The sequence below is a fragment of the Spirosoma aureum genome (genome assembly GCF_011604685.1).
GTDB lineage: Bacteria > Bacteroidota > Bacteroidia > Cytophagales > Spirosomataceae > Spirosoma > Spirosoma aureum.
This window is the reverse complement of record NZ_CP050063.1, coordinates 4,794,850-4,852,520: the sequence shown is the minus strand read 5'-3', so window position 1 is coordinate 4,852,520 and position 57,671 is coordinate 4,794,850. Positions and strand designations below refer to the sequence as shown.

The window sequence follows — 57,671 nt, the reverse complement described above, 5'->3', positions numbered from 1 at the left end:
TGACTGGTGGGTGGTCACAAACAAAGCCACTTCGTCCTCAGCAATGGGCTGTCCATCGAGACGGATACGCTCGGTGAATGATTTTAAATGGGGCGATGTATATAAACCAACCCGGTAGCCCGCCGATTGGTAGATGGCCGCCAGCATGTGCGAGGTACTGCCTTTGCCATTCGTTCCGGCTACGTGAATACTCCTGAACTGGTGTTGCGGATTGCCCAACGCTTCACATAGCCTTAGGGTATTGTCCAGGCCAGGTTTGAGTGCTATGGGGCCAATCCGGTGAAAAACGGGGAGCCGACTGTATAGATAGTCGAGTGCTTCCTGGTACTGCATTAATCTTTTGCCTTAATAATGAATGTTATGGTCCCGGTAGAGGTGGGCGGAGTAGAGCCCCCTTTCGGCTTTAGCCTCAACCGTTGTACAGCTTTCCGATACTGCTCCGCTACAGCGGGGCTCACAGTAGACTGCTGTTGCTGTACCCGTATAATTTCGCCATCGCCATCCACAGTGATTTTGAAAATAATCTTCCCTGTCTCATCGGAGTCATCATTCACCGCCGGACGGCTGGCCATTGACCAACCCGACACATCGAATGCCACACCGGTAGCGGCTCCTCCAGGGGTACCATACAGGCTTTTGGCATCAATCTTACCATTCGGATTCCCTTTATCCCCAACCCCACTCGCGTCATCGCCATTATTATTCCCACCGGTTCCGGAGGCTTTCCCAACCGTACCATTCGAGCCCCCCCCACCCGATGATTTTTTGAACAGGGCATCGTTATTGACGGTCTCTACCTTTTTGGGCGGTGCCGGGGGGGCAGGCTTTTCAACGGGAGCCGCTTTCGAGGTTTCAACCCGTTTGGGCTCGGGTCGTTCGGGTGTTGTAACGGGGCTCTCAGTTTTACTCGCAATGATTGGCTTTTCGGAGGCTGTTTTAGCCGGTTTGGCCTCCTCAACTTTGGGGACTGGCGTTGGGCGGCTCTTTTCCAGCCGGGGAGTCGTGTTCACTTTCGGGTTCGGCCTTTTTTCGGCCGCTTTTACGTTCTCAGGATTGGGCGAGTCAGAGGCCTTGTTATAGGTCTGAATGCGACCGCTCCCTCTGGAGTCAGTGCCAAAGTTGACCTCCACGAATTGAATCGGGGGCGGATTCGGGATCGTTTGTGACAGGTGAACGAGTAATAAGATAGCCACCAGCAGTACATTGATAATAACGGCACCCGCCAGTGACTTTACCCGAATTTCGCCCTCGTTGTCGAATGTTATACGGTTCATGAGGTAGGGATGATTTTCGTAGACTATAACGCAGACATTGACTGCTTCGTTTATCCAGGGTACCGATCAGCCAGTGTCTTCTAAACAAAGTAACGTAAAATCTGCGACAGATGGCCGGATGAGTCCCGATTCAATGGTTATGTTTGCAGCCCGAACGTTCAGATCTTACTCGTATGCCAGTTCTTCAACCCATTGTGAACATTGCCGAACTGCTCAGCCAGAAAGGTATTACGGATGTAGTGGTGTCGCCAGGTTCCCGGTCGGCACCGCTGACGCTGGCCGTTGCCCGGCATCCCCGGCTACGGGTCCGCGTGATGGCCGACGAGCGGTCAGCGGGCTTTGTCGCCCTGGGGATGGCCCAGCAAAGCCGAAACCCGGTGGCGATCATCTGCACATCGGGCAGTGCGGTCTACAACCTGGCACCAGCCGTGGTGGAGGCTTATTTTCAACGGATTCCACTCCTGCTCCTGACGGCTGACCGGCCCCACGAATGGCTGCACCAGCAGGATGGGCAGACGATCGATCAGGTTAATCTGTTCGGATCGCACGTAAAACGTAGTTATGATCTCCCCGCCGATTATAGCCATCCCGATGCCCGATGGTTTATAGAGCGATCCCTCAATGAAGCCGTCAACCTTTGTCGGCTGGCTCCATCGGGGCCCGTTCATATCAATGTGCCGCTTCGTGAACCGTTTTATCCAACGGCCGATGAACGCTACCAGTACGAAAAGGTACGACTCATCGATTCCCTCCCTGCTCAACCAACATTGCCACCCGAAGTCTGGCATGAGTTACTCAACGAATGGGAACGCAATGAACGAATACTGCTGGCTGTAGGACAGCTTCCGTATGATCCGGATTTGCTGACCTGCCTGCAACAAATCAGCGAGGAGATGGGCGTACCCATTGTTGGCGAGATTGTCAGTAACACAGCCCGCAATGGCCTGTTCATTACGCATTCGGATACGTTCCTGTCGGGACTGGACGACGCATTGGGCGAATCGCTTCGACCGGATCTGCTCATCACCCTGGGTAATTCGTTCCTGACCCGGAATCTGAAAACATTTTTCCGCCGGTTTCCAGCGCATCGCCACTGGCACATTCAACCAACCGTCGATCGCATCAACGATTCGTTTCAAAGCCTGACAACCCTTATCCCCGCAGAACCTCTCCCTTTTTTACAGAAATTAGTGGCGGACCTGGATTTTCAGCGTTTTTTGCAGGGCGATGAAGACGATGCCTCGCATGAATTTCTGAACCAGTGGCAAACCGCCGATCGACAGGCTACCCGTCTTGTTTACCAAACCATTGCCGGTTCGGATGCCCAACTCACGGACTGGTCGGCGGTACAGACTGTGCTGGACCAGTTACCCGCCCAATCGATCCTGCATCTGGCCAACAGTATGCCCGTACGCTACGCCAATCTCTGCGGAGTCGATCAGTCCTTGCAGATTCAGGTTTCGGCCAATCGGGGAGTCAGTGGTATCGACGGCTGCCTTAGTACGGCAGTCGGTGCCGCCCTGATGACGGACCGGATCGTTACGCTGCTAGTTGGCGATGTTGCCTTTTTTTATGATCGAAACGCCCTATGGTCGGCTCCCGTGCCGCCTAATCTGCGAATTGTGCTCCTGAATAACGATAGCGGGCATATTTTCCGGATCATCGACGGACCCAGCCGACAACCGGAGCTGGAAACGTATTTTGAAACGCCCCACGGGTACACGGCCCGAAATACCGCAGACGATGCCCGGATTTCATATCAGATCTGCACTACCCTGGACGAATTGCGATCCCTCCTACCCGATTTTTTTGCCAGCAGTCCACAGGCAAAACTGCTGGAGATTTCAACGGATAAGCATACGAATCAGGATCAGTTTTTAGCCTATAAATCAGCTATTGGTGAACTGGGATTAAAACTACAACTATAGTTATAGTTGTTTGGTGATTTTTTGCAAAAAAATATGGTTTTTCAATCAGTCGATAGTGAGTCTGGTTTCATGATGCACTGGAAAAACACGTTGTATTGGCACTACCAGTACGAATTAGCTAATAAATGCAGTAAGTTTATGGGCTAAACCGATTCACTACAAACACGCTAAAACAGTATCGTTGCCCATGAAAACAAACATTGGTATTTCTCCGGAAAATCGGGAAGTAGTTGCCCATCAATTAGCCAAACTCCTGGCCGATGAGTTTGTCCTGTACACCAAAACCCTCAACGCCCACTGGAATCTGGAAGGGATGGACTTTCATTCGGTTCACCTCTACTTTGAAGAACTCTACCAGCAATCGGCTGAGATCGTCGACGATGTGGCCGAACGGATCCGGCAGTTAGGTCATTATGCCCCCGCTACGTTAAAAAATTTCCTGCAACTGACACATCTAACGGAGCAGGACGAGGATGGTAATGACAGCCGCAGCCTCATCAAAAAACTGTTGAACGACCACGAAAGCATCATTGAATTCATCCGGGGCAATATTGATGAATTTCAGGACGCCCACAAGGATGCCGGGACGGGTGATTTTGTGACGGGACTGCTGGAAAAACACGAAAAAATAGCCTGGATGCTTCGGGCGCACCTCAAGTAATACCCATCAACCGATCCCGGCCAATCCGCAGACTGGCCGGGATCGTCAAACAGGTTTGCAGCTTGGTTATTTGGCTTTACACCCCCACCCTTGTTTCAAAATCCGTCGATTGGGTTAACCCTTCCCAGCGTTTAAACTCCTCACGCAGGTTATCCAGTTTTCGAAAAGCCCGCTCATAAGCGTCGGAACCCAGCAACAGATAGAGCGGAGGATCAGGTACCGCTGCCAGTTGAATCAGCGCCATCGCTGCTTTTTCCGGGTCGCCGGCCTGTAAACCGTCCAGCTGACGGTATCGGGCATGGGAAACGCGAACGTCCTGATAGGCGTCAATCGGATTGCTGGCGATCACCAGTGACTCCGCACTCAGGAAACTGGTTCTGAATGCCCCCGGCGCAACGACCGTGACCTTTATACCGAAGGAACGAACATCAGCAGCCAACACTTCCGAAAGCCCCACTACCGCATATTTTGTCGCTCCATAAATAGCCCAGCCGGTAGTTGCCGTTAGGCCCGCAATGGATGAGATATTGATGATGTGGCCCGAGTGCTGCTTTCGTAACTGGGGCAATACAGCCCGGATTACGTTCAACATGCCGAACACATTGATGGCAAAACTTTCCCGTGTTTCCTGATCGGTCAGTTCTTCAATACTCCCTCCAATCCCATAACCGGCATTATTGACCACCACATCAACCCGGCCAAATCGGACTGTGGTTTGCTGAATGGCGTCGGCAACACTCCCTTCATTGTTCAGATCAACGGCCATGGGAAGAAATTGGTTGGTTTCTGCGCCAATAGCCCGAATGAGTGCATCCCGATTCCTGGATGTTGCCGCTACGAATTCGCCAGCGGCCAGTAAATGCCTGACCAGACTCAACCCCAGCCCTTTTGAGGCCCCGGTAATAAACCACACTTTTCTGTTGTCCATAAATTGATTCGTTTGACCGGACAAAAGTAGGCTGGTCTGGTAAGCATGGGATAGCCTTAGTCAAGCAGATGCTTGCGAAATTCAAACAATTCGAAATGCGGATGGGGTGAGCTGTGTATGTTTTTTGAAGAAATTGTTGAAATGCGACGGTTCTTCAAAACCCAGACTGTAACTGATTTCGGCAATGTTCCAGTTCGTATGCTTCAATAACGCCCCGGCCTCACTGACAATCCGTTCGGATATATGCTCGGTGGTTGTTTTGCCGGTGGTTGCCCGGATGGCCCGGTTCAGGTGATTTACGTGGACCGCCAGACGCTGCGCATAATCGGCAGCCGATCGGAGCATGAACCGTTGTGAGGGTGATTCGATCGGAAACTGCCGTTCGAGTAATTCGGTAAAAACGGCGGTGATCCGGGAGTTCGCGTCCGGGTGCTGGTAGAGGGTTTCAGATGGTTCCAGTTTCAGGGCATAATGGATAAGCTCTGTGACGTAATTTCGCAACAGATCGTATTTGAATCGGTAATCCGAACTGATTTCCCCCAGCATCCGCTTAAAAATACCACTGACGTGTTCATCCTGACGCTCGTCCAGTAAATACGTTGGCTTTCCCCCCATAACAAACATCGGCAGTTCGTTCAGGCTGCCCCGAATCTTCTCGGTAAAATAGGCTTCTTTAAAAATACAGAAATAGCCCGTTTTATCGTCGGACAGCGATTCCCAGGAATAAGGGACCTGTGGATTGAAGAACATCAGCGTTGTTCCGGCGATTTCGATGCTTTTATCCGCGTAATGATAGACATTTCGGCCGCGAATCAGGGTAATTTTATAAAAGTCCCGGCGACTATAAACAACTGGCGTGCTGTGGGGCCCGATGCAATCTTCCAGGCGAAATACGTTAAAATGACCAATATCCTGCTGGAGCGTATCAGGTAACCAGTTCATTTTTCGCTGGTAGAAGTCTTCAAGTGTTTCGATCGTTGACATACCCAAAGTTACAGGATTCAAATAAATTATCAACAAACCGGCAGGAATCTGCGGCTTCGGGTTTGTACATTGCCTCTGCTCCTATCGGCAACGCGCCGACCGTTCGCTACGCGCCTGCTCGTCACCCGCCGATTCGCCCCGTTGCCAGGCTTCGCAGGCACCGGCCTGATTGCCGAGGGCCAATTCAGCCATTCCCAGGTAATAATACAATTGATCGACGGAGGCATCCAGTTTTTCGGCCTGCCTGAATTCGCTCAGAGCCTGCGACGACTGTTTCTGGTTCAGGTAAAAGATGCCAAGCGTCCGATGGGCCCAGGCATTCGACGCATCAAGTCGAAGGGATTCCTGCACCAGCGGCAGTGCTTCAGTGGGTCGCTTCAGCATCAGCAACAGATACGCCTTGTTATTGAGGTAATACGGTTGATTCGGTTTGGCCGACAAGGCCCGGTTGACAAACCCCAGTGCATCGGTAAATTTCCCCTCCCGCGCCAGGAGCAGGCTTCGGTTATTGAGCGCAGCGTCCTGTTTCGGATTCAGTTGTAAAGCCTGATCGATATCCTGACGGGCCTGCTCGTAGGCTTTCTGGCTAAAATAGTAGGCACCCCGATTGGTCAGTGCTTCGCTGTTACGGGCATCGAGCTGGAGGGCACGGTCATAGGCCGCCTGGGCCTGTGACGCCTTGTTGAGCCGAACATACGCATCGCCCAGCCGGGTCTGGTAGTTGGTGGAGTCGCGGTATTCTTTCTCAATGCGTTGCAGATCAGCCAGGCTACCCGACGCATCACCCGTTTCGAGCAATACTTCTGCACGATTCAGGTACGCTGCGGCAAAATCGGGGTCGGCCTGAATGGCACGGGTATAGTCGGCCAGGGCTCCTTCGCGATCGTCATTCCGGAATCTGGCCAGTCCCCGGTTATTGAACGCATCCGCAAAATCCGGCTTTTTATTCAGCGCTTCCGAGTAAAACCGAATGGCCTCCCGATATTCCCGCTTTTGCAGTTGTACATTCCCCCGCAAAAAAAACTGAGCTGCTTCGTCGGTATCCTTCGTACACGATGGTATAAAGCATGAACAGCCGATACTGGCTACTAAAAAGAAAAAGAAGCGCAGGGAATCCTTCCTTATTTTTGCAGACAGATCCCGACCATCTGCCCATTCTGTACTTATTTTACAGTCTACCGTATTCATTCGTCATAAGTCGTTAACACATGCGCTTCGTTCAGGATATTCCGCATTCCCAGTTCCGCATTGGCCTCTATGCCTGGAACAGCAAATATATTGTCAAGATTGAAGCAGGCCCCTATGAACAGACTTATAAAATCAGCGAGATGGATCTGACCGAAACCGACGACGTTTCGACGATGCTCGACGACACGTTTTTAGCCACTGTTGCTCAGCGGTTTCAGCAGATGGACGCCGACTGGCAGGCCACCGGGGAGCGGAATGGCGTTTTGTAGGTTGACGTTTGAACAGGCTCAGGCATCAGCACGCCCCCACTGAAAACCAGAAACGAATCCTTAACTCGTCGGTTTATCGGGTACTGGGGCTGATGCATGGAATTCAGCGTAAATGCGGTGCATGTAGTCGTCGAGCAATTCCTGGATACGGGCGGGCTGCCCGGAGCGAACGATCAGGCCTACATGGTATTCACGGTTCATGCGCCACCAGATTTCGGGGTCCGCAAACCGCGACTGATCAGGCCACTGCTGCCGCGCCAGGGAGACGATCAAACCGGCGTACTGCGGCTGATCGGCCGGAACCTCGTAGGTTTTTCCCCGCGCGACAGCATCTTCCAGAATTGCCCATTCCCGCCAGAGGTTAATGCCGGAAGCCGCTTCGACCATCTCGGCAATGTGCGCTCCGCCTACCCGCGAGGCCGTTTCCAGAAAATACAGTTCACCATCATGGTCGCCCAGAATAAACTCTGAATGCGACGCGCTATGCCGCATACCAAACGCATTCATAACCCGGGTATTCAGGGCATACAGCGGTTCTGTTTCGGGCGAATCGGGGGCGATGTTTATGGTTCGGAAAACGCCCCCTCCGTGGGCAACCTCCATGGGGGTTGCCAGGTATTTACTGGCTCGGGTGAAGACAACCTGTCCGTCGTACGACAGCGAATCGACGTGGTAGACCCGACCGGGCTTAAACTGTTCGATCAGGAATTCATGCCTCCGATCACCCAGCCGGTGAAGCACCGACCAGGCTTCGTCCAGGGAATTTACCTTCTGAATACCGGTAGCCGACGCTTCCGAACGGGGTTTGATGAGCCAGGGCGCTTCGGTCGATTGCAGGAAACGGGTAATCGTCTCATCGTGAAACAGGGCACAAAAGGCCGGGACCCGAATACCATCGGCGGCCGCCCGCATGCGCATCGCCAGCTTATCCCGAAAGAACCGGGCGGTTGTCTGCCCCATTCCCGGAATCCTGAACGTTTCCCGAATGAGTGCTCCCTTCTCCACGTCGAAGTCATCCAGCGCCACAACCCGATCGATCGAACGGGTATGCATCACATGCGCCAGTCCCGCTATCAGCTGATCCAGACTGTCGGAGGAGTTACTGGGTGATTGCAGGAAGAAAAACTCGTCGATTGCGTCGCGGGGCCAGTCTTTATCCGCTAATTTCTGATCGGTTATCAGATAAACCGTATTGCCTAACGCTTTGCAGGTGCGCATGAACTCCTCTCCCTTGAAAAAGGTGGCAATGCACAAAAATGACAGCGAACCCATAGAATATGTAGTTTGGATGCCAAAAAGATAAAGAAAAGCAAACTGTTTTCTGTCTATTCAACGCTGTTTTCTATTCACGGAAGGATTTTGTTGTCTCTATGCACGTCCAGGCCGGCCAATTAGTAAATGACGCTCCGACAACCAGCTACTTACGTTCTGTCAATCGTTGCAGATAATCGATCAGCAGCCGGATGCCGAATCCAGTGGCATTTTTCTGTGAACCGAATTCGGTATCCGCAAAGGCCATGCCGGCAATATCGAGATGTGCCCAGGCAGGGTGCTTCTCGGAAAATACTTCCAGAAACTTGGCCGCACTAATGGACCCGGCAATGGGTTTTCCGCTAAAGTTTTTCAGATCGGCCACGTCTGATTTAATGTCTTCTTTGTAGACATCCCAGACGGGCATCCGCCAGATACGTTCTCCCGTCTGATCAGCGGCAGCTGTGAGTTCAGCGGCCAATGCATCATTCGGGGTAAAGAGTCCAGCTGCGTGGTAACCAAGCGCGGCAATGACACTTCCCGTCAATGTAGCCAGGTCGATCAGTACGTCGGGTTTAAAATTACGAACCATATACCCCAGCCCATCCGCCAGGATCACCCGCCCTTCGGCATCGGTATCAATGATTTCAATGGTTTTGCCACTGTACGACGTAATGACGTCCCCCGGTTTGGTCGAACGCCCATCGACGCTGTTTTCCGTCGATGGGACAATCCCAATCACATGAACGGGCAGTTTCAATTTAGCCGCGACCTCAACCGTACCCAGCACAGCCGCTGCGCCCCCCATATCGCTTTTCATGAGGTGCATGCTGGCCGACGTCTTAATTGATATACCACCGGTATCGAACGTAACACCCTTCCCGACCAGACCCACTGTAGGCAGGGGCTGATCCGCCGGTTGATCGGTCACGTCAGGTTTATACTCCGCAATGATCAATACGGGTGGAACCTCACTCCCCTGGCTCACGCTGAGTAAAGCCCCCAGCCCCTGCCGTTCGAGTTCGGCTTTGTCGAGAATCGTCACGGCGTAGCCATGAGTCAGACCCGACTGACGGGTCCAGTTGGCCAGTGTCTGCGGATTTTTATAATTAGCAGGCGCATTCATCAGGTCAAGCATTTCGCGCTGCGTCTGCGCTATGGCTTCCGCCTGTGTAAGCGCCTGTCGTGCCTCCTCCAGTGAATCCTCGGTAAGATGGAGGGTAAGAACTCCATCGGCTGCGTAAAAGGCCGACGGATCGTTCTTCTCGGTTTGATAGAGCCGAAGATCGTAGCCGCCTGCGCGAATACCCAGCACAACTGCTTCGACAACTTCCCCGTCAAAAGCCGTCATTGCCACGCTAACCTGCTGTGGCAATCGGTCTTTCTGGGTAAAAAACAGTTTTCGAAAGGCTTTAAGCCAGTCGATCGATTCGGGCTTTTCTCCAAGGCCAAGCAAATAGGTGCGTTGACCGCCGGGCTGATAGATCGGCAAAAACTCCTGAAAATCAGCGTTAAAATCTGCCTGTAGGATCGACGCGGGCAATCCATGTGCGTCCGCGATCGCACGTAGTGTTTCGGCTAACTCCTCGGTTTTACGGACCGGGATAATGTGCGCATCCGCCGAAACGGCCTGCGACTGTACGACAATCTGCATAGCAAGTCAAGCGATAAATTCAGTTGCTACATTTCATTTCCTCACTCAGGGCATTGTGCCGAAATATAGCCATTCCACGGCGTTCGGAAACTCACGGCCCCAATATGATTCACTATGCTGCCCTTTCGGATCAATAAGCAGTTGTGTTTCGATGCGGTTCCGGCCGGGCGAATTCCGGAATGCGTCGATCAATTGTTTCAGGCTTTGAACCATGAATTTAGATTCCTTGGCGCCACCAAAGGCGTATATTTTTGTCGGTTCCGCAGCCCGGAACCGGGCAGCTTCTGACAAAACGTTTTTAGAAATCCAGAGCGACGGCGAAAAAACCAGCAGCCGTCCGAAGATATGGTGATGCAAAAGCCCACCGTACAGGCTGATCAGTCCCCCGAGTGAACTGCCACCGATTCCGGTGTTGACCGCATCCGGCAACGACCGAAATGTCGAGTCGATGTACGGCTTCAGCGTTCGCACCAGAAAATCCAGGTAGTTCCGACCGTCACCGGTTCCGGCCATTGTCATCTCAGGGGTAAACTCACGAACCCGGTTTACGCCCCCATGATCGATGGCGACCACGATCAGTTCGTGGTGGTGTCTCGATGCCAGCACGGCCAGCCGACGATCAATCTCCCAGCTACCATATTCCGACCCGGCCCCAATCAGATTCTGGCCGTCATTGAGATAAAGCACGGGATACCGTTTGGTTGAGTGATCATAGTCATGAGGGACTAAAACGCGAACCCGGCGCGTCGTTCCCAATTGCGGAATCGCAAAATCCGGGGCCAGCAGGCCAAGTTTCGGCAAAAAGTCCGGATTGAAGGAGCGGCCAAACCACCGCCAGTGGGGCACATAATCGCGTCGGGTACCGATTTTTCGACGGCTTATCCGATTCGGCGGCACATCGCCTGCCGAATCCAGTTCGGCCTGATCCCAGCCTCCCCGCGTGTATTTATACTCCAGCACATCGGGCAAGGGTACTCCCGTCGGAAAATCGAGGGCATACCCACCCGACTCCGTCGGCCACAACCGGAACGCGTCGATATCGGGATACCAATCACAGAAGTTACCGGATAGATAAACCGGCCGGTCATCCTGAACGGGTGTCGTGAGTTCAAAGCGTAACGGTGGAGGCATTGATTCGTGTTGATGCGCGGACAAAGGTAGGACAGGCTAAGGAATTATGGCAAAAAAAGGCCAGGCGAAGTGCCTGGCCTTTTTTTGCTGGTTTAGCAATTCAGCGCTACTTGATAAACAACCATTTGTTATACAGCGCTTTCTGAGCAGGCGTTTGACTGGCCAGTGGCTGGAGTCGGTAGCTGGCCAACGGATTCTGGGTCAACGTGATGCTTAATTCCCGAAGAATGCCCGACCGGTTGACGAGCACCTTGAGCACATCACCCACGCGCCGACCACTGACAAACCGCAACAGATCATCACCGACCCGAAGGCCATCCACGGAAATGATCTCATCGCCTACATTCAGTCCATCGGTATACGCGGCTGATCCTCGCCGAACGCTGGTTACGGTTGCTTTGCCATTAGCCGGGCTCGTTGCTGCACCCAGGAAACCATCCTGGGTTTTACTGGCGACATTCGCTAATTGCAGGCCTACCGGTTCAAAATAGGCGTTGTAGTTGATGGACTCGGCGCTATTTACCGCAATGGTAAAGAAATCATCGAGTTTACGGCCAGCCACCTGCTCGGCGGCCTTGCGAAACTCCTCGTCCGTAAAGCCCCGCTTCTGTTTCTTGTAGTATTCCGTATAGAGATAGCGCATCAGATCGTCCATGCTCCGCTCGCCATTCGTGCCCGCCAGAATCGACAGGTTCAGCAGCGTTCCCAATACGCTTCCTTTGCTGTAATACGAGATGGTCGTATTGGTCGAATTTTCGTTCGGACGATACCCTTTTATCCAGGCATCCCAGCTTGATTCAGCCGCCGACTGCACGCGCACTCCCGGTTGATTCTCGATGGTTCCAATGTCGTTGGCCACAATGGTCAGGTAAGCCTCCGGCGTGTGAAAACCGGCCCGGCGCAGGATGTTATCCTCGTAGAATGACGTACAACCCTCCGACAACCAGAGCATGTGCGTGTAGTTCTCATTCTCGTAATCGAACGGCCCGAGTGCCACCGGACGGATACGCTTCACGTTCCAGAGGTGAAAATATTCGTGGGCAACCAGTGTCAGAAAGTTTTTGTAATTCGTCTCGGTCGAATAAGCAGTCCGATAGGTTTCGAGTGTAGTCGAGTTCAGGTGTTCCAGACCCCCGCCCCCCTGTGGAATATGGTGAACGATGAACGTATACTGTTTGCAGGGGTGCTCCCCGACGACCGTTGCGGCAGCCTCACAAACCCGCTTGTAATCGGCCGCCAACCGCTGTTCATCATAGTACACATCCCCGAACATAGCCACTGTATGCGGTACATTGGAGGCCGTAAACCCAAACGTGCGCTGGTTTCCGATCTCAATGGGCGAATCGACCAGCAGATCGTAATCGGGGGCTTCGTAGGTAAAGCCGGCATATCGGGCCGTCGGACTCGAAACGGGTTCCAGTGCCGTGGTAACGACTTTCCAGTCTTTATAGGGCTGGACAATGACGCGATGCGGCAGGTTTTTCAACGCATCGTGGTACATGAACATGCTGGCCGGGGTTACGTATCCATGATCGATATCGATGAAACTCGTCCGAACGGTCAGTTCATTGGCATAAACCCGATAGCGAATCGTGAGGTTATCATCCGTCGAGTAGACACGCCAGGTATTTTTGCGAATTTTTTCGCTTGGTACGATTTTATCCGTTCCGGTGCTGGTGGCCGTAAAAGCCTCAACATTTTTAGCGTATTCCCGAATCAGATACGAGCCCGGTGTCCAGACGGGCATTTTTATGTCGACATAGCCGTTATTCTTCGCGTTGGTGGCGGTTGCACTATTTTTCAACTGCAACTCCACGTCAAAATAATGCGTCTGCGGTTCCGGCATGGACAGCACATAGGTGATGGATGGCAAAGCAGTGGGTGGGTTTTCGTCATCAGCGAATCGGAGAGCGGCCGTTGATGGAAAAACAACAAAAAATGTCCAGACAGTAAGTAAATACAGGAGCCGGGCGTTTTTTTTCATACGGAAACAGGAATACCTTCGTTTTTTGTCCAGATTTGACGTGATATTTGCCAATTTATCGGCGAAGCTACGACGCATTCCAAGCATTCACAACCGTTCATTTCGTTTATGCCCTATTCAATCACCCAACTGGGTCAATGCCAAACGCTCCGATTTTTACCGGACTGGCTGTCGTTTTCCCTGATTCTTGGGTTGCTTACCCTGCTGCCGGCCCATGCCCAGCGAACCCAGAGCTACTCCGAACCCGACTATCACTACCGAAATGGTCTGGAACTGTTCGAGAAAAGCAATTATGCCGCAGCCCGCTACGAATTCCGGCAATACCTTGAACCCCGTCGCGGTGATGGCACCCGTACGCTGCTCAATACCAGCGATCAGAACGCGGTGGAGGCCGAATACTACATCGCCCTGACCAGTCTGTATATCGACGAACCCGGTGCGGAGGTATTAGTGGACCGGTTTGTCAAAAACCACAGCGAGCACCCCAAAGCCGGCCAGTTGTATGGCGATCTGGGTACGTACTATTATACGCGCCAGGATTACGCCAAAGCCATTTCGTTCCTGGAAAAGGCCGTTGCCCAGGGTGGAGCCAATTCGAAATTTAAATTTCAACTGGCCCTCTCCTATTACAACACTCAGGATTTGCAGCGGGCCTTGCCCCTGCTCAACGAGGTAAAACTAGACCCCGGTTCGACCGATGCACCGGCCGCATCCTACTATGCCGGTGTCATTAATTTCAGGAATAAAAATTTCAACGAAGCCGTTGCCGACTTCCGGCGCGTCGAATCGAACCCGATCTACAAGGATCAGGTTCCGAACTGGATTGCCCATGCGCTCTATCGCCAGCGCCGGTTCGACGACCTGCTCGCCTATACCGAACCCCTGCTCCGGCGAAATAATGGTGCCGGGCTGAGTGAAGTAGCCCTGTTTACCGCTGAGGTGTATTACCAGCAAAACCAGTTTGCCAAAGCGATTCCGTACTATAAACAGTACATCAGTGCCGCCGGCGCCAAAACACCGGGCGCCGTGAAGTTCCGCTATGGCCAGTCGCTCTTTCGTACGGGCGCCTACAATGACGCGATCACGCAGCTGAAATCGCTGGCGGGGGGTAAAGATACAACGGCACAATATGCGGCTTATACGCTCGGAGTTAGTTATTTGCAGACGCAGAACCCAACCTATGCGCTAAACGCGTTCGATCAGGCGGGTCGGCTCTCGTTTAACCGTGAGATTCAGGAGGAAGCCCGGTTCAATCACGCGAAACTGCAACTGGATCAGAACAATGGGTCCGATGCGGTGAAAGAACTCACGGCTTTTCTGAAGCAGTATCCCGATAGTAAATTCGAGAATGAAGCCAATGAACTGGTCGGTGAAGCCTACTTTGCCTCCAATAATTACCCCGCGGCCATTGCCTACATTGAGGGGTTAAAACGGAAGACGCCTAAGATCAACGCGACCTACCAGCGACTGACCTATAGCCAGGGCGTTAGTGATTTTAACGCGGAACGGTACCCGCAGGCCGTCGCCAATCTGGATAAATCGTTGAAATTCCCGATCGATCCTGAGCTTCAGCAGGCCGCTCAGTTCTGGAAAGCGGAAGCCTACTCCGCCGGAAAACAATACGATACGGCGATTCCGCTCTACGCCAGCATCTCGAAAAATGCGGGCGACTATGGTAGTAAAAGTTTATACGGTCTAGGCTATGCGTATTACAACAAAAAGGATTATGCCCGCGCCCAGACCTATTTCCGCGATTTTGTGAGCCGGGGCAGTAGTGCCGGAGACGCAGCGCAGGTACAGGACGCTACGATTCGATTGGCTGATTCGTATTTCGCCACCAAACAGTACGAAAACGCCATGCGTTACTACGATCAGGCCATTGCCCAGAACGCACCGGACAAAGATTATGCATCTTACCAGAAAGCGGTCATTCTGAGTTATGTTGGTCGGGATGCGGAAGCAAAGGCGCAGTTCGACCAGGTGCAGCGGCAATATCCGAACTCGCGCTTTGTCGACGAATCGTTGTTTCAAACGGCGAATGTCGATTTCGAGAAAGGAGCCTATCAGGTGGCCATCCGCGGCTTTTCGAAGCTGATCGAGAGCAAACCGAACAGCAAACTCGTTCCGGCAGCCCTGCTCAAGCGGGCGATTGCCTATGGAAACATTCAGCAGTACGATCCCGCCGTTGCCGATTACAAACGAATTCTGAACGATTTCGGCGAATCCGATCAGGCGCAAAGTGCCCTGCTCGGTATCCAGAATACACTGAACGACGCCGGTCGTCCCGAAGAGTTTTCGCAGGTGCTGGGGCAGTATAAAAAGTCGAATCCGGCCAGCACGGATGTGGAGCGGGTGCAGTTTGAGAATGCGAAAGACATTTATTCGAACCAGAAATATCAGCAGGCGATTCAATCCCTGCTGACCTTCATGCAGGAGTATCCGGCCAGTCCGAATACCAACGAAGCCCGCTACTACCTGGCCGAATCATACCGCCAGACCGACGATGTAGCCAATGCGTTACGGTATTATAACCTGGTTATTGCGGATAATAAATCGGAGTTTCTGGTCCGGTCGGCCACACGAGCCGCTGAGCTGGAAAGCAAGCAGAAAAATTACCCGCGTGCCATCCGGAATTACCAGGTCATCTTAACCAGAGCAAGCAGTAAAGCGGAGCAGGTTGCTGCCCAACTCGGCCTGATGGATACCTATTTTGCGATGCCGAAACCCGATTCGGCAGCTGCCATTGCCCGCGAGGTTTTGGCAGCCGGGAACGTGGTAGCGGGTGCGCAGAACCGGGCACAGTTAATGCTGGGCAAGGTAGCCTTCGGGAAAGGCGATTACAAAACGGCTCAGGCTGATTTCGACAAGACCATTGCCCTGGCGAAAGACGTAAATGGAGCGGAAGCCCAGTATTATCTCGGCGATATACTCTATCGGCAGAAGAAATACAAAGAATCGGTTGCTACGCTCTTAAAATTCAACGAGCAATTCAGTGAATTTGAGTATTGGAAAGGGAAAGCCTTCATGCTGGTATCCGACAATAATGTCGCCCAGGACGAAACAGCCCAGGCCAAAGCCGTTTTGAACTCAATCATCGAAAACTCATCCGACGAAACCATTATCGCCGAAGCCAAACAAAAGCTGGCGAGCCTGGAGAACAAAAATTAATGAAGAGTGACGAATGACGCATCAGGAATGAAGACCAGTAAGTACCCCGAAACTGCTTAGGTTTCACTTTTAATGTGTCCTTCTTCACTACTTTTTCACGCTTCACTATGACATATCGTCCCCTACTCACCCTCTCCTTTCTTTCGCTGTCGGCTACGTTGTTTGCGCAGCAGCCGAAGCCAACCCGGCCGGTTAAAGAAGGTGAGGTAGATAATCAGGAAATTACGGTCGAAAAAAGCCGGAAGATCGAGCTTCCGCCTGCCAATCGATTGTTCAACAAAATTCCATCCGTTAAAGCATCGGCCGAACAACGGAAGCTGACCTATGAATTTGAAGACCGGAAACTGACCGTCGGCGATCCGCGCATTACGCCGGGTGTTTTGGCTCCGGCCATGACTCAGCCTGATGATACACCCGCCTTCAGTAATTATGTAAAGGTTGGCGCCGGTAACTACAGTTCGTTCCTGGGCGAAGGCTTCGTGGGGATCAACAACCTGTCGAATCTGTCGCTGGAAGGATCGGTCAGGCATCTCTCGTCGGGCCTTGGCCCCGTCGACGGCAAGAATTCGTCCCAAAGCGATACCAAGGTTAAGATAACGGGCAAATACCTGACCGACGCCTTTAAACTACAGGCCGATGTAGGGTTCGACCGGAATGCCTATAATTTTTACGGTTACAGCCGCGAGTATGCAGCCTCATCGGCGTTCAATCCGGACCTGATCAAACAGCGCTTGAATACCGTTAACGTCCGGCTCGGCATCGAAAATGCCAATTCGGAAAACGCCATCGATTATTCATTGCGTACTGGTATAACCTCTCTTCGCGATCGGTTCAATGCCTCCGAAACGGATTGGGGGACAAACTTCAACGGCTCATTGGGCATCACCGACAATGTCTTTGCGCTCGTGGCCGCCGACGCCTACGTAACCCAGCGCTCCGATGGCTCGATCGTCGACAACCGGAATCTGTTCCGGGTAAAGCCAACTTTCAAATACACGTCTTCCCTGTTTACCATAACGGCGGGACTCAATGCGGTCAATCAAACGGATCAGCGGCAGGGCATCAATAATACCAGGGCTTTCCCGGTGGTCGATATTGATGTGGTTCCGGTGGCCAACATCCATTTCTTTGCGGGCGTTGATGGTGATATTAACCGAAACACATTGCGCTCATTATTAAGCGAAAACAAGTGGTTAGCTCCACAAGTACTTTTAGTTAACACCGTTAAGTCTCTGGATATCTACGGTGGTTCAAAAGGAGCACTCGGTGGCGGTTTTTCGTATGAGGGGAAAGTCTCCTACGCCAGTTACCGGGATTTTTCAACATTTAACAATACCTTCCCGGATTCGACCAAGTTTTTTGTCCTTTATGATGGCGGCATTTCGCGGGTGTTGACCATTTCCGGCCAGCTTGCTTATGCACAGAAGGATAAATTCCGCTCGACGCTAAAAGGAGACTTCTTCCGCTACGGTTTAGATCGGCTAGAGGAGGCCTGGGGCCGCCCCCGATTTGCGGGTACATGGACCAACTCATACGTTCTGAATAAAAAATTATTCATCACGGCGGATTTGTATTTTTATGAGGGCATCAAAAACAAAAACTTTACGTCAAACACCGTCTATACCCTAAAACCGATCTACGATGCCAACATTAAAATTGACTATTTCCTAGGGAAACAGGTATCTGCCTTTGTCTCGTTAAATAATATCTTTAACCAGAATTACGAACGCTATTTGTATTATCAGTCGCAAGGCCTTAACTTTCTCGGAGGAATTAGTTATTCATTCTAACCTCCATCGACGAACAGACTATGGCTTCCGTCAATGACTATCTCAAAAAGTTGCTGTATCAGTACGACTGTGTGGTTGTACCAGAGTTGGGGGCCTTTCTGACCCACTACCAACCGGCATCCTTTACGGAAACCAGTGGTTTATACCTGCCTCCCCGCAAACGCGTTGCTTTCAACGAGGCTTTGCGGTTAGACGATGGTATTCTTGCCAATTATATCATGCTGCATGAGCCCCTGACCCGCGAAGGTGCTCAACGGCACATCAGTTCCTTTGTTGGTGAACTTCGGAAACAGGTCGATCAAACGGGTCGTTTCGAACTGGAAGGTGTCGGAACGTTCACGCAAAATGACGAAGGCCGGCTTCAGTTTGACCCCAGTCTGCGGCACAATTTTTTCGGTGAAGCCTACGGCATGAGTGCTATTTCAGCCCAATTAGTGACGAGCCAGTCGCTACTTGAACCTGCCATTGATGCCATACCCATTACGGCAATTGGCCCGGTTCTGGTTCGGGATGAGGATACAGTTATAGAGCCGCTTCGCCCTGCCCGTTCTTATTGGCGCATAGCGGCAGCGGCTTTGCTGATCGGTTCATTGGGCCTGTTTAGTTATTCGTCCGTGATTAAGCCCGGTCAATCGCTGCAAAGTAGTCTGGATCCGGCAAACCTGTTTCGCCTTCCGGCTTCGTTCGTCGATCGTTCAGCTGACCGAAAAGAAACAGCCAAACCAGTTGTTATTCATCAGGCGAAAACAGAGCCAACCGCCCCGGCCGTTGCAGAAGCTAAACCCGTTGCAACCCCAGACCAACCTGTTTCTACGCCTGCGCCGGTAGTTGCCAAGCAACCCAGCGTGGCACCGGTTAGCCAGCCAGAGACGGTTGTTAGCCCAATAGTTGCCACAAAGCCGGTGCGTACAGGCCCTTACTTCACGGTTATAGCGGGCAGCTTTTCCAGTAAACGAAACGCGCTCCGTCTGAGACGTCAATTAAAGAAAGCGGGTTATACCGATGCATACGTGATCATCCCGAACCAGAAAGGGCAGTTGTATAAGGTTGCTGCGGCTGGCTCGGCACTGCGCGAGGAGGCAGTTGCCAATATGACAGCCGTTGGTCAGGTGGCCGGTACGGAAACCTGGATTTATAAGAACTAGATCTACACAAGTCTATAAAAAAGACCGCCCTTAATCGAGCGGTCTTTTTTTTCGTTATGGTCAGCATCTCCTCCCAAGACTTTAGCTACGTTTTATAGTCATCAATTAATCCTGTTGATCTATCTGCGTAGTTTACTTTGTTTTCATCTTAAGTCTTCTGGCTCTTTCCAAACAACCAATTTGAATTTCCTGAACATGACAAAGGCTCCCACATTCGCAGGAGCCTTACATCACACACAAACAGGAAGCTTAGCCAAGGTACGTCTTCAGCGCCTTCGACCGGGAGGTGTGGCGGAGACGACGTATGGCTTTTTCTTTTATCTGACGAACCCGTTCACGGGTCAGATTAAACTTCTCACCAATTTCTTCGAGTGTCATGGCATGTTCACCATTCAGACCGAAGTAGAGGGTAATCACATCGGCTTCACGCTGCGTCAGCGTCGACAAGGCCCGTTGTACTTCCTTCCGCAGCGAATCGTTGATCAGACCCGAGTCAGGTTTGTCTTCACCATCGTTTTCGAGTACGTCGAGCAGGCTGTTTTCTTCACCCTGCACAAACGGAGCATCCATTGACACGTGGCGGCCAGAAATCTTCAACGTATCAACCACTTCGGCAGCGGAGATTTCAAGCACGGCGGCCAGTTCTTCCGGTGATGGCTCACGCTCAAACTTTTGCTCCAGGTCAGAAAACGTTTTCGAAATCTTGTTCAGCGAACCAACCCGGTTCAGCGGTAGACGCACAATACGGGATTGCTCGGCCAACGCTTGCAGGATCGATTGACGAATCCACCAAACGGCGTAGGAAATGAATTTAAACCCGCGTGTTTCATCAAAACGCTGGGCGGCTTTGATCAGACCCAGGTTCCCTTCGTTGATCAAATCACCCAACGAAAGACCCTGATTCTGATATTGTTTTGCTACAGACACGACGAAACGTAAGTTAGCCTTGGTCAGCCGTTCCAGTGACAGTTGATCACCTTCCCGGATTTTCTGGGCCAGCGTTACTTCCTCATCGGGCGTAAGCAGGTCTACTTTACCAATCTCCTGCAAGTACTTGTCTAACGACTGGCTCTCGCGGTTGGTAATCTGTTTTGAAATTTTTAGCTGTCTCATGATACGTTGCCCCGATTCGGGTGGCTATATAACGCTAACTTTTGACGTTGCATTACACGAAAAAGTAACAATCTCTTACGCATTTTTGTTCTCCGGTTTCGGCAGAAGAACTTTACGCGATAAACGATACTTTCCTGTCTTTTTATCCACGTCAATCAATTTTACCGTCACCTCTTCACCTACTTGCAGGACACCGTCCATGGTTTCGAGACGTTCCCACTTGATCTCGGAAATGTGCAAAAGTCCATCCTTTCCAGGCATAAACTCGACAAACGCACCGAATGGCTGAATGGTTTTCACCTTACCCACGTAGACTTCGCCAACCTCAGGTACGGCCACAATCCCTTTCACGCGTGAAACGGCCCGGTCCATACTTTCCTTGTTGGTAGCAAAAATGCTGACCCAACCCGCGTTGTCGTGCTCGTCGATATTAACAACCGCGCCCGAATCTTTCTGAATATCCTGAACGACTTTACCGCCGGGTCCGATAACGGCGCCGATCTGGTTGGTGTCAATCTTGATAACGATAGCCCGGGGAGCGTGTGATTTCAGATCTGACCGGACGTCGGCAATACCCTTCGCCATTTCGCCAAGAATGTGAAGCCGTCCCAGACGAGCCTGCTCCAGTGCTTGGGCGAGTACTTCGTATGACAAACCGTCTACTTTCAGGTCCATCTGACAGGCAACGATCCCTTTGGTGGTACCGGTTACTTTGAAATCCATATCGCCCAGGTGATCCTCGTCGCCGAGGATGTCGGACAATACCGCATATTTATCGCCGTCCGAAATCAGCCCCATGGCAATACCGGCTACCGGTGCCTTGATTTTGATCCCCGCATCCATCAGCGCCATTGTACCGGCACAGACGGTAGCCATCGACGACGAACCATTTGATTCGAGAATATCCGATACAACCCGTATGGTGTAGGGGTTTTCGGACTCGGGTGGCAATACTTTTTTCAACGAACGGTGAGCCAGATTACCATGACCGATTTCCCGACGACCAGCACCCCGGTTGGGTTTTACTTCACCCGTCGAGAAACCGGGAAAGTTATAGTGCAACAGGAACTTGCTGTATCCCTGAAACATCGCCTGATCAACAATTTGTTCATCAACTTTCGTACCAAGGGTTACGGTCGTCAGCGACTGGGTTTCACCACGGGTGAACAGGGCTGATCCGTGAGGACCTGGCAGATAACCCGCTTCAGCTGAAATGGGGCGGATCTCATCGAGTTTACGGCCATCCAACCGAACGCGCTCGTCAAGAACCAGTCGGCGGGATGCCTCCCACTCCAGATCGTGGAAATACGTTTTGATCAGGCTTACATTCACCTCCGAACCTTCGGGGAATGTAGCCAGGTATTCCTGAAGCACGGCTTTAAAGCCCTCAGAACGCCCTTTTTTGCTGGGATTCTGCCGACTTGCCACTTCGAATACTTTATCGTAGCAATATGCACGAACGGCCGCCCGAAGTTCTTCGTCGTGCGTTTCGTGATTGTATTCGCGCTTTTGGGTTTTACCAACCTTGGCTTCTAATTCTTTTTGCGCCTGACACTGCACCTTGATGGCATCATGAGCAACTTTAAGTGCTTCCACAACTTCGGCTTCTGAGCATTCGCTCATTTCGCCTTCCACCATGCAAATGTCTTTTTCGGTCGCAGCGACAATCAGATCGAGCGTAGCCCGGTCAAGCTCCGCCGTTTTGGGGTTGATTTTATACTGACCATCGATTTTCGCAACCCGTACTTCAGAAATGGGTCCGTTGAACGGAATATCGGATACGGCCAGAGCCGACGACGCAGCCAGGGCGGCTAATGCATCGGGCTGAACATCCGGATCAGCAGAAATCAATGTGATTATTACCTGGGTATCGGCGTGGTAATTTTCCGGAAAAATCGGCCGCAGCGCGCGGTCAACCAGACGGCTAATCAGAATTTCGTGATCGCCCAAACGACCCTCCCGCCGTTGAAAGCTGCCAGGAATTCGACCAGCCGATGCAAATTTTTCCTGGTAATCAACCGACAGGGGTAAGAAATCAACGCCTTCTTTCGCTTCTTTACTCGATACGACCGTGGCTAACAGCATGGTGTCGCCCAGTCGCACAACCACCGCTCCGTCGGCCTGTCTGGCCAGTTTGCCGGTTTCGATGGTAATTTCCCGCCCGTCGGGCAGCGCAACGGATTGCGTGGTGATTTGAAACATACAACAGATTTTGGATACGCCCTCTTACAGCTTTACCGCTATGTCAGACCGAGATAATCCCGTTCTGTACTTAAACCTCTTTATTAAACTCTTTCCTTAACCGCTTTCACAACAGCAATCACTAATTCACTAAAGAAACCACAAAAATGAGGGAATCTACTGTTTAGCAGATTCCCTTTTTAGTGCGTGGTCCGATTATTTTCTCAGACCCAGCGCGGCCAGAATAGCCCGGTATCGTGTGATGTCTTTTTGTTGCAGGTAGTTCAGCAGACGCCGACGCTTACCGACTAATTTTAAAAGACCTAATTGGGTGCCGTAATCGTGCTTGTGAACTTTCAGGTGCTCGGTCAAATGACTGATCCGGTACGTGAACAGCGCGATCTGGGATTCGGCCGACCCGGTGTCACCAGCACTTTTGGCGTGACCCGAGGTGGAGAAGATCTCCTGTTTTTTTTCGGTCGTTAGATACATCTTCAGACAGCTAAATAAAATTACAAAATTTGAATTTGGGTGCAAAGATAGTAAAAAAACAGACAGCTTCCAGTAGGCTGCCCCTGAAAAGTTTAGAGTCGTGAAATTACCCGTTGTTTGACGACTTCAGGCGTGCTTCCTGAACCTGTAGCCGGTAGGTCGCCCATTTCTGCTTTACCCGCTCCCAGGCGATACGATACACGTCGCCATCGAACAGACGTGAGTCATGACGGGCGCGCTGCATCAGGAACAGCCCCACTGGAAACAGCACCAGGTTAGCCATCCAGGCACCAAGTGGCACCCAGATCAGGCCATCTTTAGCGTATTTATCGCCCGTGAGTGTCAGTACATAAAGAAATATGAAGAAGACGATCGATACCAGAACTGGCAAGCCAAAGCCGCCTTTTTTTATTATAGCGCCCATCGATGCACCGATCAGGAACATAACAAAAACGGAAATGGCCTGGGTAAATTTATGGTTGCTCTCCAGTTGATATTTCCAGACATTTTTTTCTTTCTCCGTCAGGTAGTTCACATTCGAAGTGGCATACGATAGGATATTCTGCGCCTGGCTATAAGCCGCCTGAGCAAGGTCGGGCTGAGCAAGATTCTGTTTTTTCAGTAATGAATCGATCCATTTACCGTCTTTCACCACAACGGCGGGCTTTGTGGTGACGTTGGTTTTAAATTGATAGTTGTAATACTGTCGCGATGTATTGGCAACACTCAGGCTCGTATTTCTATAATCTTTTCGAAGCGAATCGGTCAGGTCCGAGAGTTGCTTCAAATCTTTCATGTACTCGTGGTACTCGAACTGATTTTCGTCCGTGCGTTTAATGCCGAACGATTCTAAACTGATGACGAGCCGATAGTCTTTAAATCCATTCCGAACAAATTCGGCTCCTTTCACGGGTGTGCCATTACTGGCGTAACTAACCGTTCCATTTCCCGAATACTCCTGATAATCATTTCCATTGAACAGTTGAAAAACGAGGTATGTCCGATCCTTATCGGTATACATCCGCCCCGAATCTGCCAGAATGATCTCCCGATTACCAGTTTCAAGGCCATTTGTCGGATGCTTGTAAATAACCAGTCCTTTTAGTAAATCACCGGTGGTGCTTTCTTTACCGGTTTTGACCTTATGATCAACTTTAATACTGTAGCCCGGCAGGTCATTATAAAAAATTCCTTCTTTTAGACTTAGCGTAGCTTTGGCCGTTTTAATGTCATACAGTAGGCTATATCCCTTGAGATTAGCCCAGGGCGATACACTATTGTTGAACCAGAATGAAAATGAACTAATGCCAACAGCAACCACGAGCAGCGGACGCATGGCACGGGTGAGTGAAATGCCCGCACTTTTCATGGCTGTCAGTTCAAAAAATTCGCCAAGATTACCAAACGTCATCAGCGAAGAGAGCAGAACGGCCAGCGGAAGTGCGGTTGGAATCGTTAGCAGGGAAAAGTAAAAAAGAAGACGACCGAATGTTGCTAAATCAAGGTCTTTCGAAACGAAATCGTCTATGTAGAACATCAGGAGTCGCATCAGGAAGATAAAAATGACGACACCCAGTGTAAGAAAAAACGGTCCCCAGAACGAATTGAGTACTAATTTATCTATTTTCTTCATTCTAATGTCTAATGATTGTACCCGAAAACAGGCAGGTAATGTTTTACTGGCTTCTCTAGTATACGCTCAGTTCCTGCTGTACGGTTCCTTTCTCATTATTCATTAACAACTATTAACTACCAACAATTTCTCTGAGCTTATCCATTAAACCATCCCAAAGATCCTGGAGTTCGTCTTCGTCGGTCGTTGAGGAATAATCGGTTATCCGTAGAAATGTAGACTGGGTAAGTTCGGACTGATCGACCCGAAAATCGACATAATTGTTATCCGATCCGTTTTCGGCTGTATCTAAAAACTCAAAACGAACACCTTTATTCTGTCGCATCGAAACCTGTCGCGCGATGTGACTCTCATTGTCCCATTGAAAATCGAATCGTTGTTCCGGCATCGTATTTACTTTATTGGCAAACCATTGTGATAAGCCCGAAGCCGTGCTAATGTAAGGAAACAGCATTTTTGGGGATGCCCGGAGTTCGTATTCGGCAACAAATTTTAATTTCTCCATGTCTACTTATTTAGGAAAAGGACCAGGGATTACAGACCGGTACGTCAGCTCTTTAGAACAGTAGCGACTATTCACTGCAACCCGGTCTGAGCAAAGGTAAACGATTTTTTTTGCGAAAGTCAACGCACTTTTTTGCGTCAGCCCATTTTTTGCTTACTTTTGTGAAATCAAATCCGGCGGGGTAGCTCAGATGGTTAGAGCGTAGGATTCATAACCCTAAGGTCGGCAGTTCGATCCTGCTCCCCGCTACACAGGTCATCATGAAAAAGCCCCTAATTATTCACGAATAGGGGCTTTTTCAGTTTATATGCTTGAATCCAGCCTAGGCTTGCTCCTGCCCTGCCTCATGACTTGGCTGATTTCCGAAGCTTACCATTCAGTTATTCCTGGGGAATTTGTATTCCTTTTTCTTTATCGCTGAGTTGACCAGCAAAGCCATCTACCCATTTTCCTGAATTTCAACACCTTGAACAGACAGTAATTAATCCGTTAAAATGTCCGCTGAATACCTATTCCAACCTGTTGGCGTAACCCAACCAACGGACGGGGTTGATCGTATTGGAAATAAGTCAGTTTGTAGAAACCAACAGCCTGGTATCGTTCATGGAATTGATACTGATACGTTACCTGAGCATCCAGTAATGGCCCCTTCCCTAACCAGCTGATAGCGACTTGATCCCGTCCAAAATAGGGATAGTCCGGACGATAAACCGCACTAACGATCGATGCAAATGCCTGTCCCTGAATGCGCTGTCTGGCGCTCAGTTGATAGGTTGCCTTCGCCGATACGCCCAATGAGGCAACTGCTGTGGACACAATCGTCGAAACCTCCATATCTGGCGAATAATTCGTCGTGTTGTTAGTCAGTCGAAGCCCAAGGCCCCCGAAATATTGAACACGATTGTCCAGACGGCTAACTGGTAACAACCGCCACTGGTAATCGAAGGTCAAATCCACAAACTGAGTTGACGCTTTTCGGGAAACAATGGACTGGGGCGTTGCCCGCGTATAAGCAGCTTCGAGTTGCCATTGCGTTTTCAATCGGTTATGCCCATAGTAGGCTTGCAGGCCCAATCCGGTTCCCCGGTAGGTATAATCCGAATGGAACTGATCCTTGATTTGTAAGGGAGAAAATCCGGCTGTAAGTCCCCAGAATTGTGTTCGCTGCTGAGCCACAACCGGGTTAGCCAACAGCATCAATAAATAAACTAGTAGTGCATTCAATACATCCTTACTCATAAAAAAGCGGGAAGAATACCGAACCGGATCATTCGAAATACCTGCGCCGAGATTCCTGAATTCAAATTCCCTGCCGTAGAAACAACCACTACATTCAGGCTTGGAATAACGACAATAAAATGCCCCCCGTTGCCCGACGCATAATAAGCGGGATAGGTTTTATCATCCATGACAAATTGCCTCCGCCACCACAAGTAACCGTACTCCTGATCACGCAATACGACCTGTTTTCGGGTCGATTCGTCCACCCAATTGGCGGAAAGTACCTGCTGGTCCTGCCATTTCCCTTTATCCAGAAATAGCTGTCCAAGTTTCGCCATGTCGCGCGGCCGAATAAACATCCGCCCACTGGTGTTAACCTGACCGGTCGGCATGCGATCCCAGCGAATCGGCCCAATACCCAGCGGATTCCATAAATACGCCTGCGCAAATTCATCAACGGTTTTTCCCGTCGCCTGTTGAAGAATGCCCCCCAATACCGCAACGCCCCCGGTGCAATAGTTGCTCATGGTTCCGGGATTCGCTTTCATCGGCAGGCCAAGCGTATAGCGAATCCAATCCGGCGACTGGTACATCGTTGCTTCGTTGCCCGCTGATTGCGGGTCGTCATCGGCACACTCCAGGCCAGAACTCATCGTTAGCAAATCACGGATGGATATCTGCTTTTTGGCGGAAGTCAGGTTCGGCAAATCGGTGTATTGGGGAAAATAATCGACTACTTTATCATCGATGCTCTTGATCAGGTGTTTGTCGACTGCAATACCAACCAATGCCGAGGTGATGCTTTTCGTTGCCGAGTAAATGTTCTCGGGAATGGATTGGGTGTAGCCATTGAAGTAATTTTCATAGACCAGTTTCCCGTTTCTGACAATCAGCAGGCTATGGATATTCCGGTATTGTTCGGTCAGAATTTGATCGGTTAACTGTTCAATCGACCTGGGGTCCAACTGCTGACTCTGGAGCGACGCAACGGACCAACCATCGGCGATCGGTTCGGGAAGCTGATAGGTATAGCTTGCCGGAGGATCATTGCTTAACCGATTACAGGCCGTTAAACTGATTATCAACGTAATAAGTAAAAGTAGACGAAAGCACCCCATGATTCCCTTTTAAGTTGCTCACAAAGTTGAGCCGTTCGTGGAAGTAATAAAAAGGTTGCCCTATCCCTTAACGTTATTTAACAGGAAGTTGACCTCCGCTACTGATGAGCACCAGTTGCCAGTATGGCCCAGCCTGATCTACACAACTTAAAATAAGTTCAGATTGAGATAAGGTTTGCAATACTTATCATGCTGAATGTAGGCTTACCTGCCCGCTAATCGAGTTCCTATTCCTCACTGGAAAGCAAGCCGGTTACCCCAAACAGAACAGTTCCTAATAGTTTGGGGCCGAACTTCTTTCCGGTAAACCGGCCAAACTCGCTCATCCATTTGGTTTTTTCCACAACCTTTGCTCCGGTTTCCCGTAGAGCTTCCGTCGCTTCTTTACCAGCGGCTCTTCGGGTAAAATACATGACAGGGGCGCTCAGCCCTAATACGGAAATTCCGATCAATGTTCCTGCCACTGCGCCAACGGCTCCGGAGAATTCCTTCCCCGATTCTTCGAATTGCTTCCATTTTTCTTCGAAATCATAGTCTTTTGCATCCATGGCTTTTTTCGGGATAAGTTGAATGAAAATTGTCACTTAAAGATAGGCATAAGCCGTGTAGAACCGACATTTAGGGCTATTTTTAGGCCACGGCAGGAAATTCAGCCTGAGAACAAATGGTCAGAGCGGCAGAATTGATCGGGTTGCTGGCAGGCATTCAAACCAGTTCATGATGGATAAATTTTCAACGGCGATTTCGATAAATGGTGAACCTGCTGACCTGTGGGCAGCTTTAACAAAGCCTGAATTAATGGCTACCTGGTTGGGTGAGCCTGAAACGAAAATAGAGGTCGATACGACCTGGGATATCAACACTCCAATTTTCATTCGTGGTTTTCATCACGTGCCATTTGAAAATAAAGGAATGGTCCTACAATATGATAATGAACGTAAGCTAAGGTACAGTCATTTAAGTTCTGTGTCCCGACTCCCCGACAAGCCAGAAAATTATTCAATCCTTGAGTTTACATTAACTCCCATCGATAACCAGACACTATTGGCGCTTTCCATCGAAAACTTCCCGACTGAGTCAATTCAAAAACATCTGGAATTTTACTGGCGAACGACTGTCTTACTCATCAAAAAAAGCGTTGAAGAACTGGCAGATGAGTCTAACCAGTCGCTCGCTGGATCGTAGCGTCGTCCTGGACCTCCTATTGATTGTCCCTATCAATAGGCGAGAAACTTAGCTTGTAAAGCCAGTATCGTTTGTCAAACATGGGTGGTAATTCTTTCGCCTGCCTGAAACCCAGCTCCTCATACATTGACCGGGCGGCATTCATGAATTCACTGGTGTGCAGTGCTATCCCAATCTCACCCGTTGACTTCGCGTGATGAATACAAAGTTCCGTGAGTTTTCGGCCAATACGCAAGCCCCGGTAATCTGGATCAACGCCCAATAATCGGATATAACTCCAGTCTGCGGGAAAAATAGAGGTCGGGTTGCCGTTTGGCATCAAAAATATCACGCCAACCAACCGGCAGTTTGCTTCACAGACAAATGTGGTCGCTTTACCCAGCAAGTCCGCGTACAAGTTTTCATTTGACAAATTAGCCTCCATCCTGGCCCAGTTGATGGGCGTCAAAACAGCTTTATAATCGTGATACGATTTCAGCGTTAGCCGAGCGATGTTGGGAATATCACTAGCAGTTGCTGTACGATATGTCAATTGATGATCAACCATTTGGGTGTTTAACTTTCCACTATGAAGATTGCTCTTTTCCGGAATTACTGCCCCATTTTTAACCGGCTCCCGAAATTAAATTGTAATTTCTGGCCTGCATCATAGGTAATGCTCAGGACACTACCCAAATAATTGCTCGGCACCGTTACCAGATGCTTAATCTGAACTGGGTCCGTGCTGAGGGGAAGTCGACCACAGGACCAGACGCTGGCATCATTCCATGAACCTGTTTTAACGGTGTACATACTGGTGCATACGGGAAGTGTTTTGAAGGTATTAGAGGAAGTAAACGCTGAACTTTCGGTGGATGAACAACGCGTTTGGATCTGCCATTCGTATTGCGTATCAATGGCCAGTCCGGATAGATCGAAATAACCCTGCCCCTGATCGCTGCTTAGATTTGAGAGGGTGATCCAGTCGGTTGCACCGACCACCCGATAACGGCCTTCATACCGTGTGCCTGCGTCGGCATTGGCAAAGCTCCAGTTCAATCGAGCCGTCGTCATGGTCAGATTAGTGACGTTTAAATTGTACGGTGTACTACAGGTGAATGTTGTAAATGTATTGATGCCCGATGGAGCGGCATTGATACCGTTGGTACACTGGCTTCTGACCTGCCACTCATAGCTGGTGTTTCCGGTCAGCCCGGAAATGACCGTATGGGTGCTGGTTAGATTACTCACAGTTGTCCAGGCAGACGTGCCTGCCAGCCGATAAAATACCTCATAGCTTACATCAACACCTGCCTGGCCCCAGGATAAAAAAGCCGATGTAACCAGGGGTGTCTGTGTCAGATAATCGGGTGATTTACATTGGGTAACGAAGTTGGGGCCAGCTGAAAACGTTGAACTTTCCGTTTGTGAGCACAAGGTTCTGATCTGCCATTCATACGTTGTCTGATTGGATAATCCGCTAATGGAATAATTTCCTCCTGTGGTGGCACTACTTACATTGCTGATGGTCACCCAGTTTGCCTCACCGACCGCCCGATAGCGAAGGTCGAACTGCGTACCGGGATCAGTTGGGTTATACCAGTTTAACCGTGCGGACGACGACGAAATCAAATCAGTTGAGAGGTTATTGGGGTTAGGTGCGTAACAGCCAGTCGTAAACATCATTGTTGCGGTATAATCAGACTGGGCAGCGGCCGAGCAGGCTATTCGTACCCGCCATTCATACGTTGTGTTCGGCATAAGACCCGTCAGTTGCCGGGAGGAATACCCATATCTTGCCGTTTCGGTGACCAGATTCCAGGTTGGATTACCAACAGACCGGTATTGCAATTCAATGGTACTACCCGGCTCCAAGGCATTGGCATTTACCCAGCCAAGCGTAACCCCGGTTGCCGTCGGTGTACTGGAGAGCCCGATGGGAACCGCCGGACAGTAGGTGGTAAATGTCGATAACAGACTATACGCCGACTCGTCAGTGACCGAACAAACGCTTTTAGCCTGCCATTCGTAGGTTGTATTATTGGCTAAACCGGTCAGCGAACAGGTCGTAGTGGTTAGACTGCTAACTGCCGTCCAGTTGGTAGTGCCAACGGGTCGAAAGCGAACGGTATACGTTCGACCTGATTCGTTATACGGCATAAACCACGATAAATTCGCAGCTTCTGCTCGTGGCGAAGAACTCGGATATTGAGGAGTAACACAGGCGTAGGTCGTAAAGGTCAGTGGGTCCGTAAATTCTGAGGTAGCCGTTGCGGAACAAACGCCCTGCACCCGCCATTCATACTGCGTATCCGGCGTCAGACCCGTCAGCGTGTAAGACGATGTGTTGGTTAAAGTACTGCTGGTATTCCAGGTAGCCGAACCGACAGCCCTCCACTGAAGGATAGAGGCAGGTGAAAAGGCATTCCAGGAAATAGCCGCCGAAACACGGGCCGGAATGACGCTAAACGAATACGTAACTGGCATTGGGCAAAGAGTGGTGAAGGTAACTGGCCCCGAGTAGGTGTCCTGATCCGACGCTTTCACCCGCCACTCAAACGAAGAATATCCACTTAATGAAGAAATAGTAACTGAGGTTTGTGGTAGACGCACTAGTTCGTTCCAGCCAGTACTACCGATCGCCCGCCATTGCACATCGTAGGTTACATTGTTGCCAAGGCTGTTCCAGTTCAATTGTGCGGTATTGTCCGTAATGTTCGTCGTTGTCAGCCCGGTAACCGGATCTGTGGTCCGGGGAGTTGCTATATCAGCGGTTGGACTCAAACTGCCGGTTGTGCTGTTGGACGGACGAATGCGATAATAATAGTGCATGCGGAGCCGGGTATCATAATCCACAAATGTGGTCTCATCAGGCCCTACCCCGCCAATGGGGGCAAAACCCTCGGTGGCAGACGTTGACGAACGCTCAACAAAATAACCCATTTCATTCGTAGCGTTGTCCTGCCAGGTTATCGTAATGGCAATCCCATTGAGCGAGACAGCGACATTCGTGGGGGATGCGACATTCGTTGGGGGGTGAGAGAGGGAATAGCTCGTATGCGTCTGCCGAAGGGCCAAACCAGCCTGCATCCTGTCGTACTGGCCCGGTGTAAAATCGTGTGTACACGGAAAGTAATACGACATAATGTTGGTGATCGAGGGGGCGTAAAGATCCCCATTGGCATCGCGGGCCGTACTGCCCGGATTATATTGCGGGCAGCCATTTAGGTCTGTAACATAGGCTCCGGCAATGTGATAAGGATCGGCGGGCGTATCGCAGATTTCATCCCCCGCCGTCGTGCAGTTGGCTCCGGCTCCTCGTGTAACCAACTCGTCAGTCGGATACTCTCCATTGGAATACCCAAAAGTATGAAGCACACTAAACGTATGCCCTAATTCGTGAGGAATCAGGCGATTGCCTAAATCACTATCTCCTCCATTTGTTCCGATAAATGAACGGGTCGTACCGATGTCGTCTAAAGGAAAACGAGCAAATCCACCCACACCGGGGTTCGTAAAATGGGTAACATAATATTGGTTCAGCGCATCGGTCGCATCACGACCATCGACCGTATTTCCTTCAGGGAACGGAAAAACGTTGTATAAATCGTCATCATCGATGTAATCAGGCGTTGTGCCAGCGAAGTAAAACTGGATGCCAAATCCATTGAGCAGGTAATAGCTATTGGTAACGGCCATTACCTGATTGAGTCGGGTAAGATTGAAATCGGCGCTACCGTCGCTCCGGCGAACGATGTGGGGACGGATAGGGACGTAGGTAATGGCGGTTGGGGCAGCACCCGATGCCCGTTTGCGTTGCAGCGCCAGTCTTGCCAGTTGCCCAAGTGAGAGGGACTGAGCAGGGGTTAAACTTGGCGTACCACAGAACGGCAGAACGGGCTGGGTGACCGATTGGGCAACGACTAATTGGGTAAGGGTAAGCCAAAATAGGCAGCCAATCAGTATGATAAGTTGTTGGTAAAATTTTACGTTCATGGATTAAGGAGTAGCAGATTGGCAGGAGGACTTGGCTAATTTATCTATGCAATTCTCATCAGTTAGGGATATGGGATACGGTCAGTCTGGTTCTGTGGAGGTAGGGGTAAACCCAGAAAAACCGCTTACATTTTCAGTGTAAATGTAGGCGCGTCGCTTGTTAAAATGGAGCCAAATCCTATCAATATAGGGACATTTGACGAGGGGATGTACTAGCCGACAAAACAGAACGTTTCGTACCTTACGGTTTTAACCTGTCAATCTCTTCAGGCTATAGTGGTGACTTATCACCAACGTAAACGGCGAATAGCCCGGTTGGCGACACGATCTAATTTAACTAGCTTGTATTGGGTATTATTCAGTATGAAAGCGGACTCACCCTCAGTTTTATGACAATTCCAGCCTGGCGAACCCATTTTTCTCTTGGGCAGGCATGACTGCCTGACGAACCGATACAGTAGCTGGCAATACACCTAACCAGTTTGCGGCCCACTCAACCGATAGTTCAGAAATGGACGTTGGGGGTATGGATTCGAGCAATGGTTCACCCCGACCGCGTAGCAGGTATTCGGCTGATATTCGTGGCTCTACGCACAGAATCTGCTCGATAAGACACAAGTCGGCTGACGGCTTTTCTCCGTTCAGTAAGTGGGTCAATGAGGCCAACGGCAGGTTATAGTCTTTTGAAAATTGGTGTAGAGAACTGGCTAGGGCCGTAAAAATTACATTGATTCGGTCCGGGAAGGTAAGCATACGTTTACTTTTTAGCGATTTGGCACGACAAACCTATTGCTGTTTATGCTAACAATCAATGTGCCAAATAACTAATTTTTACCATCTGGTCTACTCATCGATCGCTATTTCAGGAAATATTCTGACAAAAAAGCTGTTTTCGAGCCTGTTTACTCCTAGTTGCTGACCATTTTACACTTCCTATAGATCAAGCGCTAACTGACTTCCCCTATTCAGGGAAACGGTTCGAAGACTTGACAGCGACACGCCCAGCAGGCGAATACCTTTGGGCGTTGGGATCAGCGACGCTAATAAATCAAAGCTGATTTGTTTTAATTGGTTCGGGTCACGAATCAGACTCAGTATCGTTCGACTGCGGGTAATTTGCTGAAAATCTGCATATTTGACTTTTAGCGTAACCGTCCGCCCTTGCACACCCGTCTTTTCACAATAAGCCCATACGCTTTCTAAAAGTGGCGCTAATGATTTGTACAATTCAACCTCGTCAGTCAGGTCCTGCTCAAATGTTGTTTCTGACCCGATCGATTTACGCACCCGGTCGGGCATAACCGGGCGGTGATCAATAGCCTGGGCAATGGAATAATAATGGAGACCCGCTTTCCCGAAATGCTGAACCAAAAAGGCTTCACGCTGCTGGCGTAGATCCAGGCCTGTAAAAATGCCAAGTTCATTCATTCGGGCCGCCGTAACACGACCGACCCCATGAAACTGACCGACTTCCAGTTGTTCGACAAAGGATTTCCCCTGATTCGGTTTAATGACGAATAGACCATCAGGCTTGCGATAATCGGATGCCAGCTTAGCCAGGAACTTATTATAGGAAACGCCCGCCGAAGCTGTAAGGCCGGTAACCGCCTTGATCCGGGCTTTAATGGCCTGAGCGATCAATGTAGCCGACGGATTATCGACCAGATTATGTGTTACGTCCAGATAGGCTTCATCCAGCGAGAGGGGTTCGATAAGGGGCGTGTATTCCGCAAATATAGCCCGTATCTGTTCCGAAACAGCCTTGTAAACGTCAAAACGGGGTTTCACAAAAATAAGATCAGGACATTTTCGAATGGCAATCGAGGAAGCCATAGCCGATCGAACGCCAAACTGGCGGGCCTCATAGCTGGCTGCGGCCACAACACCCCGCTGTCGGGAACCGCCAACGGCAACGGGTTTGCCTTGCAGGTCTGCATTATCCCGTTGCTCAACGGATGCATAAAACGCATCCATATCGATGTGAATAATTTTGCGATTGTCGGGCTGATCCACGTCCTTAGGTACTGAAGTCAGGTTAGTTGTCAGTTAACGGCTTTACCTGTCCCGAAAATACAAAAAATGGAGGCAATTGTACGAAAATAACGGTGATTGGTTCATGGTTTCGCGGGAGTGCGTATTTTTGAGATCACCCAAAATCCTACTCATTCTGTCATGTTAGATCTGGTCATTGATGCACGCCCGGCATCGTTAGGTAATGGGTTCAATGTGCGACGGATTCTCCCCTATCGGTTGCGACGAATGCTCGGACCGTTCATTTTTATGGATCATGGTGGGCCAGTGAGTCTCGACCCGGCCAGCGTGACCAGCATGGACGTGTTGCCCCATCCGCACATTGGCCTCTCTACAGTGAGTTATTTATTTGATGGACAGGTTACTCACCGCGACAGTCTGGGCGTACAGCAGATTATACGGCCGGGTGAAGTTAACTGGATGACAGCCGGGAGCGGTATTGCCCACTCGGAACGGTTCGAGGACCCGTCCATGCTGGCAGGTGGTACGCTGGAAATGATCCAGACCTGGGTGGCTCTCCCCGAAGCTGATGAAGAAAACGCGCCAAGCTTTACCAATTACCAGCCACAGGAATTACCCATTTATACCGATGGCGGCATCTGGATGCGATTAATTGCCGGTGATGCGTTTGGCTTGCACAATGACGTAAAAACCCACTCTCCGTTGTTTTATACGCATGTCGTTCTGAAAGCAGGAACCCGATTTGGCTTGCCAATGGGTTATCCTGAACGGGGCGCTTATGTGGCCAAAGGAAGCGTGGAAGTGGGTGGCCGGTTCTATACAGCCGGACAGCTTCTGGTATTTACGCCTGGAATTGATCCGGTCCTTATTGCTCGCGAAACCTGTACACTTATGTTCTTAGGAGGTGAACCACTGGGTGAGCGATTTATCTGGTGGAACTTTGTGTCTTCCCGGCGGGAGCGTATCGATCAGGCCAAAGCCGACTGGCAGGCTGGCCGTATTGCGTTACCACCGAATGACAACGCCGAGTTTGTGCCGCTGCCTGATGACCGATCCAGACCCGCCGGAACTCCTCCGCCCCAGCCCCTTTCCTGATCAGGCGGAGAGCGAATTAACGAAACAACTCCAGCAAAAAAACGGTACCTGAACATAGCATCGATGCGACCTACCCATCGATACTATGTTCAGAAAATTACCCACTTATAGCAGTTTCATACGAATTGGCAGTGCATTATTGAATGACCACCGGAAAATCGGTATCCAGGTCAGACGATCCCGGAGCGGGCGTTCCATTTTTCACATTAGGCTGGTGGCGAAGCACGACTTTCAGCTTTCCCGTTCCGGCATTCCCCGTTTTCAAATCCGTTGTTAATCCGATGGGATAAGGCCCTGGCGCCGGATTCGTGTCTTTGTCGGTGATTGTAACGGTGAGGGCCGAGGCTGCGCCGTTTGTTGCCGTATAGGTATATACGAAGAGGTGTTCGTTTGCTTTTTCCTTTATTTCTTCTGTAGCGTCAAGCGTGGGCGTTTTCGTTTTGTCATAGAGCGATACAACGCCCGAATAGGTTGTGTTGGCTTTCAGGTTTAGCGTTGCTTTACTGAAATCGGCGGAGGTGTTCAGGTTTTCGATCGTTGCCGTTACCACATCGGTCGGCGTGGCTTTGTTTGTCAATGTCAGCGTGGCCGTCGTGATGGCTTCATTATCGTCCGTTGGGGCAACATTTTCTTCATCTTTTTTACAGGCTCCGGCAACCAGCATAACCGGAACCACCATCCAGAGGGCTTTTTTCAATAGATACATAACGTACATCAGGTTATATGTGAAACTAATTTGACGCAAAGAGAATGTCATTGACGGCTGGCAAGCGTCAGGGGGAGCTTTAGTTTGAGCATGATGTTTCGCCCTGGCTCATCGGCGAAGTAGCGAAACCGGTCGAGGTAGTCCCGATACGCCCGGTTCAACAGATTTGAACCCGTCAGAATGACGGACATTGGGTGATTGCCCACTCGCCAGGAGAAACCGGCTTCGGCTCCAAACAATGTATAAGCGGGCGGAGGGGGCGCAAAATCCCCCGTAAAAATGATCTGCCCATTTTCCTGCCGTTGCGTAACGGTCGGAACCCGGTTTTGCCGGGCTACATACTGACTGGTAACACTCACATACACATTCGAAAGTGGCCCATGATTGGTGGTTGAGAAATCATAACGCAACCCGTTATCGGTATGATTTGCCGGAATATAGACCAGGTAATCGTTGTTCGTGTGATCGTACGCAAACAGCAGCGACGTTCGCGACGTGATGGTCAGCTGATCGGTCAGCTTATAACGTATGGTTGCATCCAGACCCCGAAATGTTGCCCGAACCTGGCTGTATGAATAAGCCGGGAACGCGCCCCGCTGCCGAATAATAGGCACTGAATCGGGCTTCAGGTAGATGTAATTGTTAATCCAGTTGTTATAGAAACCCAGATCCGCATAAAATCGCTTGCCGGTATATTCGACAGACAGATTCATGTTGTAAGCCTGCTCTGGATTCAGGTTTGGATTGCCACGCTCGTATGCTACGGCACTTTGGTGCAATCCGTCGGAATAGAGATCGCTCACCGTCGGGGCACGCCAGGCGGTACTCATCGTGCCAGATAGCGTTAGCTGCGGACTTGCCTGGTACGTGGCCCCCAGCGACACGGTAAAATTGCTCCAGTCGCGCGTTTTGGCAGTAGTGAGGTTGGTCGTCTCATCCAGAAAATACGCCCGGAGCCATCGGTAATCATACCGGATTCCTCCCTCCAGGGTCCAGCGGTCGTTGGCGTATCGCTCAATGGCATGAAGACCGGCGCCATAATTTCGGTAGTTCGGAATCAGGAATAAATACCGACGGACGTTTCCCTGCGTGATCCCATTAAATCCGAACGTTCCGGAAAACTGTCCACCCGTTGCGGTTTTAATTGCCCGATGCTCCCAGATCAGATCGGCGGTCTGCGTTACTAATTTCAGGTAGAGTTCAGGGTCGGTTATGCGACTAAACGACTGCAAATCATACTCCCGACGAACATTCTGCTGCTGAGCAACCGTAATCGAAAGGGTTCCCAATCGTTCCGACCGGACAAATGCTTTTACCTTCAGCAAATCGTGCTGCACCTGCTGATAAGGCCGACCCAGATCGTACGAAAATCCGGGTTGGATTATGGGTTCGGGACGGGCAATAGCGGCATAAAAATCAGCCAGACTACCGACCTGTGCACCGGTAAATAGTCCCACTTTCGTAGAAAACTGACTGTAAAAGATCTCGGCACCTACATGCTGACGCGAATAATTAATCGTACCGGAGAAATTATTCTCGTGATAACTACTGTTTTCGAGGTAGTATTCTGGTGTCTTTGCGTACCCTACGCGCTTGAGAGTACCTTGTAGCCGCCAGCTCAGCCCGGTTAGCTTTTTACCGAATGCCTGCTCAACAAGACCCGAAACAAGTCCCTGTCCTCCATTTGTACCGCCAACCAGGTTTAGCTCACCGGCAATTCCGGGTAGTGTTGGCATCACTTTCGGCTCGACAAGAATTACCCCCCCAATGGCATCGGAGCCGTAACGAATGCTTGCTGCCCCCTTGATTACAGTAAGCCGGGAAGCCAGAAACGGATCAATTTGCGGGGCGTGTTCGCTACCCCACTGCTGATCTTCCTGCCGTACGCCATTGTTTAATGTCAGAATTCGGTTGCTGTATAAACCGTGAATAACCGGTTTGGAGATGGACGGCCCCGTTTGAATCGAATACAATCCGGGTAGTGTTTTCAGGCTTTCCCCGAGCGACTGACCGCGCGTTGCATCGAGCGAATTCCCTGCCAGCTCCGTTTGTACCTGAAGCAACTGCTGGGCTTCAGATCGGTGTTCCGTGACAACGACCTCCTTCAACGTTTCATTGTCAGGTGTTAACGTAACCGGGGCCAGTGCGACTGGAGAATTCGTTCTAACAGTAATAGACGCTACATTCGTTTTATAGCCAACAAACTGATAGTCAATAACGTAATTACCCGGACAAAGGCCCGTAATCCGAAAATTTCCCGCCGAATCGGAAACGGTCCCAGTTGCCAATCCACGAATGGATATGGTTGCTCCGGCGAGTGGTGCGTGATTGTCCAGTCCCATAATTCGACCAGTCAATACGATACTACAGGCTCCAGATTGCGCCTGGCCCATGAAAGCGGTCCCCATAGACAGCCAGACAACACAACAAAGTTTTAGCAAATCATGCATCAGTCCCCTACTCCGACGATGATTAATTCTATCAGGATAAATCATCTTTATGCAACAACGTTGCAATATTAAGAAAAAGGGATGACACCACCCAAATTTGCGTGATTTTGTGCAGGATTTCTTTTTTCGATACGCTTTCAGCCCTTCTGACCAGCCAATCCCGGATTGAAGAGGGGCTAATGCAAAATATCGAACACCAGTTCGCGCAGGATGTCGCCCTCGCTCATCGTGGGTGTATCGATGCCTTTGCTCTGGGCATCGGCCCGACGGATCGCATGAATAATATCGGCGACTTTGGGCAATGTGAAGGCACGTGCCGCGGTCAGATAATCTTTAACAAAAAACGGATTGACGCCCAGCAGCTGGGCCAGTCCTTTGTCGGTCTGATCTTTGGATGCCTGCACCAGCAGCACTTTGCTAAAATAACCAAACAATTGCGCCAGGATCACAACCAAAGGGTTGTCTTTCGAATTTCGGGCGAAATAGTCGATAATCTGATTGGCTTTTACGATGTCGCGCTGACTGAGTGCTTTCTGAAGCTCAAACACGTTGTATTCCTTGCTGATTCCAACCAGCCGTTCGACGGTAGCGGCCGAAATTTCCTCGCCTACGTGCAGATTGATCAGAATCTTGTCAATCTCGCCCGCCAGTCGTTTGAGGTCGTTCCCGATGTGATCGGCCAGTAGCTGACAGGCTTTGGGGCTTACCTTGACTCCCTGTTCCCGGCAATATTCCCCGACCCAATCCGGGATTTTATTGTCGTAGAGCTTCTTGACACCCAATAGCTTGCCTTTCGCGCCAAACGCCTTTACCCAGGCTTTACGCTCGTCGAGGGCCGGTTTCCCGTCTTCCCTGACATAGCAAAGCATTAATATGGTACTGGATAGTGGATTCAGCGCATAGTCTTCAAAGAGTGTCTGCGCTGATTTATCACCGATGCCGGCCATTTGCTGGGCTTCCTTAACCAGCACCAGTTGCCGCTCGGCCATGAACGGATAGCGACGGGCGTAATTGAGCACAGCCCCCGCATCTGTGTCTTTTCCGAACAGTACAAATTGATTAAAACCACGTTCGGCAACCGGTATGGCCACCTTTTCGAGTTCTTCAGCAATGCGGTCGAGGTAATAGGGCTCGTCGCCATGAATGAGGTAAACAGGAGCAATCCGCTTATTGCGGATATCTTTTAACAGGGCGTCAACGGCTGCAATCAAAACGGGATTCGGTTTACGGTAAGCGGTTCGCAAAATTAACAGTTCGGGGGCATTTATGCTGTAGTAATGCGATTAGCCGTTTTTTCAGTATCGAATCTGCGAAGGTTCTTTATACATATTAGCTCATATACAGTCGTTTATCACGATTCAAAACCAGCTCATTTCGGCAGACTCACCTGTTTTCCGCTCGTTTTTCACTTGAGTACATAACCGATCAAGCTGGTTCAACACACCAGATTTCCGATGATCGACCGTTTAACTACCCCTTCATTTCTCCTCAGATTGGACGTGGTCGGGAATTCAGGGCGGAGTGAATACATGATCAGCCCTTGTAAGGATGCTACGGCAAACCAGCTCAGTCATCCATTTTGGCTACAACATATCCCAATTTGGCTACAGTCAACACCTGGCAAAAAAAGACCTTTGTGTTCTTCATTAATACAAAGGTTATGATTCACTCGAAAGGATATGCAGCGCAAAGTGCTGAAACGAATTTAGCCCCATGGAATTTTGACCGGAGGGACCTTGGACCGCATGACGTACTGATCGATATTGCTTATTGTGGAGTTTGCCACACCGACGTTCATTTGACGCGCAATGAATGGTTTCCCGGTATCTTTCCAATGGTACCCGGTCATGAGATTGTCGGTATCATTTCGCAGGTTGGCAGTCACGTACAAACGTTTAAAAAGGGCGACCGTGCCGCAGTGGGTGTGATGGTTGACTCCTGCCGGACCTGTGAAGAGTGCAGAAACGGGCAGGAGCAATTCTGTAGCGTGAGTCCGGTGCTGACGTACAACAATCTAGACCACAGCGGCCAGCCTGTCTACGGTGGCTATGCCAATAACATTGTTGTGCCCGAACATTTCGCCCTGCATGTAGCCGAAAACCTCGACTTTGCCGCTGTAGCCCCGTTGCTCTGTGCAGGCATCACGACCTATTCGCCCCTGCGCAAATGGAAGGTGGGCGAAGGCCATAAGCTTGCCGTTGTCGGTCTGGGTGGACTTGGCCATATGGCGGTGAAATTCGGTGTAGCTTTTGGCGCAGAAGTAACCGTATTAAGTACGTCTCCAAACAAAGCTGAAGCTGCGAAGAAACTGGGTGCGCACCAATTCGTTGTCACAAAGGATGAAGAGCAGATGAAGTCGGCTTTACGTTCATTCCACTTCATTATCGATACCGTTGCCGCCAATCACGACATTAATCCGTATCTTGGTTTACTCAAAACGAATGGTGTGTATATCAATGTGGGTATGCCAGCCGAGCCCTGGCAACTTCCTTCGTTCGCGCTGGCCACCGGCAATAAAGTAGTGGCTGGTTCAGGAGCCGGTGGTCTGCCAGAAACTCAGGAAATGCTGGATTTCTGCGCCCAGCATTCCATTGTTTCAGACATCGAGCTGATCAATATCAAAGACATTCATACCGCTTTTGAACGGATGTTAAAAGGAGATGTGTTGTATCGTTTTGTGATTGATATGGCGACGTTATAAAAGTTGAAGCCTTCGCCGGAATAGCTCAGGGCGTTCCGGCACCTGTTCACTCGTATGAAAAAAGCAACGAACCAACCCTATATATTCAACTCGATTTCGGAGTTACACCAGGCGCTGGGCTTGCCCAAACCGCTGCATCCCCTGGTAAGTCTGAGCAATTATGCTGACATCAAAACGGACACGACCGAAATAGCCAAGGGGATGATGACGAATCTGTACAAGATTTCGTACAAAAAGAATTTTACGGGTAAGGCCAGATATGGTCAGCATTATTATGATTTTAATGAAGGGGGTCTCTGTTTTGTTTCGCCCAATCAGCTGATTTCAGAAGCGGAACCACAGGGTAGTTACGAAGGGTTTACGCTGATGATTCATCCGGATTTTATCCGGAATTATCCGCTGGGGAAAACCATCAAAAGCTACGGGTTCTTTTCGTATTCATCCAACGAAGCCCTGCATCTTTCCGAACGGGAAAAAGAAATTATCATGGGCGTTTTCAAGAGCATTGGGGAAGAACTGGCTTCGTCCATCGACCAGTTTAGTCAGGATGTGATTGTCTCCCAGATTGAGCTGCTGCTCAACTACAGCAATCGGTTTTATAACCGCCAGTTTATTACCAGAAAAGCCATCAACCACGACCTTTTGACCAAGCTGGAAGCCTTACTAGCCGATTATTTTGACAGCCAGAAACCATTAACAACCGGCTTGCCTACGGTTCAGTACCTATCCGACCAACTGAATGTATCGCCCCGCTATTTAAGCGATATGCTCCGCATGCATACCGGGCAAAATACGCAGCAACATATTCATACCAAGTTGATTGAAAAAGCCAAGGAATTATTGAGTACTACTAATCTTTCGGTAGCCGAAATTGCCTACCAACTCGGTTTTGAGTACCCCCAATCGTTCAATAAAATCTTTAAACGTAAGGCCGACGTATCACCGATTGAATTCCGGCAATCGTTTAATTGAAACACGATATGATAAGTTGTCCTGAAAAGGCAAAATTTACGATTGAAATCATTCCAGACTAACTATCCAATGTCCTATTGCCGCGCTATAGATTCCATGTCCGACGATCGCCAGGCCCTGCACAAAGCCTATCACGACCATCTGTATGGCTTTCCCATTCACGATGACAATGAGCTGTTTTGCCGGCTGGTGCTTGAAATCAACCAGGCTGGCCTTAGCTGGGAAACCATCTTAAAAAAGGAAGCGACGTTCCGAATCGCCTACGACAATTTTGAACTGAAAACAGTGGCGGCCTATACCGATGCCGACCGGGAACGATTAATGGCAGATCCGGGCATTATTCGCAATCGACTGAAAATTAACGCAGCCATAGAAAATGCAAAAACCATACTAACGCTCCAGGAAGAGCATGGCTCGTTTGAAAAGTGGCTGGAATTACATCACCCTAAAACAAAAGAGGAATGGGTGAAGCTGTTCAAAAAGACCTTCCGCTTTACGGGTGGTGAAATCGTCAACGAGTTTTTAATGAGCATCGGTTTCCTGCCTGGTGCCCACTCATCCGATTGTAGGGTGTATACAAACGTGCTGGAGGCTAAACCGAAGTGGATGAATGCCTGATCTCAATCAATAAGTCATTATCCGCTCTACAACGGGCGCAGTTATGCTATTAATCTCCTCTGTCAACCCTTGCGACAAACCCAGTAATATGCGATTAGGGCTGCTCAGCATGGTTACGGGGAATTGTTTTCTTTCTGGTTCAGATTAGTTACTCCAAAAAGAATATTATTTCCTAATCTTAATTTATTCCTTATTTTCTATCAAATCATTTTCAATTACAAGAACAAAACCATAGTTTTAGCCAAACCTGACGTATATCTATCGAATGAATAATCGGGCAATTCTGCTCACTGACGGCTTATTAGCCACTCCCAATGCTAAAACAGCTCACGGTCTGATCAGGGGGTCGGATCGCTACCAGATCGTGGGTGTGGTCGATATGCCCACGGCTGGACAGGACGCAGGTAACATTCTCGACGGGATATTCCGGAATATTCCCGTTTTTGCATCAGTCGATGAGGCACTTTCGACAGTTGGGCCGGTTTCCTATGCGATCGTTGCCGTGGCAACAAGTGGCGGAGTTTTACCCCAAACCATGCTCACCGGTATTCGCCACAGTCTGGAAAAGGGGTTGTCGGTGGTGAACGGATTGCATGAATTTCTGAGTGAGAAACCCGACCTGGTTGCGCTGGGCCGGCAGTATGGTGGTCAGCTCATCGACGTACGGCGGCCTAAACCCCGGCAGGACCTTCATTTTTGGACGGGTGAAATTAACCAGATTACAGCCCCCATCGTCGCGGTTATCGGCACCGATTGCGCTCTTGGCAAGCGTACAACCACCCGCCTGATCCGGGAAGCCTGTAACCAGCAGGGTATCAACGCCCAAATGATCTATACCGGCCAGACCGGTTGGCTTCAGGGTGGTCAATACGGCTTCATTGTCGATTCGACCCTCAACGATTTTGTATCGGGTGAACTCGAACATGCGCTCGTTTCCTGCTGGCTCGAAACGAGCGCCGATGTATTGCTGATTGAGGGTCAGGCCGCGCTCCGAAATCCCAGTGGGCCCTGTGGCTCGGAGTTTCTGGTTTCGGGTAATGCCCGGTATGCTGTGCTGGTTCATGCGCCCAAACGAACCCATTATGATCATATTCCGGACTGGGGACGCATACCTACCGTTGATACGGAGATTAACCTGATCAATGCCTACGGCTCGACGGTCATTGCCCTCGCCCTCAATACCGAAGGATGCAGTCGAGACGAAGCCTTTGCTTACCAGAAGCAATATACAGAACAGCTTGGTATTCCGGTACTTCTCCCACTGGAAGAGGGCGTAGCACCTATTGTACCTGTTATTCAGACCCTAACCACTGCGGCTCATGCGCATTAAAGCCATCCGCTCCTATTGCCGGGATCTGGCGCTTACGAAACCATATACGATCGCTTATCAGACTATCTCAACAGTCGAGAATGTCTTTCTGGAAATTGAACTGGCAAACGGGATCGTTGGCGTTGGGGCTGCCAACCCATCGCCCGAAGTAGTAGGCGAATCAACAGATCAGGCCTTGCAGAATTTGCAAAGTGAATGGATATTCCGGCTCATTGGGCATGACATCCGGCTATACAACATCCTGCTCGATGATGCCAGTCAGCAGTTTCCGAATGCCCCCGGAACCCTGGCTGCGCTGGATATTGCCCTGCATGACGCCTTTTGTCAATTTCTGGGCATTCCGGTTGTCGCCTTTTACGGGCAGAAAATCCAGTCGTTACCGACATCGGTAACCATCGGCATTATGGATGTTGCCAATACACTGATTGAAGCAGACACCTATTATGAGCAGGGTTTTCGGGTGCTCAAGATAAAAACCGGTTTGAACGTATCCGAGGATATTGAGCGAATCCTGAAACTTCGGGAGCGTTTTCCGCATAGTCTGACCATCCGTGTCGATGCGAATCAGGGGTATTCCTTAACCGAACTGGACGTTTTCCTGAAAGCGACCTCTGCAGCTCAGATCGAACTGATCGAACAGCCACTACGGGTTGGCACTGAACTTGAATTACTTGGTTTACCCAATAACATACGGCGGTTACTGGCGGCTGACGAATCGCTAAAAAATCCTGAAGCGGCTTTGAAATTGGCTCAACACCCCCAACCTTTTGGTATCTTTAATATCAAGCTGATGAAATGTGGGGGTATTCGGTCAGCACTTGCGATTGCCACTATTGCCCGATCGGCTACCATTTCCCTATTTTGGGGTTGCAATGACGAGAGCCGGATCAGCATTACCGCAGCCCTACACGCAGCTTTTGCGTGTGCAAATACCCGTTACATTGATCTCGATGGCAGTCTGGATCTTGCCGAAGATGTTGTTTCGGGTGGTTTTGTTCTCGAAAATGGCGTCATGCGTCCAATTGGTGAAGCGGGTCTGGGATTACGTCGACTGACATAACCTGTTTATCCTACACGAAGCAATGCTCCCCTATTTCCCGTTTGGCCAGCAGTTTAATGACAAAATGGGTACGTATCCGTTGCCCGAAAGCGACTGGCTTATTGAGGTCGATCAACAGTATCAAAACGAAATCACACTTAAACGTCAATTGCTGAGCACGTTACCCCACTACTATTATCAGGCGTTGCCCGGCCACGAACCAGCTCAATGGGAGGTTTTGGAGCTGGTTCTGCAAAATCTGGTCCGGTTTTCGCCTGATTCGTTTACGCTTCATCGAAATGGTAATCAATGGCTTTGGCAAAACCGCATCCTGAACGAGGAAACAACCTTTACCTTCGGTGATATGCGAACATTACCCAAAGACCCGCTCGATTGGGTAGGCCGACAGGTACAGGAAGACCTGACCATTCTGGCGGGTAATGAGGCCACACTAGTAGCCGGACAACTGTGTTTCGGCAATGGATGGTGTCTGGATGAGAAAATTGGGTTGCCCTTCTGGCAGATTCACAGACCCATTGTCCCGATTGTAGAACCCATGATGCTGGCCGCCCAAAAGCTTATGGAACGATTGCCAGTAGGCCGCCCGGTTTGGCGCGCGAACTGGAGTGTGAAAGTTACCGATCAATTGGACATGACAAGCCGCCATACGTCAATGCTCGATAAACTTCTTGCCGAACAAAGTGCCCACATGACGATCGACTCCATCGCAGAACAACTCTATGTCCGCGTTGAACGGCAGACACTTACCCGGTTACCCCGCTCAGGAGCAATTCTGTTCGGCATTCATACTTATCAGAATTTACTCGCTCGTGAAGTAGAAGAACGGCCCGACGCAGCCAAAAGAATGGCTCAGGTATTTAGCACGACTCCAGCCGCAATGATTGACTATAAAGGAATGACTTCGTTTTTGCCCATCTTAATCCGTTACTTGAATAATATACACCCAAGTTATTACAAATCAACTAGTTGAAATAACATAATCAGACCAAATTTACTTAACTTCATGACAAAACTCGCCCGCAGCATCACGCTTAACCAAGCCATTTTACTGGTTGTCAGTGGAATTGTTGGCTCTGGAGTTTTCAAAAAAGTAGCACCGATGGCGGCTGAGTTAGGATCACCGATACTGGTCCTGGCTTGTTGGGTGATGGCGGGTGTTGTTAGTTTGGCAGGTGCCTTAACCTATGCTGAGATGGCGGGTATGTTCCCGCAATCGGGGGGCGAATACGTTTATTTCAGACATATTTACGGTCGCCTGTTTGCGTTTCTGTATGGCTGGGGAGCTTTCACGGTAATGCGCACAGCCACGATTGCCGCTCTCGCGCACATATTCGGTCAATCATTGCTCTCGCTTACAGGTACGCACGGCGCTTCTTCGGAGTTAATCGTAAAGCTCATTGCCTGCTCGCTCATCGTTTTTTTGAGTTTCGTCAATTACCGGGGTGTATCGTTCGCCGAAGGGCTTAGCCGGGCGCTGATTTACCTGACATTCGTAGCGGTCATCATCATTGCTGTTCTGGGGTTTCAATCCCAGACAGGTAGCCTGGCCCACCTTACTCAGCCTGTTCAGGAACCAGTTCTGAATGTACGTGGTAGTTTACTTGGCTCTCTTGTTGTCGCTTCACTCGGTGCATTTTGGGGGTATGAAGGATGGAACCAGATTGGCTATATTGGCGAAGAGATCAAATCCCCGCAACGAAATCTACCGATCGCTCTGGGCGTAGGCACCAGTATCGTGGTTGGCATTTATGTACTCCTGAATGCGGTTTATTTATACGTCCTACCTATTGATAAACTGGTTCAATTTGCCAGCACACCTGATAGAATTGCGGCTGTCGAAGTCGTGCGGCAGGCGGCAGGCTGGGCCGGGGCCACGTTCATTTCATTATTGATCCTGGTAACGACCTCAAACTCAACCAATGCCTCTATACTGATGCCAGCCAGGGTCTTTTATGCAATGGCGCGTGATGGGCTGTTTTTTAAAGCGGCTGCCCGTATTCATCCCCGTTATAAAACACCTTCGGTAGCCATTCTACTTCAGGGTTTCTGGTCGATTGTACTGGTCTGGTCGGGTAGTTTTGACCAATTGACCGATATGCTGGTTTTTGCCTCGTTTATATTTTACGGGGCCACTGCTCTTGGCGTGATTCTGCTTCGCCAAAAACAACCCGACATCATTCGCCCATATCGGGTAATCGGTTATCCGATCGTACCTTTATTTTTCTTAAGTTGCTGTACGTTACTTGTCTTGATGACGCTTATCAATCAGCCCCGCGAAGCGCTAACGGGTCTGGGGTTAATCGCTACTGGTCTTCCCTTTTATTGGTTCTGGTGCAGAAATAGGCCGGTAGTGGTCGAGAATCCGTAAATTTCAGTTCACGTTGGTAGCGGAAATTAGTCATACATTCCGATGTGTCTGAATAGTTTAAGCGAGCCATCTTTTTCCCTCCGCCAGATCCGTAAATCTTTTCCAACCCCAACGCCCGACCAGTCACCATTTCTCACCGTAGCTATGTGACTGGCGTATTCAATAACATACGTTCCCAGATGATCGATGCGATCATTACGTATGTCCAGTTTTTCGAAAATTGGCAAGCCTTTGCAGTGCTCAACCAGAAAAGCATCCAGTTCTTTCTTACCCTTGTATATAGGATGCCCTGTGTAGCAAAACATGCCATCTTCGGCATAAAACTGAGACCATATCCGGTGGTCATGCTGACTAACGGTGGCTTCCATCAGGCGGTTCAGGGCAGCAAGCTCAAAACTTATGTTGTTTGTGATTGGCATGTGTGCCTGTACCGCAACGTCAACTACGGGTATCTCCTTAAATGTCAACTGATCGTCAATCTCCAACGGATGGTTGTAATTCCAGGCATCTGTCATCAACAATATTGTACCATTCGCAGCCTTCTCCCAGATATTGACATACTTACCCTTTAAATCAAAGGCTTTACCGGTACGTTTCTCGTTCATTTTCAGGGTGAAAAGTCCAATTTCTGCCACCATCGATCCAAGGTCATTGACTTCTAGCTCGTTCATTCTAAATTCCTGAACAGCAAATCGTGTCGCAAAAGAGTTGTGGTATAATAGGGCATTACGTTTACCCATGATTGTCTTCTGATACTCGGGCATCAACCGAATCGTTTCGGCGTAATAGGCCTGAATCAGAGATGGATTCTTTTCCAGCATACTCCTCGAAAAATCGGATCTAAATTGCTTTAAAAAAGCGATCGTCTTTTCATCTGCCTTTAAATCCGATTGGGCGAATAAACCCGCACTCTTTAGAATGGTTACTGTTACGAACAAAATGATCCATCTAAACTGTATCATGTCGATTAGCTTCTTGAGAATGTAGGGTGAGTGAGCAATTATTGGTTGACATCAAATACGAGATATCGGGCAAGAAAGGGGAGCACTCGTGCATAGAACCGGCCATTTTCGGTCCAGTTCCTGTTCCAAGGGTTACCCCGATACTCCTCGGCTTCGTGTTCGATTCCCAAATCCTCAAGTTTCCGGCTGAACACTCGATTGGACTGCACATGGTCCTGGTTCGGATCGAAGCGACCCCAGTCGATGGCGATGCCGCGCATGGTTTGTAGATTCTCAACCGACTCGTCGAGTGTTTCTTCGAGATGGAAGCCTCTTTTTGACTTTCTGGTATTTTCGACGTTGAGTTTCGTCTCACCGTTTTCGAGCTCCGTAAAGAAATCACAATAAAACGGAGGTCGATTCATGTTGGGCAGGTAAGCCTGGCTGACGGTTACGAAGATTTGTGCCCGCCCATCGCCTTTCAGATCGGCAAACGATTTCGCCCGATGAATTTTTTTCCAGTCGATGTCAACCGAGGACCAGGGCAAAAAGCCGATTCCGGTAGCTACCGGGTGCAGCGCATAGACCACGCTGAAAAGGTCAGGGCGCACCATCGCCAGCTTTAACACGCCCCGTCCGCCCATAAAGTCGCCAGCCAGCGCACGGCTATCGCGGTGACGAAGGGTACGAAATCGGCCATCTATAAAAGGGACCAGCTCGTCGGTCGTAAAATCGAGCCAGCGGCCACTGACAGGTGAATTTTCATAAATACTGCCGGTCGTTGGTGTGCTGTAATCGGCAACCACGAAAATGAACTCATTTACAACACCATTCGCAAAGCCGCGCTCCAGCAGATTAATGATCGTACCATCTCCAACTAGCTTTTCCGCATTCGTGAAAATACTGTGGCAGTAATAGACGACTGGATAAGACTTGCTGGAATTAGCATAACCTGGTGGCAGATAAACCTTGATATCACGGTTTGTATCAAGGCCAATTCGGTTATCCCGGAGGATGGTTGATGCCAGTTTTTCCGTGCTCAGAGTACCGTGTTTTATTTCCACATTACTGACACGCACCTCCTTAACCAGGTTCTTTGCTACGTTGGGTTGTGCGACTGCATCGTTAGCTATTACATGTAGAAGTGCTACAAGGGCAAGAATGAATTTTGTTCTAGTTATATAGGTATTCATGGTTATGAGAAGTGGGTACAGTATAGTTATCCGGCAAGAAACAGATCGAGTAGTGACAGGATTTACCGTTTCTGATCCTGAAAGGAAAGGCGCTCAGCGACGGTTGGTAACAGACTTATTACTCAAAAAGAAGGCATGATGAATACCAAAAAAAGAATGAATGACGATCGTCGCACTATACTTGACCAACTGCCTGAAATCCAGTAAAACGGACTAGGAATCGGCAGATGCCCCCAATTCTGCTGGTCGTGTAGTTGGGAACGCGTTTCGTCAATTGGTACCTTCCGTTTATCGATCAAAAGCACGAACTCAGCTGGATTTTTGTACTTTCGGAACAGCAACCCCCTTTTAGTCAGCACAGTTAGGTAAAGGTCTCCCGAAAGCCTTACGAAATGAATGTTTTATCAATTCATCAGCCAGAGAAAAACTGGTTTTTTAGATACAAATTATATCACTTGCCGTTCTGGTTTCTGTACCACTACCTATGGTGGGTCGTTACGCTGGGCAACCCGGTAAAAGTCTTCCAGACGATAGTTATCGTACCTTACGCGCTTAAATACAGCTTCTATGTCATTTTTCAGGCATTGGCGGTCTATTTCAACTTATATTTTCTACTTCCGAGGTATCTCGAAAAAAACCGGGTAACCAGCTACATCATCTATTTAACCCTGACGGTTTTGTGCGCTACCCTATGCATTGTCGGGGGCTATTATTTCAGCGCCTACATCAGCGGTAAAACCATTGCAGAACTGTTTGGCAAATCGGCCTGCTTCAATACCTTTTTGGGAAATGCGTTGCCCTCAACAGTTGCCAGTGTGACGCTGGGTATGAGTATTAAACTGACCAAAAACTGGATTCAGACCAGACAGCGGCAACAATTGCTTGAAAAAGAGAAACTGGAAACCGAATTGAAATTTCTGAAAAACCAGTTCAACCCGCATTTCCTGTTTAATACCATCAATTCCATCTTCTTTCTGATTCATAAAAACCCCAATATGGCCTCCGACTCCTTGGCCAAATTTTCTGAATTACTACGGTATCAATTGTACGAATGCAATGATCAGCTGATTCCCCTGGACAAGGAAATCAGCTATCTGGAAAATTTCATTGAACTGGAAAAACTGCGACAGAATACGAACATGCAACTGACGTTCGACATCGAACCTCGCTTTACGGCTCATTTAAAAATTGCTCCTTTTATCCTGATGACCTTCGTTGAAAATGCGTTTAAGCATGTTTCGCGACACAATGACGGGCTTAACTGGATCGTCATTAAATTAGAACTGAATAATCAGCAACTCGATTTTTTTGTGGCTAATAGTACTTCCATCGAGATGGTCAATGATGTGGTTAAGTACGGGGGTATTGGCCTGCAAAACGTGCAACGCCGTTTGGATCTCCTGTATCCGGATCAATATGAGCTGGCTATTCATCAGGACCCGAACCTGTTTGAGGTGAAGCTGCGGCTGACCCTGACGGAATCCATGCAAGCATCACCCTTACCCATTTCCGGCATACCCGTATGAAACTCAATTGTGTCATTATCGATGATGAACCATTAGCCAGGGAGGGACTGGCCAGTTACGTACGGGAAGTGGATTTTTTGCACTTGACCGATACCTGCGAAAATCCGCTTGAGCTCATCACGTTATTGGATCGGCAACCCACGGATTTGATTTTCCTGGATATTCAGATGCCGAAAATGAACGGCATCGATTTTTTAAAAATCGTAGAGCATCCACCCATGGTAATTATTACAACGGCTTACCCCAGTTTTGCGCTGGAAGGTTTTCAGTTAAATGTGCTGGATTATCTGTTAAAACCAATCACGTTCGATCGTTTTTTCAAGTCGGCCAATAAAGCGAAAGAATATCACCGGCTCCTTACCAGATCTGCATCGGCAAATCCACAAAAAGGGGAAGAAAGTAATGATTATTTCTTTATCAAATGCGGGAATAAATACGAAAAAATATACTTCGACGATATTCTGTATGCGGAAGGATTGCAAAACTATGTGACCATCTTTACCAGTAAAAGTAAATACGTAACGCTCCTGAATCTAAAAAACCTGGAGGAGAATTTACCGGATCAATCGTTTATCCGGGTGCATAAATCCTTCATCGTTTCTACGAAAAAAATTGATTCGATCGAGGGGAATGAAATCTTTATCAAAACAAACCGTATTCCAATCAGCCGGAACTATCGCGATCAGGTCATGGCTAAAGTGCTGACGGATAAATTGTGGAAGAAATAACAAAGAACCGTTTAGGTTAGTGGTAAAAAACTGTTGAGCGTTGCTTCTATGTGTATAGAATTATAACGACACCCTTACCAACAGCGACATTGACTCTGTGTTTATGCCCGTCTCTACCATTCGTTCGCTTTGCCTTTCTACAACGTTGATCATGCTGACAATCAGCCTGATGGCTCAGTCAGCCTCGACGCAGGACCAACGGCTAAACTGGTGGCGAGATGCCCGATTTGGCCTGTTTATTCACTGGGGTCCGATCTCGCTTATCGGCAAAGAAATTAGCTGGTCTCGAACTGATTACGGTAAAAACCGGTATGACTCGCTTTACCGGCGATTCAACCCTACCCGCTTCAATGCCAAAGAGTGGGTAGCCCAGGCAAAGGCCGGAGGTATGAAGTACGTTGTGCTCACCGCCAAACACCACGATGGTTTCTGCCTCTGGAACACGAAATCCACAGCGTACAACATCATGTCGGCTCCATTCGGGCGGGATGTCTGCAAAGAGCTGGCCGATGCTGCGCACGAAGCAGGTCTTAAGATTGGCTGGTATTTTTCTCTGGCCGACTGGAAAGACCCCGACTGCCGCAATCCGGCCAGCAACAACGAGTTTGTTGGCCGGATGATGACCCAGCTTACCGAATTACTGACTAATTATGGTACGATTGATCTGTTGTGGTTCGACTATGAAGGCTCACCCTCTCCTGCCAATCCGAAACAGGTTTATGAGCTGGTTCATCGGCTACAACCGGGTATTATTCTGAACAACCGACTGGAAGTCTTTAGTCCCGATGAATCACACAGTCAACCCGGCACCTATGGTGATTATGCAACACCAGAAGGGTTTGTAGCAGGCTTTGGGCAAACTCCCTGGGAAACCTGTACGAATATGGGACACCAATGGGCTTGGAAATTTGGCGATACGCCCCGGAGCCTGAGCGAGTCGGTACACACATTGTTGCGTTGTGTAGGCAGCAACGGCAATTTACTGCTAAACGTTGGCCCCGACAGTCTGGGACAGTTTCCTTCCCTTTTCACAAACCGTCTTTATGAACTTGGTTCCTGGATTAAGCCCCGTTCGGAAGCTATTTATGGCACAGCCGGTGGCCCTTATACACCAACCGATTCTTATGTCTGTACGCAAAAGGCTAATAAAATTTTTCTGCATATTCTGACGGTAACCGATGGAACATTCGTGCTCCCAGCCTTACCTGTACCAATCAAACAGGCTACCTTATTAAATGGCGGTTCGGTAACCTTCCGTCAGCATAAAGAAAATCTGGAACTAGTGATTCCAGTAACCTTGCGCGATTCAATCGCCACAATCATTGCGATCACCCTCGATCGACCGGCGACTACTTTATCACTCATTCGGCCGTTCTCAAAAACGGGTTCGCTGGCCTATACTAAATCAGCCAAAGCGTCCAGCGAACTTAGTACTTTCCTACATAATGCTACTGCAACTGTCGACGATGACCCAAAAACTTACTGGAAATTAGGGCGTCGTAGTGATGTTCACTTTGACAACTATTATGGCACCGACCTTTCTTTTCAATCGGCAAAACTACAGGCGCTATTTAACTCAACTGGCTGGCTCGAAATTGATCTTGGCCAGCCTCAGCGAGTTGGCCAGGTGGTGGTTAATGCGTTCATCCCTGCTAAAACATCAGCTTTAACCCCACAGATCGGACGATTTGCCATTCAATACGAAAAAGATCAGCAATGGTTTACGCTAGCGAGTGGCCAGCAACCCGGTAGCGAGTGGCGAAAGTCCATTACTCCTGTTACGGCAAAACGATTCAGACTGGTTATTCAGGAGTCCGTAGGGAGTATCGGCATCCGCGAATTCCAGCTGTTTCCGCCAGGACCAATTAATTGACAATCAGAGTGTAGTCGATACATTGCCCGCTTTGCCAATTCTCCTTTTTATGCTTTTGACAGCTGTATTCGTGTTTGCTCAACGTGGGCAACCAATTCCGGCCAGAAATGCGTAAAGTGTTCGGCAATCTGGTCATAATAAAGGACCAAATCGGCAATTGCCGTATCCAGACCCGACGGAAAGGCTGTCCGACGCGAAATGCCTTTCAGCGATTGGTCGATACCTTCGGTAGTCTGGTAGCCCGTTACCCAATCATAGCGAACCAGTGCATTGAGCATACGCGCTGCTGGCGTCGGGAAACGGGGTGAAAGCCGCTGAAGGGCAGTATAAAAATACCGGGTAAAATCAGGTAAGGACTCGCCGGTCAACTGATCGAAATTACGAGCTAAAAAATGATCAAAAAACACATCGACAGCCACTCCTGCGTACTTATGGCAGCGCGGATGCAATAGCTCACGGACAGCCGCAACATCGGGATGCGCGTCCGTAAATGTGTCGATTTCGCGGTGTAAGCGAACGCCCGCCACTTCGTCGGGTGTAAGTTTATGCCGCGGATGGGTAGGATCTCCCTTAATGAAATCACCGATAAAATTTCCGATCAATAACCCGTCGTTTCTAGCTGACAGATAACCATGCGCCAGAATATTCATCGTAAAGTCGAATCGCGTTCCGGCGTTCCGGCGGTTTTCTGAGCGTTAGCCGGACCTGACAGGGGCGGTTCGGCCAGTAGCGTTACGCCTTCGCCGGGTTCATACTGTTCAACTGTAACTCCAAACCGGCGCAGGAAATCGACGCCTTCATCCGATGGAATTCCCTTGTATTCAGCATATGAATGGAGGTAGATCACCCGGGCGATTTTCATGCTATAGATTATTCTGGCGCAGGCAATACAGGGCGACAGCGTTACATAAATTGTTGCCCCCTCGATCTCAGAGCCATTTTTGGCAGCATAAAGTATTGCGTTTTCTTCGGCATGCAAGGCCAGCGAACAGGACCCTTTGGAATCGCGGGGACAACCAGCGCCCTGAAATTCTTCATCACAATTGTGCGTTCCTGCCGGTGGGCCATTGTAGCCAATGGAAATGATCCGGGTATCGCGGGTCAGCACCGCGCCAACCTGCGCTTTGATACAATGTGACCGTCGGGCGAGGTTAACGGCCAACTCCATGAAGATATCGTCGAAACGGGGCTTGGCATGGGGTTCGGGCGTATGGGTAGTCAGCAACATTATCGTTAACCGCTTCGGCGGATCAGTGTAGTCTTTATGAGTACGTAAATTTCACTGATTTTATTTTGATAATCGTAATCCTGTTACCCAATCAATAAATTCAAGTCTATAAGGTAATCCATGCACTTACTGGAGTTTCCACCAAATTCGGTACTGAATTCGACTTAAATAGGTTATTTTTATTTAAGTTTGTTCGCATTAGCATACTTTATTTCAACTTTTATGAAAAAGCTTTCCTTTCTTATTTTCTATATATTTTTATCACTGTTTTCATTCGCTCAACCTATTGTCTATGTAACCCCATCTGGATCTGGTACTGGCTCTGGTAATTCCTGGGCTAATTCGCTATCTGGAGCGCAATTAGTTAATCGTGTAGCCATCGCAACGGCCGGAACACAGTTCTGGGTAGCGGCTGGAACGTACAAACCGACTACGACGACCAATCGGGCAGCCTCGTTTAGTATTGCAACAGGGGTATCTGTTTATGGCGGTTTTGCCGGATCTGAGACTAGCCTGGGGCAACGAAATTATACAGCCAATAAAACCATTTTGTCGGGCGATATTGGCATACCCCACGACACAACCGATCATTCAGCTTTACCAGTTTCTCAGGCGGATAACTCATACCATGTTGTTTTTTTTCAGGATGTTGATGCAACTACCCAACTGAACGGATTGACAGTTCGGGAAGGAGTTGCCAATCTGGCAAACGGCCCGACATCCTATCTGCTAGGTCAGGAGGTTCAGGCAAATGATATTGGCAAAACTGGCGGAGGCATTCATAATATCAGCCTGACTAAATGCAGCACACCGTCCATAACTAATTGTACAATCGAGCAAAACAGGGGGAGTTTTGGAAGCGGTCTGTATAGTAGCGGAGGGACATGCGGACAAGGATCTACTTTTCTGATCAGCAATTGCTTATTTAGAGCCAATGAATCCATTGGCCTGGGCAGTGGCGGGGCTATTTATCTTCATAACTTTACCAACACGTCGATCAAGGGATGTTTGTTCCTTGATAACCGCTCATTTTGGGGCGGTGGCGTATTTGTGATTAACTGTAATCCACAAATCACCAATTGCATATTCACCGGGAATCATGCCGGTTTTAACATTGGCGGTAGTGGAGGGGGCCTTTTTGTCGATGCATACAATCAGGACTGTAGTCCGATCCTGTATAACTGCCTGTTTACCAGTAATCAGGCAACAGGAGGTGGGGCTGTATTTACGGGGTCTTTTTTCAATGGCACCAGTACTCCTCGATTCTTTAACTGTAGTTTCACCCAAAACAAGTCGTCATCGAATTCGGGGGGGCTTTTTCCATTCAGGACAGTGCCTATGGCGACGGCTACAATAAACTGAATGACAATAACCTTCCTCATCCCGTTATTAAAAACTGTATCATCTGGGATAATATTTCGTATAAATATGAGTCCATATCGTTTGATTATCAGGCCTTTCCAACGGTTGGAAATTCTATCGTTGGAGGTAACTTTCTCTCGCAGGATTTTGTCAGTGCCCCTCCCGGGTACAATGCAGGCAATAACCTGAATACTGACCCGATTTTTGTCAATCCCGCTACTGGCAATTTCAGGCTGGGTTTAAACAGTCCCGCCATCAACGCGGGTAATCCTGATACAGCGGGTTTACCTGCTACCGACCTTGTTGGGCAATCCCGCGTTCAGGATGGCCGGGTGGATATGGGTGCCTACGAGTCTGCCGCTTGCCGACCTTCAATTTGTGTCCCCTTCATCGTTCAGCGCCGTAGATTATAACCACCCAAAAGCCCGATGGCGATTGCCATCGGGCTTCCTTGTTGTCGAATCTAAATACAAGTATCTGCCGCTGGATCAGGCTGCTATCTTTTTCGACTTCAACCATTCGGGTTTTGTTGTCACCACATTGGCTTTCAATTCATTAAGCATGGCGTAAAGGCCGTAGTACGTTCGGTTTACGTATAGACCATCCTGCGAGCCCCGTGCTACTTTCGACTTTTTCAACTCCTCTACTTTAGACAAATCTTCGGCAAAGGCATATACTTTATTAAAGTAGGTATCATCGCCAAAATCAAACTCGTCGACGGCGAATGGCTCGCCCAGCATGCGGATCATC

General features: G+C 49.5%; 49 protein-coding genes and 1 tRNA gene (2 of these 50 only partly in view). 21 read left to right on the top strand and 29 right to left on the bottom strand.

Going from position 1 to position 57,671, the window contains the following annotated elements; all coding sequences use genetic code 11:
• Together G8759_RS19150 and G8759_RS19145 are read right to left on the bottom strand one after the other, a co-directional pair.
• Nucleotides 1-333, bottom strand: partial view of a bifunctional folylpolyglutamate synthase/dihydrofolate synthase gene (locus tag G8759_RS19150; protein WP_167210896.1) — the start only. Its footprint begins 954 nt before the window's first position; the window shows 333 of its 1,287 coding nt (coding positions 1-333); the start codon lies at nucleotides 331-333; its stop codon lies off the left edge, out of view.
• A complete protein-coding gene (locus G8759_RS19145; protein WP_167210893.1) occupies nucleotides 333-1,274 on the bottom strand; it encodes an energy transducer TonB in 942 nt (313 codons plus the stop codon). Before G8759_RS19145 ends, G8759_RS19150 begins: the two co-directional genes overlap by 1 nt.
• A 173-nt stretch (nucleotides 1,275-1,447) precedes the next feature.
• Between G8759_RS19145 and menD the strand changes: the two genes are divergently transcribed.
• Together menD and G8759_RS19135 are read left to right on the top strand one after the other, a co-directional pair.
• On the top strand, nucleotides 1,448-3,202 hold the full coding sequence (gene menD / locus G8759_RS19140) for a 2-succinyl-5-enolpyruvyl-6-hydroxy-3-cyclohexene-1-carboxylic-acid synthase (protein ID WP_167210890.1): 1,755 nt from the start codon (nucleotides 1,448-1,450) through the stop codon (nucleotides 3,200-3,202).
• Between the two features lie 187 nt (nucleotides 3,203-3,389).
• Nucleotides 3,390-3,863, top strand: a complete 474-nt coding sequence (locus G8759_RS19135; protein WP_162384307.1) for a Dps family protein — start codon at nucleotides 3,390-3,392, stop codon at nucleotides 3,861-3,863.
• A 76-nt stretch (nucleotides 3,864-3,939) separates the two neighbouring features.
• Here the strand turns inward: G8759_RS19135 and G8759_RS19130 are convergent, their stop codons facing one another.
• The 3 genes from G8759_RS19130 to G8759_RS19120 all read right to left on the bottom strand — a co-directional run bounded on the left by G8759_RS19130 (nucleotide 3,940) and on the right by G8759_RS19120 (nucleotide 6,963).
• On the bottom strand, nucleotides 3,940-4,791 hold the full coding sequence (locus tag G8759_RS19130) for an SDR family NAD(P)-dependent oxidoreductase (RefSeq protein ID WP_167210888.1): 852 nt from the start codon (nucleotides 4,789-4,791) through the stop codon (nucleotides 3,940-3,942).
• An 81-nt stretch (nucleotides 4,792-4,872) separates the two neighbouring features.
• Complete coding sequence (locus tag G8759_RS19125; protein WP_167210885.1) at nucleotides 4,873-5,775, bottom strand: helix-turn-helix domain-containing protein; 903 nt, start codon at nucleotides 5,773-5,775, stop codon at nucleotides 4,873-4,875.
• An 81-nt stretch (nucleotides 5,776-5,856) separates the two neighbouring features.
• A complete protein-coding gene (locus G8759_RS19120; protein ID WP_167210882.1) occupies nucleotides 5,857-6,963 on the bottom strand; it encodes a tetratricopeptide repeat protein in 1,107 nt (368 codons plus the stop codon).
• 20 nt (nucleotides 6,964-6,983) lie between these two features.
• Between G8759_RS19120 and G8759_RS19115 the strand changes: the two genes are divergently transcribed.
• Nucleotides 6,984-7,232: a hypothetical protein gene (locus G8759_RS19115; protein ID WP_167210879.1), complete on the top strand. Its 249-nt coding sequence runs from the start codon at nucleotides 6,984-6,986 to the stop codon at nucleotides 7,230-7,232.
• A 60-nt stretch (nucleotides 7,233-7,292) separates the two neighbouring features.
• Here the strand turns inward: G8759_RS19115 and G8759_RS19110 are convergent, their stop codons facing one another.
• From G8759_RS19110 to G8759_RS19095, 4 genes are all read right to left on the bottom strand, one after another.
• Entirely contained in the window at nucleotides 7,293-8,504 is a 1,212-nt protein-coding gene (locus G8759_RS19110) for an ATPase (protein WP_167210877.1), read from the bottom strand.
• Between the two features lie 145 nt (nucleotides 8,505-8,649).
• Nucleotides 8,650-10,137: a leucyl aminopeptidase family protein gene (locus G8759_RS19105; protein ID WP_167210874.1), complete on the bottom strand. Its 1,488-nt coding sequence runs from the start codon at nucleotides 10,135-10,137 to the stop codon at nucleotides 8,650-8,652.
• Nucleotides 10,138-10,182: 45 nt separating this feature from the next.
• The gene (locus G8759_RS19100) at nucleotides 10,183-11,268 is read right to left on the bottom strand and encodes an alpha/beta hydrolase (RefSeq protein WP_167210871.1); all 1,086 of its coding nucleotides are present in this window, start codon (nucleotides 11,266-11,268) and stop codon (nucleotides 10,183-10,185) included.
• A 106-nt stretch (nucleotides 11,269-11,374) separates the two neighbouring features.
• Nucleotides 11,375-13,252 carry a M61 family metallopeptidase gene (locus G8759_RS19095; protein WP_167210868.1) on the bottom strand — a complete coding sequence of 626 codons (1,878 nt, stop codon included), beginning with the start codon at nucleotides 13,250-13,252 and terminating at the stop codon, nucleotides 11,375-11,377.
• 108 nt (nucleotides 13,253-13,360) lie between these two features.
• Here G8759_RS19095 and G8759_RS19090 point away from each other — a divergent pair, with 108 nt between their 5' ends.
• The 3 genes from G8759_RS19090 to G8759_RS19080 all read left to right on the top strand — a co-directional run bounded on the left by G8759_RS19090 (nucleotide 13,361) and on the right by G8759_RS19080 (nucleotide 19,355).
• Nucleotides 13,361-16,420, top strand: a complete 3,060-nt coding sequence (locus G8759_RS19090; RefSeq protein WP_167210865.1) for a tetratricopeptide repeat protein — start codon at nucleotides 13,361-13,363, stop codon at nucleotides 16,418-16,420.
• 107 nt (nucleotides 16,421-16,527) lie between these two features.
• Nucleotides 16,528-18,210, top strand: coding sequence for a TonB-dependent receptor (locus tag G8759_RS19085; RefSeq protein WP_167210863.1), 1,683 nt, complete (start codon nucleotides 16,528-16,530; stop codon nucleotides 18,208-18,210).
• 20 nt (nucleotides 18,211-18,230) lie between these two features.
• A complete protein-coding gene (locus G8759_RS19080; RefSeq protein ID WP_167210859.1) occupies nucleotides 18,231-19,355 on the top strand; it encodes an HU domain-containing protein in 1,125 nt (374 codons plus the stop codon).
• 249 nt (nucleotides 19,356-19,604) lie between these two features.
• Here the strand turns inward: G8759_RS19080 and G8759_RS19075 are convergent, their stop codons facing one another.
• The 5 genes from G8759_RS19075 to G8759_RS19055 all read right to left on the bottom strand — a co-directional run bounded on the left by G8759_RS19075 (nucleotide 19,605) and on the right by G8759_RS19055 (nucleotide 25,279).
• Nucleotides 19,605-20,468 carry a sigma-70 family RNA polymerase sigma factor gene (locus G8759_RS19075; RefSeq protein ID WP_009282104.1) on the bottom strand — a complete coding sequence of 288 codons (864 nt, stop codon included), beginning with the start codon at nucleotides 20,466-20,468 and terminating at the stop codon, nucleotides 19,605-19,607.
• A 75-nt stretch (nucleotides 20,469-20,543) separates the two neighbouring features.
• Nucleotides 20,544-22,670: a polyribonucleotide nucleotidyltransferase gene (gene pnp, locus G8759_RS19070; protein ID WP_167210855.1), complete on the bottom strand. Its 2,127-nt coding sequence runs from the start codon at nucleotides 22,668-22,670 to the stop codon at nucleotides 20,544-20,546.
• Nucleotides 22,671-22,865: 195 nt separating this feature from the next.
• The gene (rpsO, locus tag G8759_RS19065; RefSeq protein WP_162384292.1) at nucleotides 22,866-23,141 is read right to left on the bottom strand and encodes a 30S ribosomal protein S15; all 276 of its coding nucleotides are present in this window, start codon (nucleotides 23,139-23,141) and stop codon (nucleotides 22,866-22,868) included.
• Between the two features lie 106 nt (nucleotides 23,142-23,247).
• Complete coding sequence (locus G8759_RS19060) at nucleotides 23,248-24,774, bottom strand: LptF/LptG family permease (protein ID WP_167210852.1); 1,527 nt, start codon at nucleotides 24,772-24,774, stop codon at nucleotides 23,248-23,250.
• 112 nt (nucleotides 24,775-24,886) lie between these two features.
• Nucleotides 24,887-25,279, bottom strand: coding sequence for an START-like domain-containing protein (locus G8759_RS19055; protein WP_162384290.1), 393 nt, complete (start codon nucleotides 25,277-25,279; stop codon nucleotides 24,887-24,889).
• Nucleotides 25,280-25,454: 175 nt separating this feature from the next.
• Here G8759_RS19055 and G8759_RS19050 point away from each other — a divergent pair.
• Nucleotides 25,455-25,528: transfer RNA gene (locus G8759_RS19050), tRNA-Met, on the top strand.
• A gap of 240 nt (nucleotides 25,529-25,768) precedes the next feature.
• Here G8759_RS19050 and G8759_RS19045 read toward each other — a convergent pair.
• The 3 genes from G8759_RS19045 to G8759_RS19035 all read right to left on the bottom strand — a co-directional run bounded on the left by G8759_RS19045 (nucleotide 25,769) and on the right by G8759_RS19035 (nucleotide 28,166).
• On the bottom strand, nucleotides 25,769-26,518 hold the full coding sequence (locus G8759_RS19045) for an outer membrane beta-barrel protein (RefSeq protein WP_167210849.1): 750 nt from the start codon (nucleotides 26,516-26,518) through the stop codon (nucleotides 25,769-25,771).
• Nucleotides 26,515-27,585: a serine hydrolase domain-containing protein gene (locus G8759_RS19040; protein ID WP_167210847.1), complete on the bottom strand. Its 1,071-nt coding sequence runs from the start codon at nucleotides 27,583-27,585 to the stop codon at nucleotides 26,515-26,517. The genes G8759_RS19045 and G8759_RS19040 overlap by 4 nt, the downstream gene beginning before the upstream one ends.
• A 260-nt stretch (nucleotides 27,586-27,845) precedes the next feature.
• On the bottom strand, nucleotides 27,846-28,166 hold the full coding sequence (locus tag G8759_RS19035; RefSeq protein WP_167210845.1) for a hypothetical protein: 321 nt from the start codon (nucleotides 28,164-28,166) through the stop codon (nucleotides 27,846-27,848).
• A gap of 169 nt (nucleotides 28,167-28,335) precedes the next feature.
• Here G8759_RS19035 and G8759_RS19030 point away from each other — a divergent pair, with 169 nt between their 5' ends.
• Nucleotides 28,336-28,803: an SRPBCC family protein gene (locus G8759_RS19030; protein WP_167210843.1), complete on the top strand. Its 468-nt coding sequence runs from the start codon at nucleotides 28,336-28,338 to the stop codon at nucleotides 28,801-28,803.
• A gap of 16 nt (nucleotides 28,804-28,819) precedes the next feature.
• Here G8759_RS19030 and G8759_RS19025 read toward each other — a convergent pair whose 3' ends face one another.
• From G8759_RS19025 to dinB, 4 genes are all read right to left on the bottom strand, one after another.
• The gene (locus tag G8759_RS19025; protein ID WP_167210840.1) at nucleotides 28,820-29,350 is read right to left on the bottom strand and encodes a GNAT family N-acetyltransferase; all 531 of its coding nucleotides are present in this window, start codon (nucleotides 29,348-29,350) and stop codon (nucleotides 28,820-28,822) included.
• A gap of 44 nt (nucleotides 29,351-29,394) precedes the next feature.
• Complete coding sequence (locus tag G8759_RS19020; protein ID WP_167210837.1) at nucleotides 29,395-32,778, bottom strand: fibronectin type III domain-containing protein; 3,384 nt, start codon at nucleotides 32,776-32,778, stop codon at nucleotides 29,395-29,397.
• A gap of 387 nt (nucleotides 32,779-33,165) precedes the next feature.
• Entirely contained in the window at nucleotides 33,166-33,531 is a 366-nt protein-coding gene (locus G8759_RS19015; RefSeq protein WP_167210833.1) for a hypothetical protein, read from the bottom strand.
• Between the two features lie 180 nt (nucleotides 33,532-33,711).
• A complete protein-coding gene (dinB, locus tag G8759_RS19010) occupies nucleotides 33,712-34,791 on the bottom strand; it encodes a DNA polymerase IV (RefSeq protein ID WP_167210830.1) in 1,080 nt (359 codons plus the stop codon).
• Between the two features lie 159 nt (nucleotides 34,792-34,950).
• Here dinB and G8759_RS19005 point away from each other — a divergent pair, with 159 nt between their 5' ends.
• Nucleotides 34,951-35,865 (top strand): pirin family protein, encoded by a 915-nt coding sequence (locus G8759_RS19005; RefSeq protein WP_167210827.1) that lies wholly within the window; start codon nucleotides 34,951-34,953, stop codon nucleotides 35,863-35,865.
• Nucleotides 35,866-36,001: 136 nt separating this feature from the next.
• Here G8759_RS19005 and G8759_RS19000 read toward each other — a convergent pair whose 3' ends face one another.
• From G8759_RS19000 to holA, 3 genes are all read right to left on the bottom strand, one after another.
• Nucleotides 36,002-36,571 (bottom strand): hypothetical protein, encoded by a 570-nt coding sequence (locus tag G8759_RS19000; protein ID WP_167210823.1) that lies wholly within the window; start codon nucleotides 36,569-36,571, stop codon nucleotides 36,002-36,004.
• A 47-nt stretch (nucleotides 36,572-36,618) separates the two neighbouring features.
• A complete protein-coding gene (locus G8759_RS18995; RefSeq protein ID WP_232073872.1) occupies nucleotides 36,619-38,979 on the bottom strand; it encodes a TonB-dependent receptor in 2,361 nt (786 codons plus the stop codon).
• A gap of 218 nt (nucleotides 38,980-39,197) precedes the next feature.
• Nucleotides 39,198-40,232, bottom strand: a complete 1,035-nt coding sequence (holA, locus tag G8759_RS18990) for a DNA polymerase III subunit delta (protein WP_167219108.1) — start codon at nucleotides 40,230-40,232, stop codon at nucleotides 39,198-39,200.
• Nucleotides 40,233-40,681: 449 nt separating this feature from the next.
• Here holA and G8759_RS18985 point away from each other — a divergent pair, with 449 nt between their 5' ends.
• From G8759_RS18985 to G8759_RS18955, 7 genes are all read left to right on the top strand, one after another.
• Complete coding sequence (locus G8759_RS18985; protein ID WP_167210817.1) at nucleotides 40,682-41,722, top strand: NAD(P)-dependent alcohol dehydrogenase; 1,041 nt, start codon at nucleotides 40,682-40,684, stop codon at nucleotides 41,720-41,722.
• A gap of 54 nt (nucleotides 41,723-41,776) precedes the next feature.
• The gene (locus tag G8759_RS18980) at nucleotides 41,777-42,694 is read left to right on the top strand and encodes a helix-turn-helix domain-containing protein (RefSeq protein WP_167210814.1); all 918 of its coding nucleotides are present in this window, start codon (nucleotides 41,777-41,779) and stop codon (nucleotides 42,692-42,694) included.
• Between the two features lie 96 nt (nucleotides 42,695-42,790).
• Nucleotides 42,791-43,312 carry a DNA-3-methyladenine glycosylase I gene (locus tag G8759_RS18975; RefSeq protein WP_232073871.1) on the top strand — a complete coding sequence of 174 codons (522 nt, stop codon included), beginning with the start codon at nucleotides 42,791-42,793 and terminating at the stop codon, nucleotides 43,310-43,312.
• A gap of 265 nt (nucleotides 43,313-43,577) precedes the next feature.
• Nucleotides 43,578-44,642 carry a DUF1611 domain-containing protein gene (locus G8759_RS18970; protein WP_167210808.1) on the top strand — a complete coding sequence of 355 codons (1,065 nt, stop codon included), beginning with the start codon at nucleotides 43,578-43,580 and terminating at the stop codon, nucleotides 44,640-44,642.
• Complete coding sequence (locus G8759_RS18965; protein ID WP_167210805.1) at nucleotides 44,632-45,702, top strand: dipeptide epimerase; 1,071 nt, start codon at nucleotides 44,632-44,634, stop codon at nucleotides 45,700-45,702. The genes G8759_RS18970 and G8759_RS18965 overlap by 11 nt, the downstream gene beginning before the upstream one ends.
• 22 nt (nucleotides 45,703-45,724) lie before the next feature.
• Nucleotides 45,725-46,672, top strand: a complete 948-nt coding sequence (locus tag G8759_RS18960; RefSeq protein WP_167210802.1) for a heme-dependent oxidative N-demethylase family protein — start codon at nucleotides 45,725-45,727, stop codon at nucleotides 46,670-46,672.
• A gap of 33 nt (nucleotides 46,673-46,705) precedes the next feature.
• Nucleotides 46,706-48,070 (top strand): APC family permease, encoded by a 1,365-nt coding sequence (locus G8759_RS18955; RefSeq protein WP_167210799.1) that lies wholly within the window; start codon nucleotides 46,706-46,708, stop codon nucleotides 48,068-48,070.
• Nucleotides 48,071-48,096: 26 nt separating this feature from the next.
• Here the strand turns inward: G8759_RS18955 and G8759_RS18950 are convergent, their stop codons facing one another.
• Both G8759_RS18950 and G8759_RS18945 read right to left on the bottom strand, forming a co-directional pair.
• Nucleotides 48,097-49,032, bottom strand: a complete 936-nt coding sequence (locus G8759_RS18950; protein WP_167210796.1) for a nuclear transport factor 2 family protein — start codon at nucleotides 49,030-49,032, stop codon at nucleotides 48,097-48,099.
• 38 nt (nucleotides 49,033-49,070) lie between these two features.
• Nucleotides 49,071-50,204, bottom strand: coding sequence for an alpha/beta hydrolase-fold protein (locus tag G8759_RS18945; protein ID WP_167210793.1), 1,134 nt, complete (start codon nucleotides 50,202-50,204; stop codon nucleotides 49,071-49,073).
• 392 nt (nucleotides 50,205-50,596) lie between these two features.
• Between G8759_RS18945 and G8759_RS18940 the strand changes: the two genes are divergently transcribed.
• From G8759_RS18940 to G8759_RS18930, 3 genes are all read left to right on the top strand, one after another.
• Nucleotides 50,597-51,730 (top strand): sensor histidine kinase, encoded by a 1,134-nt coding sequence (locus G8759_RS18940; RefSeq protein ID WP_167210790.1) that lies wholly within the window; start codon nucleotides 50,597-50,599, stop codon nucleotides 51,728-51,730.
• Nucleotides 51,727-52,458 carry a LytR/AlgR family response regulator transcription factor gene (locus G8759_RS18935; RefSeq protein WP_167210787.1) on the top strand — a complete coding sequence of 244 codons (732 nt, stop codon included), beginning with the start codon at nucleotides 51,727-51,729 and terminating at the stop codon, nucleotides 52,456-52,458. Before G8759_RS18940 ends, G8759_RS18935 begins: the two co-directional genes overlap by 4 nt.
• Before the next feature lie 103 nt (nucleotides 52,459-52,561).
• Entirely contained in the window at nucleotides 52,562-54,331 is a 1,770-nt protein-coding gene (locus tag G8759_RS18930; RefSeq protein ID WP_232073870.1) for an alpha-L-fucosidase, read from the top strand.
• A 47-nt stretch (nucleotides 54,332-54,378) separates the two neighbouring features.
• Here the strand turns inward: G8759_RS18930 and G8759_RS18925 are convergent, their stop codons facing one another.
• Both G8759_RS18925 and G8759_RS18920 read right to left on the bottom strand, forming a co-directional pair.
• On the bottom strand, nucleotides 54,379-54,981 hold the full coding sequence (locus tag G8759_RS18925) for an acyl carrier protein phosphodiesterase (protein WP_167210784.1): 603 nt from the start codon (nucleotides 54,979-54,981) through the stop codon (nucleotides 54,379-54,381).
• Complete coding sequence (locus G8759_RS18920; RefSeq protein ID WP_167210781.1) at nucleotides 54,978-55,559, bottom strand: deoxycytidylate deaminase; 582 nt, start codon at nucleotides 55,557-55,559, stop codon at nucleotides 54,978-54,980. Before G8759_RS18920 ends, G8759_RS18925 begins: the two co-directional genes overlap by 4 nt.
• Nucleotides 55,560-55,781: 222 nt before the next feature.
• On the opposite strand from G8759_RS18920, the gene G8759_RS18915 reads away from it, so the two are divergent.
• Both G8759_RS18915 and G8759_RS36435 read left to right on the top strand, forming a co-directional pair.
• On the top strand, nucleotides 55,782-56,921 hold the full coding sequence (locus G8759_RS18915; RefSeq protein ID WP_167210778.1) for a right-handed parallel beta-helix repeat-containing protein: 1,140 nt from the start codon (nucleotides 55,782-55,784) through the stop codon (nucleotides 56,919-56,921).
• Nucleotides 56,858-57,334, top strand: coding sequence for a choice-of-anchor Q domain-containing protein (locus G8759_RS36435; protein ID WP_394353329.1), 477 nt, complete (start codon nucleotides 56,858-56,860; stop codon nucleotides 57,332-57,334). Before G8759_RS18915 ends, G8759_RS36435 begins: the two co-directional genes overlap by 64 nt.
• A gap of 75 nt (nucleotides 57,335-57,409) precedes the next feature.
• Here the strand turns inward: G8759_RS36435 and G8759_RS18910 are convergent, their stop codons facing one another.
• Nucleotides 57,410-57,671, bottom strand: the final stretch of a protein-coding gene (locus G8759_RS18910; RefSeq protein ID WP_167210775.1) for an ABC1 kinase family protein. 1,064 nt of this gene lie beyond the right edge of the window; only the last 262 of its 1,326 coding nucleotides appear in the window; its start codon lies off the right edge, out of view; its stop codon occupies nucleotides 57,410-57,412.

Excerpts from the sequence above, each read along its gene's own strand:
- G8759_RS18915 (WP_167210778.1), top strand. The coding sequence starts at position 55,782 with ATGAAAAAGCTTTCCTTTCTTATTTTCTATATATTTTTATCACTGTTT.
- G8759_RS18975 (WP_232073871.1), top strand. The coding sequence starts at position 42,791 with ATGTCCGACGATCGCCAGGCCCTGCACAAAGCCTATCACGACCATCTG.
- G8759_RS19090 (WP_167210865.1), top strand. The coding sequence starts at position 13,361 with ATGCCCTATTCAATCACCCAACTGGGTCAATGCCAAACGCTCCGATTT.
- G8759_RS19055 (WP_162384290.1), bottom strand. The coding sequence starts at position 25,279 with ATGGAGAAATTAAAATTTGTTGCCGAATACGAACTCCGGGCATCCCCA.
- G8759_RS19125 (WP_167210885.1), bottom strand. The coding sequence starts at position 5,775 with ATGTCAACGATCGAAACACTTGAAGACTTCTACCAGCGAAAAATGAAC.
- G8759_RS18925 (WP_167210784.1), bottom strand. The coding sequence starts at position 54,981 with ATGAATATTCTGGCGCATGGTTATCTGTCAGCTAGAAACGACGGGTTA.
- G8759_RS19000 (WP_167210823.1), bottom strand. The coding sequence starts at position 36,571 with ATGTATCTATTGAAAAAAGCCCTCTGGATGGTGGTTCCGGTTATGCTG.
- G8759_RS19075 (WP_009282104.1), bottom strand. The coding sequence starts at position 20,468 with ATGAGACAGCTAAAAATTTCAAAACAGATTACCAACCGCGAGAGCCAG.
- G8759_RS19130 (WP_167210888.1), bottom strand. The coding sequence starts at position 4,791 with ATGGACAACAGAAAAGTGTGGTTTATTACCGGGGCCTCAAAAGGGCTG.
- G8759_RS18985 (WP_167210817.1), top strand. The coding sequence starts at position 40,682 with ATGATTCACTCGAAAGGATATGCAGCGCAAAGTGCTGAAACGAATTTA.
- G8759_RS18955 (WP_167210799.1), top strand. The coding sequence starts at position 46,706 with ATGACAAAACTCGCCCGCAGCATCACGCTTAACCAAGCCATTTTACTG.
- G8759_RS19085 (WP_167210863.1), top strand. The coding sequence starts at position 16,528 with ATGACATATCGTCCCCTACTCACCCTCTCCTTTCTTTCGCTGTCGGCT.
- G8759_RS18950 (WP_167210796.1), bottom strand. The coding sequence starts at position 49,032 with ATGATACAGTTTAGATGGATCATTTTGTTCGTAACAGTAACCATTCTA.
- G8759_RS18965 (WP_167210805.1), top strand. The coding sequence starts at position 44,632 with ATGCGCATTAAAGCCATCCGCTCCTATTGCCGGGATCTGGCGCTTACG.
- G8759_RS18960 (WP_167210802.1), top strand. The coding sequence starts at position 45,725 with ATGCTCCCCTATTTCCCGTTTGGCCAGCAGTTTAATGACAAAATGGGT.
- G8759_RS19110 (WP_167210877.1), bottom strand. The coding sequence starts at position 8,504 with ATGGGTTCGCTGTCATTTTTGTGCATTGCCACCTTTTTCAAGGGAGAG.
- G8759_RS18995 (WP_232073872.1), bottom strand. The coding sequence starts at position 38,979 with ATGGGGACCGCTTTCATGGGCCAGGCGCAATCTGGAGCCTGTAGTATC.
- G8759_RS19025 (WP_167210840.1), bottom strand. The coding sequence starts at position 29,350 with ATGGTTGATCATCAATTGACATATCGTACAGCAACTGCTAGTGATATT.
- G8759_RS19060 (WP_167210852.1), bottom strand. The coding sequence starts at position 24,774 with ATGAAGAAAATAGATAAATTAGTACTCAATTCGTTCTGGGGACCGTTT.
- G8759_RS19035 (WP_167210845.1), bottom strand. The coding sequence starts at position 28,166 with ATGGATGCAAAAGACTATGATTTCGAAGAAAAATGGAAGCAATTCGAA.
- G8759_RS19020 (WP_167210837.1), bottom strand. The coding sequence starts at position 32,778 with ATGAACGTAAAATTTTACCAACAACTTATCATACTGATTGGCTGCCTA.
- G8759_RS19080 (WP_167210859.1), top strand. The coding sequence starts at position 18,231 with ATGGCTTCCGTCAATGACTATCTCAAAAAGTTGCTGTATCAGTACGAC.
- G8759_RS18935 (WP_167210787.1), top strand. The coding sequence starts at position 51,727 with ATGAAACTCAATTGTGTCATTATCGATGATGAACCATTAGCCAGGGAG.
- G8759_RS19015 (WP_167210833.1), bottom strand. The coding sequence starts at position 33,531 with ATGCTTACCTTCCCGGACCGAATCAATGTAATTTTTACGGCCCTAGCC.
- G8759_RS18945 (WP_167210793.1), bottom strand. The coding sequence starts at position 50,204 with ATGAATACCTATATAACTAGAACAAAATTCATTCTTGCCCTTGTAGCA.
- G8759_RS19030 (WP_167210843.1), top strand. The coding sequence starts at position 28,336 with ATGATGGATAAATTTTCAACGGCGATTTCGATAAATGGTGAACCTGCT.
- G8759_RS18970 (WP_167210808.1), top strand. The coding sequence starts at position 43,578 with ATGAATAATCGGGCAATTCTGCTCACTGACGGCTTATTAGCCACTCCC.
- G8759_RS18980 (WP_167210814.1), top strand. The coding sequence starts at position 41,777 with ATGAAAAAAGCAACGAACCAACCCTATATATTCAACTCGATTTCGGAG.
- G8759_RS19100 (WP_167210871.1), bottom strand. The coding sequence starts at position 11,268 with ATGCCTCCACCGTTACGCTTTGAACTCACGACACCCGTTCAGGATGAC.
- G8759_RS19145 (WP_167210893.1), bottom strand. The coding sequence starts at position 1,274 with ATGAACCGTATAACATTCGACAACGAGGGCGAAATTCGGGTAAAGTCA.
- pnp (WP_167210855.1), bottom strand. The coding sequence starts at position 22,670 with ATGTTTCAAATCACCACGCAATCCGTTGCGCTGCCCGACGGGCGGGAA.
- G8759_RS19135 (WP_162384307.1), top strand. The coding sequence starts at position 3,390 with ATGAAAACAAACATTGGTATTTCTCCGGAAAATCGGGAAGTAGTTGCC.
- G8759_RS19105 (WP_167210874.1), bottom strand. The coding sequence starts at position 10,137 with ATGCAGATTGTCGTACAGTCGCAGGCCGTTTCGGCGGATGCGCACATT.
- G8759_RS19005 (WP_167210827.1), top strand. The coding sequence starts at position 34,951 with ATGTTAGATCTGGTCATTGATGCACGCCCGGCATCGTTAGGTAATGGG.
- G8759_RS18940 (WP_167210790.1), top strand. The coding sequence starts at position 50,597 with ATGAATGTTTTATCAATTCATCAGCCAGAGAAAAACTGGTTTTTTAGA.
- G8759_RS19045 (WP_167210849.1), bottom strand. The coding sequence starts at position 26,518 with ATGAGTAAGGATGTATTGAATGCACTACTAGTTTATTTATTGATGCTG.
- rpsO (WP_162384292.1), bottom strand. The coding sequence starts at position 23,141 with ATGTATCTAACGACCGAAAAAAAACAGGAGATCTTCTCCACCTCGGGT.
- G8759_RS19095 (WP_167210868.1), bottom strand. The coding sequence starts at position 13,252 with ATGAAAAAAAACGCCCGGCTCCTGTATTTACTTACTGTCTGGACATTT.
- G8759_RS18930 (WP_232073870.1), top strand. The coding sequence starts at position 52,562 with ATGCCCGTCTCTACCATTCGTTCGCTTTGCCTTTCTACAACGTTGATC.
- G8759_RS19115 (WP_167210879.1), top strand. The coding sequence starts at position 6,984 with ATGCGCTTCGTTCAGGATATTCCGCATTCCCAGTTCCGCATTGGCCTC.
- G8759_RS19120 (WP_167210882.1), bottom strand. The coding sequence starts at position 6,963 with ATGAATACGGTAGACTGTAAAATAAGTACAGAATGGGCAGATGGTCGG.
- G8759_RS18920 (WP_167210781.1), bottom strand. The coding sequence starts at position 55,559 with ATGTTGCTGACTACCCATACGCCCGAACCCCATGCCAAGCCCCGTTTC.
- menD (WP_167210890.1), top strand. The coding sequence starts at position 1,448 with ATGCCAGTTCTTCAACCCATTGTGAACATTGCCGAACTGCTCAGCCAG.